The sequence below is a fragment of the Aeromonas sp. ZOR0001 genome (assembly GCF_000801015.1).
Lineage (GTDB): Bacteria > Pseudomonadota > Gammaproteobacteria > Enterobacterales > Aeromonadaceae > Aeromonas > Aeromonas veronii.
On the sequence record NZ_JRJY01000038.1, the window covers coordinates 1 to 47,411 of the forward strand.

General features: G+C 58.8%; 41 protein-coding genes and 1 tRNA gene. 22 read left to right on the forward strand and 20 right to left on the reverse strand.

From position 1 onward, the window contains the following. Positions 1–175 precede the first annotated feature (175 nt). The 4 genes from L972_RS05100 to L972_RS05115 form a co-directional block, all read right to left on the reverse strand. Entirely contained in the window at positions 176–2,107 is a 1,932-nt protein-coding gene (locus L972_RS05100; protein WP_047436282.1) for a putative bifunctional diguanylate cyclase/phosphodiesterase, read from the reverse strand. A 23-nt stretch (positions 2,108–2,130) separates the two neighbouring features. After that, a complete protein-coding gene (locus L972_RS05105) occupies positions 2,131–2,631 on the reverse strand; it encodes a molybdopterin-binding oxidoreductase (protein WP_019444953.1) in 501 nt (166 codons plus the stop codon). Positions 2,632–2,733: 102 nt separating this feature from the next. Next, positions 2,734–4,368 (reverse strand): chaperonin GroEL, encoded by a 1,635-nt coding sequence (gene groL / locus L972_RS05110; RefSeq protein ID WP_005340575.1) that lies wholly within the window; start codon positions 4,366–4,368, stop codon positions 2,734–2,736. A 43-nt stretch (positions 4,369–4,411) separates the two neighbouring features. Then, a complete protein-coding gene (locus tag L972_RS05115; protein ID WP_005340573.1) occupies positions 4,412–4,705 on the reverse strand; it encodes a co-chaperone GroES in 294 nt (97 codons plus the stop codon). Positions 4,706–4,965: 260 nt separating this feature from the next. Between L972_RS05115 and L972_RS05125 the strand changes: the two genes are divergently transcribed. Continuing rightward, the gene (locus tag L972_RS05125) at positions 4,966–6,300 is read left to right on the forward strand and encodes an MATE family efflux transporter (RefSeq protein ID WP_231560900.1); all 1,335 of its coding nucleotides are present in this window, start codon (positions 4,966–4,968) and stop codon (positions 6,298–6,300) included. Positions 6,301–6,334: 34 nt separating this feature from the next. Here L972_RS05125 and L972_RS05130 read toward each other — a convergent pair whose 3' ends face one another. Next, complete coding sequence (locus L972_RS05130) at positions 6,335–6,811, reverse strand: FxsA family protein (RefSeq protein WP_047436286.1); 477 nt, start codon at positions 6,809–6,811, stop codon at positions 6,335–6,337. A 442-nt stretch (positions 6,812–7,253) separates the two neighbouring features. Between L972_RS05130 and aspA the strand changes: the two genes are divergently transcribed. Further along, positions 7,254–8,696, forward strand: coding sequence for an aspartate ammonia-lyase (gene aspA / locus L972_RS05135; protein ID WP_005340569.1), 1,443 nt, complete (start codon positions 7,254–7,256; stop codon positions 8,694–8,696). A gap of 125 nt (positions 8,697–8,821) precedes the next feature. Next, a complete protein-coding gene (locus L972_RS05140; protein ID WP_005340568.1) occupies positions 8,822–10,141 on the forward strand; it encodes an anaerobic C4-dicarboxylate transporter in 1,320 nt (439 codons plus the stop codon). A gap of 248 nt (positions 10,142–10,389) precedes the next feature. Here the strand turns inward: L972_RS05140 and tsaD are convergent, their stop codons facing one another. Next, positions 10,390–11,403 (reverse strand): tRNA (adenosine(37)-N6)-threonylcarbamoyltransferase complex transferase subunit TsaD, encoded by a 1,014-nt coding sequence (gene tsaD, locus L972_RS05145; protein WP_047436290.1) that lies wholly within the window; start codon positions 11,401–11,403, stop codon positions 10,390–10,392. Between the two features lie 179 nt (positions 11,404–11,582). Here tsaD and rpsU point away from each other — a divergent pair, with 179 nt between their 5' ends. From rpsU to L972_RS05170, 5 genes are all read left to right on the forward strand, one after another. Then, complete coding sequence (gene rpsU, locus L972_RS05150) at positions 11,583–11,798, forward strand: 30S ribosomal protein S21 (protein ID WP_005309452.1); 216 nt, start codon at positions 11,583–11,585, stop codon at positions 11,796–11,798. Positions 11,799–11,813: 15 nt separating this feature from the next. After that, on the forward strand, positions 11,814–12,257 hold the full coding sequence (locus L972_RS05155; RefSeq protein ID WP_005349081.1) for a GatB/YqeY domain-containing protein: 444 nt from the start codon (positions 11,814–11,816) through the stop codon (positions 12,255–12,257). Between the two features lie 88 nt (positions 12,258–12,345). Further along, complete coding sequence (gene dnaG, locus L972_RS05160; protein WP_047436295.1) at positions 12,346–14,133, forward strand: DNA primase; 1,788 nt, start codon at positions 12,346–12,348, stop codon at positions 14,131–14,133. Positions 14,134–14,316: 183 nt separating this feature from the next. After that, complete coding sequence (gene rpoD, locus L972_RS05165; RefSeq protein ID WP_263718854.1) at positions 14,317–16,212, forward strand: RNA polymerase sigma factor RpoD; 1,896 nt, start codon at positions 14,317–14,319, stop codon at positions 16,210–16,212. A gap of 187 nt (positions 16,213–16,399) precedes the next feature. After that, a tRNA-Ile gene (locus L972_RS05170) sits at positions 16,400–16,476 on the forward strand. A gap of 164 nt (positions 16,477–16,640) precedes the next feature. Here the strand turns inward: L972_RS05170 and L972_RS05175 are convergent. From L972_RS05175 to purH, 4 genes are all read right to left on the reverse strand, one after another. After that, entirely contained in the window at positions 16,641–17,198 is a 558-nt protein-coding gene (locus L972_RS05175) for a cytochrome b/b6 domain-containing protein (protein WP_047436297.1), read from the reverse strand. Continuing rightward, positions 17,179–17,553 (reverse strand): cytochrome b562, encoded by a 375-nt coding sequence (locus tag L972_RS05180; protein ID WP_047436300.1) that lies wholly within the window; start codon positions 17,551–17,553, stop codon positions 17,179–17,181. Before L972_RS05180 ends, L972_RS05175 begins: the two co-directional genes overlap by 20 nt. 277 nt (positions 17,554–17,830) lie before the next feature. After that, a complete protein-coding gene (gene purD / locus L972_RS05185) occupies positions 17,831–19,117 on the reverse strand; it encodes a phosphoribosylamine--glycine ligase (protein WP_047436304.1) in 1,287 nt (428 codons plus the stop codon). A gap of 114 nt (positions 19,118–19,231) precedes the next feature. Then, complete coding sequence (gene purH / locus L972_RS05190) at positions 19,232–20,824, reverse strand: bifunctional phosphoribosylaminoimidazolecarboxamide formyltransferase/IMP cyclohydrolase (RefSeq protein WP_047436307.1); 1,593 nt, start codon at positions 20,822–20,824, stop codon at positions 19,232–19,234. 415 nt (positions 20,825–21,239) lie between these two features. Between purH and zntR the strand changes: the two genes are divergently transcribed. Together zntR and L972_RS05200 are read left to right on the forward strand one after the other, a co-directional pair. After that, positions 21,240–21,695: a Zn(2+)-responsive transcriptional regulator gene (gene zntR / locus L972_RS05195; protein WP_043825867.1), complete on the forward strand. Its 456-nt coding sequence runs from the start codon at positions 21,240–21,242 to the stop codon at positions 21,693–21,695. A gap of 214 nt (positions 21,696–21,909) precedes the next feature. Beyond that, complete coding sequence (locus tag L972_RS05200) at positions 21,910–22,149, forward strand: alternative ribosome-rescue factor A (RefSeq protein ID WP_047436310.1); 240 nt, start codon at positions 21,910–21,912, stop codon at positions 22,147–22,149. Between the two features lie 104 nt (positions 22,150–22,253). Here the strand turns inward: L972_RS05200 and hemW are convergent, their stop codons facing one another. Then, entirely contained in the window at positions 22,254–23,399 is a 1,146-nt protein-coding gene (gene hemW, locus L972_RS05205; protein WP_047436313.1) for a radical SAM family heme chaperone HemW, read from the reverse strand. Positions 23,400–23,489: 90 nt separating this feature from the next. After that, entirely contained in the window at positions 23,490–24,086 is a 597-nt protein-coding gene (rdgB, locus tag L972_RS05210) for an RdgB/HAM1 family non-canonical purine NTP pyrophosphatase (protein ID WP_005340539.1), read from the reverse strand. Between the two features lie 238 nt (positions 24,087–24,324). Here rdgB and L972_RS05215 point away from each other — a divergent pair, with 238 nt between their 5' ends. From L972_RS05215 to L972_RS05225, 3 genes are all read left to right on the forward strand, one after another. After that, complete coding sequence (locus L972_RS05215) at positions 24,325–25,488, forward strand: multidrug effflux MFS transporter (RefSeq protein WP_047436316.1); 1,164 nt, start codon at positions 24,325–24,327, stop codon at positions 25,486–25,488. A 135-nt stretch (positions 25,489–25,623) separates the two neighbouring features. Continuing rightward, a complete protein-coding gene (locus tag L972_RS05220) occupies positions 25,624–26,673 on the forward strand; it encodes an oxidoreductase (protein WP_047436319.1) in 1,050 nt (349 codons plus the stop codon). Positions 26,674–26,982: 309 nt separating this feature from the next. Then, positions 26,983–27,231, forward strand: coding sequence for a hypothetical protein (locus L972_RS05225; protein WP_005340533.1), 249 nt, complete (start codon positions 26,983–26,985; stop codon positions 27,229–27,231). A 62-nt stretch (positions 27,232–27,293) separates the two neighbouring features. On the opposite strand, the gene rimJ is transcribed toward L972_RS05225, so the two are convergent. Continuing rightward, entirely contained in the window at positions 27,294–27,845 is a 552-nt protein-coding gene (rimJ, locus tag L972_RS05230; RefSeq protein ID WP_047436322.1) for a ribosomal protein S5-alanine N-acetyltransferase, read from the reverse strand. Beyond that, positions 27,845–28,399: a GNAT family N-acetyltransferase gene (locus L972_RS05235; RefSeq protein WP_005340529.1), complete on the reverse strand. Its 555-nt coding sequence runs from the start codon at positions 28,397–28,399 to the stop codon at positions 27,845–27,847. The genes rimJ and L972_RS05235 overlap by 1 nt, the downstream gene beginning before the upstream one ends. A gap of 346 nt (positions 28,400–28,745) precedes the next feature. Here L972_RS05235 and L972_RS05240 point away from each other — a divergent pair, with 346 nt between their 5' ends. Beyond that, positions 28,746–30,521: a M4 family metallopeptidase gene (locus L972_RS05240; protein ID WP_047436325.1), complete on the forward strand. Its 1,776-nt coding sequence runs from the start codon at positions 28,746–28,748 to the stop codon at positions 30,519–30,521. 32 nt (positions 30,522–30,553) lie between these two features. On the opposite strand, the gene L972_RS05245 is transcribed toward L972_RS05240, so the two are convergent. Continuing rightward, positions 30,554–31,447: a LysR family transcriptional regulator gene (locus tag L972_RS05245; RefSeq protein WP_005349020.1), complete on the reverse strand. Its 894-nt coding sequence runs from the start codon at positions 31,445–31,447 to the stop codon at positions 30,554–30,556. 92 nt (positions 31,448–31,539) lie between these two features. Here L972_RS05245 and mdtH point away from each other — a divergent pair, with 92 nt between their 5' ends. From mdtH to L972_RS20605, 4 genes are all read left to right on the forward strand, one after another. Continuing rightward, positions 31,540–32,736, forward strand: coding sequence for a multidrug efflux MFS transporter MdtH (mdtH, locus tag L972_RS05250; protein ID WP_005340523.1), 1,197 nt, complete (start codon positions 31,540–31,542; stop codon positions 32,734–32,736). A 138-nt stretch (positions 32,737–32,874) separates the two neighbouring features. Further along, positions 32,875–33,285 carry a type III secretion system chaperone gene (locus L972_RS05255; RefSeq protein ID WP_047436328.1) on the forward strand — a complete coding sequence of 137 codons (411 nt, stop codon included), beginning with the start codon at positions 32,875–32,877 and terminating at the stop codon, positions 33,283–33,285. Positions 33,286–33,299: 14 nt separating this feature from the next. Then, the gene (locus tag L972_RS05260) at positions 33,300–34,949 is read left to right on the forward strand and encodes a hypothetical protein (protein WP_047436330.1); all 1,650 of its coding nucleotides are present in this window, start codon (positions 33,300–33,302) and stop codon (positions 34,947–34,949) included. Between the two features lie 157 nt (positions 34,950–35,106). Next, on the forward strand, positions 35,107–36,018 hold the full coding sequence (locus L972_RS20605) for a bifunctional helix-turn-helix transcriptional regulator/GNAT family N-acetyltransferase (protein ID WP_047436333.1): 912 nt from the start codon (positions 35,107–35,109) through the stop codon (positions 36,016–36,018). 237 nt (positions 36,019–36,255) lie between these two features. On the opposite strand, the gene prfC is transcribed toward L972_RS20605, so the two are convergent. Beyond that, on the reverse strand, positions 36,256–37,845 hold the full coding sequence (gene prfC, locus L972_RS05270) for a peptide chain release factor 3 (RefSeq protein ID WP_085942070.1): 1,590 nt from the start codon (positions 37,843–37,845) through the stop codon (positions 36,256–36,258). Between the two features lie 429 nt (positions 37,846–38,274). On the opposite strand from prfC, the gene L972_RS05275 reads away from it, so the two are divergent. Further along, positions 38,275–38,997 carry an SDR family oxidoreductase gene (locus tag L972_RS05275; RefSeq protein ID WP_040067517.1) on the forward strand — a complete coding sequence of 241 codons (723 nt, stop codon included), beginning with the start codon at positions 38,275–38,277 and terminating at the stop codon, positions 38,995–38,997. 141 nt (positions 38,998–39,138) lie between these two features. On the opposite strand, the gene L972_RS05280 is transcribed toward L972_RS05275, so the two are convergent. The 3 genes from L972_RS05280 to L972_RS05290 all read right to left on the reverse strand — a co-directional run bounded on the left by L972_RS05280 (position 39,139) and on the right by L972_RS05290 (position 44,281). Next, positions 39,139–40,986, reverse strand: a complete 1,848-nt coding sequence (locus tag L972_RS05280; protein WP_047436336.1) for a GGDEF domain-containing protein — start codon at positions 40,984–40,986, stop codon at positions 39,139–39,141. 217 nt (positions 40,987–41,203) lie between these two features. Further along, positions 41,204–42,658, reverse strand: a complete 1,455-nt coding sequence (gene viaA / locus L972_RS05285) for an ATPase RavA stimulator ViaA (protein WP_047436339.1) — start codon at positions 42,656–42,658, stop codon at positions 41,204–41,206. Between the two features lie 9 nt (positions 42,659–42,667). Next, the gene (locus tag L972_RS05290) at positions 42,668–44,281 is read right to left on the reverse strand and encodes an ATPase RavA domain-containing protein (RefSeq protein ID WP_047436342.1); all 1,614 of its coding nucleotides are present in this window, start codon (positions 44,279–44,281) and stop codon (positions 42,668–42,670) included. A 314-nt stretch (positions 44,282–44,595) separates the two neighbouring features. Here L972_RS05290 and L972_RS05295 point away from each other — a divergent pair, with 314 nt between their 5' ends. Together L972_RS05295 and rimI are read left to right on the forward strand one after the other, a co-directional pair. Next, positions 44,596–45,030 carry a DNA polymerase III subunit psi gene (locus L972_RS05295; protein ID WP_047436345.1) on the forward strand — a complete coding sequence of 145 codons (435 nt, stop codon included), beginning with the start codon at positions 44,596–44,598 and terminating at the stop codon, positions 45,028–45,030. Positions 45,031–45,148: 118 nt separating this feature from the next. Then, positions 45,149–45,598, forward strand: coding sequence for a ribosomal protein S18-alanine N-acetyltransferase (rimI, locus tag L972_RS05300; RefSeq protein WP_047436349.1), 450 nt, complete (start codon positions 45,149–45,151; stop codon positions 45,596–45,598). A gap of 38 nt (positions 45,599–45,636) precedes the next feature. On the opposite strand, the gene L972_RS05305 is transcribed toward rimI, so the two are convergent. Further along, positions 45,637–46,140 (reverse strand): hypothetical protein, encoded by a 504-nt coding sequence (locus L972_RS05305; protein WP_407060768.1) that lies wholly within the window; start codon positions 46,138–46,140, stop codon positions 45,637–45,639. A gap of 227 nt (positions 46,141–46,367) precedes the next feature. Between L972_RS05305 and L972_RS05310 the strand changes: the two genes are divergently transcribed. Next, positions 46,368–47,411 (forward strand): AMP-dependent synthetase/ligase (locus L972_RS05310; RefSeq protein ID WP_047436355.1); only part of this gene is annotated, 1,044 nt, incomplete at its 3' end.

A 47,411-nucleotide genomic window follows, 5' to 3' on the forward strand; every position in this document is an offset into this window, starting at 1 on the left:
TGCGTTGCCGCTTGCCCTGTCGATGGAGGCGCATTATAGGGAACGAATTCTTTCTGGCAAGGCTAAATTGCATGTTTTTTTGATAAAACCGCACAACCGTTCAAACAACAAACAAAAAGAAGAAAGTTCGAGCTAAATCACACATTCTGGAGGCAGATGACAGGCAAGCCCCCTCTCAACTCATATAAGCCATTTCGGATTGTTGACGCGCCAGCCAAAGCTCCTCCATCTCCAACAAGGTTTGATAGATTTTCTCCGCCTGCTCTGGTCGGCTGAACAGATAGCCCTGCCCATACAAGTGGATATCGGTCAGGGATCGCAGCACATCCAACTGAGCCTGTGTCTCAATCCCTTCACACACCAGACTCTTGCCCAGCATCGACCCCATCCGACAAATATTGGCGACCAGTTCGGATGCCTCCATTGAAGTGTCAATGCCCTGTATAAATGAACGGTCGATCTTCACTTTGCTGACCGGTAACTTTTGCAGATAACTCAAAGATGAATAACCGGTACCAAAATCATCTAATGCCAGCAGTACCCCCTGCTGATTGAGATCCTGCATCAGTTGCAGCGAGTTCTTCACTTCCCGCATGGTGGTATCTTCCGTGACCTCCAGGACCAGGCTACGGGCAGGCAGATGGTGCTCCATCAATGCCTTGGCTACCAGTTTGAGCAAATTACGCTGGTACATGCCTGGCGAGATATTCACACACATTTGCAGATCAACCATACCAAGCTGGTGCCACTGATAGAGCTGCTCGCAAGCTGTGTTCAGCACCCAGCTGCCAACCCGTTCGGCAAGCTGGAACTCCTCAGCCACCATAATCACTTCGTTTGGCGGAATGAAACCGAGTTCCGGATGCCGCCAGCGCAACAGAGCCTCGACAGCTTCGCAGCGGCCACTCTCTAGATTGACGATGGGTTGGTAATAGAGTTCCAGCGCATTGTGTTCCAGCGCCATGATCATGTCCGACGCCAGATGTTTGCGCCGCGCCGTCTCGTTGAGCAGGGAGTTATCGTAAATCACATAGGGGACATGGGTCTTGCGACTATGGAACAGGGCCTGTTCCGCACGACTCAACAACTCCTGAGTCTTGTCGCTGTCCATCGGATAGAAGGTAATCCCGATCCCGACTTCAAGCCGGAAGGGATAGTTGTCATAGACGATATCTTGCTTCAGCGCATGCAGCAATCGCGCTACCAGCTCCCTGACCTGACGCAGATCGCTGCTGCCACGCTGAATAATGGCAAATTGATCTCCCCCCAGACGTCCGCTCCACTCCCCCTCTTCACAGAGCACTCTGATCCGGGTGGCAAACTCACAAAGCAGATAATCACCGGTGTCATAGCCAAACTTGCTGTTGATATCCCTGAAGTCGTTGATATCGACCAGCACAAGTCCAAACGGAACCTCCTGTGTAGCGTACAGCTCCATCCGCTCCAGCAAAGCAACCCGATTGGACAACCCGGTCAGCGGATCCCGTCTGGCTGCTCTGAAATGGCGACGCCCTTCATATATAAGCAGCATGCTGAGCAGCAGCACTGACATGACCAGACCGGAGACCATCAGCAACAGGGCATTACGCAATTGGCCAAAATGGCGATCGTTCTCGGAATAGACGTTAATGTTCTTCTGCATCACAGAAGCGAGGGAGTAGGAGAGCGGCTCTTGCAGCGGGGCAAGGCGCATCATGATCTGCTGATAGTCAGATGCCCCGCTCTGCAACTTGGTGATGTCGGGCTCTATTTGGCGAATATTAGTTTCAATTAGCTGAACCAGACGCAAGGTTTTCTGCTTGTCCTGCATGCTCTTGCGCAGCTGGCCGCTCAACAGTATGGGCGTTCTGCTCCAGAGAATGTCATAACGCAACATCAAGGTGTCATGATCAATCCCGCCATAGTGATAGACCTCTACCGCATTGAGGAAACGACCGAGCTCCAGCTGCAACTGCATCAGCGCCCAGGAGACATCATAGGTGTATTTCTCCATCGCTCTGGTCGCATTCTGGATCTGCATCAGGCAATAGAGGGTGCTCCCGGTAAACAACAGGATGGATACATACAGAATGACGAGCAGTGGCCACGCCCTGGTCTTTCCTTTCACCCCATGCTCCCGTGCTGTTTTTATCAGTGCTGAATGTCTATCAAATCCAGCTGCCAGATCATCATGTCGGTATATTCGGATCGCTTCAATTCCGGATATTGATCAAGAGGCAGCATAAACCAGACCGGCCCCTTGTCACGCACCCGCATGACAGCGCCGTTGTCTTCCCATGCAAGGATGGGCTCGTATTTGGCAACCTTGTCCCATTCAATGCGGACTTGGAAACTGTTCAGCGCCGTCAACGTAATGGTCTTGCCATCCGCACCGACTGCAGCCAACACATCTGCCAGTTTTGGGCCTCTGTAGGTGTGTGGCTTATCCACCCACGGGTTGCCGGTCACTATCTCATGTTGCGGCAGAGCCTGCAATTTGGCCAGATCAAACAACACCTTGCCATCAACTTCGTCTGCCGACCTGATGTTACCACCCACTTTCAGGATCACCGGCCCAGTCAGCGCCTCAGCAGCCATCACCGGCATGATGACCAATGAACACAGTAGTGTCAGCCAACCAAACATTTTCATATCGCCCCCAGATTTGCTGTCTCAACAGACTCAGTTTAGCTAGATATAAAAAAACGGCTCGCCTTGAGCGAGCCGTTTGTCAAACAGAGCAAGGGGGGATGATTACATCATGCCCATGCCACCCATGCCGCCCATGTCAGGCATTGCAGGGGTATCTTTCTTCGGCAGTTCGGTGACCATGCACTCGGTGGTGATCATCAGACCAGCGATGGAAGAGGCAAACTGCAGGGCGGAACGGGTTACCTTGGTCGGATCCAGGATGCCCATGGCCAGCATGTCGCCATACTGTTCGCTGTAAGCGTTGTAACCAAAGTTGCCTTCGCCGTTCTTCACTGCGTTGGCAATGACGGAGGCTTCCTCACCGGCGTTGATGACGATTTGACGCAGCGGGGCTTCCATGGCGCGCAGGGCAACCTTGATACCGACGTTCTGGTCTTCGTTGTCACCACGCAGACCAGCCAGTTTGGCAGCAACGCGAACCAACGCAACACCACCACCGGCAACCACACCTTCTTCAACCGCGGCGCGGGTAGCATGCAGGGCATCTTCAACGCGGGCTTTCTTCTCTTTCATCTCGACTTCGGTGGCTGCGCCAACCTTGATCACGGCAACACCGCCAGCCAGCTTGGCTACGCGCTCTTGCAGCTTTTCACGGTCGTAGTCAGAAGAAGTCTCTTCGATCTGCTGACGGATCTGGGCAACACGGCCTTCGATCACACCGGCATCACCCACGCCATCGATGATGGTGGTGTTCTCTTTGGTGATGACGATACGCTTGGCACGACCCAGATCTTCCAGCGTCGCTTTTTCCAGCTCCATGCCAACTTCTTCAGAGATGACGGTACCGCCAGTCAGTACAGCGATATCCTGCAGCATGGCCTTGCGACGGTCACCGAAGCCAGGCGCCTTGACGGCAGCCACTTTCACGATACCGCGCATGGTGTTAACCACCAGAGTCGCCAGGGCTTCGCCTTCCACGTCTTCAGCAACAATCAGCAGCGGCTTGCCAGCTTTGGCAACGCCTTCCAGCACCGGCAGCATTTCGCGGATGTTGGAGACTTTCTTGTCAACCAGCAGGATGAACGGGTCGTCCAGTTCAACGGAACCGGTCTCTTGCTTGTTGATGAAGTAGGGGGACAGGTAGCCGCGGTCGAACTGCATACCTTCAACAACTGCCAGTTCATCTTCCAGACCCTGCCCATCTTCAACGGTGATGACGCCATCGCGACCCACTTTGTCCATGGCTTCAGCAATCAGCTTGCCCACTTTCTCGTCGGAGTTGGCGGAGATGGTGCCCACCTGAGCGATGGCATTGCTGTCGGCACACGGCTGAGACAGCGCTTGCAGCTCGGCAACCGCAGCCACAACGGCCTTGTCGATACCGCGCTTCAGATCCATCGGGTTCATACCGGCGGCAACGGCTTTCAGACCTTCGTTGACGATGGCCTGAGCCAGAACGGTTGCAGTAGTGGTACCGTCACCGGCGGCATCGTTCGCCTTGGAAGCCACTTCCTTGACCATCTGGGCGCCCATGTTCTGGAACTTGTCTTCCAGCTCGATTTCGCGCGCAACAGACACACCATCTTTAGTGATGGTCGGGGCACCGAAGGACTTGTCCAGCACCACGTTACGGCCTTTCGGGCCCAGAGTCACCTTGACGGCATCAGCCAGGATGTTTACGCCTTCCAGCATCTTGATGCGGGCTTCGTTACCAAACTTAACGTCTTTAGCTGCCATTTTTCTTCAATCCTTAAATCAATTCGGGGAAAAGGAGGATGGATTACTCTTCGACAATCGCCAGGATGTCGGTTTCGGAGAGGATCAGGACGTCCTGACCATCCAGCTTCTCGGTCTTAACACCGTAGCCTTCGTTGAAGATAACCTTGTCACCAACCTTCACGGCCAGCGCTTTGACTTCGCCATTATCCAGGATGCGACCAGTCCCCACGGCAAGCACTTCACCACGGGTGGACTTCTGGGCCGCAGTACCAGTCAAGACGATACCGCCGGCAGATTTGGCTTCAGCTTCGATGCGCTTGATGATGACGCGGTCGTGCAGTGGACGAATTTTCATCGATAACTCTCCCAAAATGAGTCTCATTGTTGCTTTGAGGAATGGCCGTTCCAGGCCAAATTAGATATGTCCCTGATGTGGGGCAGAGTTGCTAACCCTTCAAGGGCAAATACAAAAAAAATTTTTTCACGTACTATAAACGTCTTCGATGGTTCAGCCATGTCCGCACTCTGGAGCAAGGTCGGTTCAAGCCGCCCGGTTTCCATGCCAGAACCTTCAAAGCCAGCTGTAGAGACGAGCCCTTGACCCGCACCAACCCCATGCTGACAGCCCCTATTCCAGTCGTACTGCGCCAGATGACGGGCCCCATGATCTTCGGCATCATCGCCATTCTGGCCTTCAATCTGGTCGATACCTTTTTTATCGGTATGCTGGGCACCGAAGCTCTGGCTGCCATCAGTTTTACCTTTCCTGTCACTTTTGTGGTTACCTCGCTGGCGATGGGATTGGGCGCCGGATTGTCAGCGGTGATCGGTCATACCCTGGGGCAGGGCAAACACGATGAGGCGGCCCATCTCGCCACCGACAGTCTGTTTCTGGCGGTGATCATGGTGGCCCTGCTCTCCGCGGGGGGCGCTCTCACCATCAAGCCTCTGTTTACCCTGTTGGGCGCCAGTGCCGAGCTTATCTCCCTCATCCATGACTACATGCTGATCTGGTATCTGACCGTCCCCATGCTGGTGCTGCCCATGGTGGGCAATGCCGCTATCCGGGCGACCGGCGATACAAAAACTCCCAGTCTGGTGATGGCAGTTGCCGGGCTGGTCAACGGGATACTGGATCCTCTGTTGATCTTTGGTATCGGCCCCTTTCCCGAATGGGGGATCCGCGGGGCCGCCATCGCCACCTCTATCTCCTGGTTGATGGCGATGCTGGTCAGCCTCTATATCCTGCGTCATCGGGAGGGCTTGCTGCTGTGGCGCCTCTCGCCGCGCGCCCGGTTGCTGACCCACTGGCGGGCGCTGCTCCATGTCGCCGTCCCCGCCTCTTTTACCAATATGCTCAACCCCTTGGCCAATGCGGTGCTGATGACGATCTTTGCAGGACTGGGTACCGAGGTGGTAGCCGCTTACGGCGCCGCATCGCGGGTCGAGGCGCTGCTGCTGATTGTGATGATGGCCCTCGCCTCCGTACTGGCCCCTTTCATCTCGCAAAACTGCGGCGCTGGCAATCCGGCCCGGGCCAAAGCTGCACTGCAGAGCTGCATGAGGTTTGCCCTGCTGTTCCAGCTCGCCATCTATGTCCTGACCTGGCTACTGGCGCCACTCATCGCCAACCTGTTCAGCGATCATCCGCAGGTCATTCGCCTGATTATTCTCTATCTGCATCTGGTGCCGATCGGTTACGGCTTTCAGGGCATGGTGATGCTGCTGGCCTCGGCACTCAATGGCGTGAGGGCATCCAGTATCTCGTTCTTGTTCAACGGATTGCGACTGTTTGGCTTTCTGTTGCCAGGAGCCTGGCTGGGGGCAAAGCTGGGGGGAGAACAGGGGATCTATCTAGGAATACTGCTGGCCAATCTGGCGGCGGGCACCCTCGCGTGGTGGTATGCCCGACACCGCTTCGAGGCGCTGTGCCATCAGGGCAAACCCTGATTCAGTCACTCGCCTCGGGTTTTCATCTCGTCGATTACTCTTTACGCTCAAATTCGCCTTCGATGGTGGTGCCGCCCTGCTTGGCGTTCCCCAGATGATCATCGGACGGTGCGTTGCCAAACGGCGATTGAGTACGCTGGAAACTGCCCATCTGCATCCGGAACTGGCTGCTGCCGATCAGCTTGTCAGCCAGTTTGTTGCGCAGCCAGGGTTGCAGCAACAGCACACCGAAAATGTCGGTCACGAAACCCGGGATAATCAGCAGCAAACCGGCCAACGCCAGCATCATGCCCCCCATCACCTCGCGGCCCGGCATCTCGCCCATCTGCATCTTTTGCTGGGCGCTGAACAGGGTCTTGATCCCTTCACTGCGCACCAGCGAGGAGCCCAATACCGCAGTCAGGATGAGCAAGCCGACTGTCGGCAGCGCCCCGATTACCGAGCCGACCTCGATCATCACGGTGAGTTCCAGTACAACCAGACCCACCAACAACAAAAACAACTTGCCCATATCCACTCCAGCACCGGTAAATTGAGAAAAAGTGGCGCCCATCCAACGATGGTCAGAGGCGATTTTGCCGCCCCGTCATCACCACTTTCTGCCCTGAATAAATGGGGGCAGCCCCCCTCTTTTCAAGTTGGTCAACTGACTCCTACATCATCAGCAATCTAAAAAACCAGCAAAAAGTCACAAAAATTTATAAAAATCATCATGATAAAAACTTCATAACATATGTGTACTTTCCTCAAAGTAATTTGAAAATGTCGCAAATTTAGTGATCCACCTCTAATAACCGATACCTCAATTGGAGTAGTATATTGATTAGTTTTTCGGGAGGTCATTCTCCCAACCGCCCCACTCGATGTGTGGTGCTTCAGGATGAGCTGTGCGCAAGGAACTCGCGACCACTCGGTGAGGATTTTTCCATTTATCTGATTTCTGAGGCATTACAATGAGTGACATCAAGAACGTCCGCATTGAAGAAGACCTGCTGGGCACCAAAGAAGTTTCCAATGATCTCTACTATGGTGTGCACACCCTGCGCGCTGTCGAGAACTTCAAGATCAGCTCTCAGAAGATTTCTGACGTTCCGGAATTCGTCCGCGGTATGGTGCTGACCAAGAAGGCCGCTGCGCTGGCAAACGGTGAACTGGGTACCATCCGTCCTGAAATTGCTGACAAGATCGTAGAAGCCTGCGACCTGATGCTGAACACCGGCAAATGCTTCGACCAGTTCCCGGTCGACGTTTACCAGGGTGGTGCCGGCACCTCCGTCAACATGAACACCAACGAAGTACTGGCCAACATCGCCCTGGAAATCATGGGTCTGGAGAAAGGCCGTTACGACGTCATCAACCCGAACGACCACGTCAACAAGTGCCAGTCCACCAACGATGCCTACCCCACCGGTTTCCGCGTTGCTGTGGTCAACAGCACTGACGTGACCCTGCACGCGCTGGAGCACCTGATCGCGGCATTCGATGCCAAAGCGAAAGAGTTCAAAAACATCCTGAAGATGGGTCGTACCCAGCTGCAAGATGCGGTTCCGATGACCCTGGGTCAGGAGTTCCACGCGTTCGCCGTGACCCTGCGTGAAGAGATCAAATCCATCAAGCGTTGCCAGGAGCTGCTGCTGGAAGTGAACCTGGGGGCGACCGCCATCGGTACCGGTCTGAACACTCCGCCCGAGTACTCTGCACTGGCTATCAAGCGTCTGGCCGAGATCACCGGTCGTGCCTATGTGCCGGCAGAAGACCTGATCGAAGCGACCTCCGACTGTGGCGCCTACGTCATGCTGCACGGCGCCATCAAGCGTCTGGCCATGAAGCTGTCCAAGATCTGTAACGACCTGCGTCTGCTTTCCTCCGGCCCGCGCACTGCACTGAAAGAGATCAACCTGCCGGAAATGCAGGCCGGTTCCTCCATCATGCCGGCCAAGGTCAACCCGGTTATCCCGGAAGTGGTCAACCAATCCTGCTTCAAGGTATTCGGTAACGACATCACCATCACCTTCGCCGCCGAAGCCGGTCAGCTGCAGCTGAACGTTATGGAGCCGGTGATTGGTCAGGCGATGTTCGAATCCCTGAGCCTGATGGAAAAAGCCTGTATTTCCCTGCGCGAGAAGTGCGTGGAAGGTATCACCGCCAACCCGGAAATCTGCATGAATCACGTGCTGAACTCCATCGGTATCGTGACCTATCTGAACCCCTTCATCGGCCACCACGAAGGGGATATCGTCGGCAAGATCTGTGCCCAGACCGGCAAGAACGTCCGCGAAGTCGTTCTTGAGCGTGGCCTGCTGAGCGCCGAGCAGCTGGACGAAATTCTCTCCATCGAGAACCTGATGAACCCGCAATACAAAGCCAAGCGTTTCACCCGCGAAGCTGCCGTATAAGCGAGAGTGGGCCGGGATCTTCCCGGCCCATAAAGTCAGTTCCCGATTGGTCTTTATCCCCAGCCCGATCGGGAATTGGCTTTTTGCCAAATAAAAACCAAAAACTAAAAAATGGAGTTATCGCTATGATTGGAATCGAGTTACTTGTCGTGCTCGCCGCTATCTATCTGGGGGCCCGGATAGGCAGCATCGGCATCGGCTTTGCCGGTGGTCTGGGGGTACTGGTATTGACGTGGGGTCTGGGCATGCCCATCCCGAGCGATCAACTGGTCAGCTACATCCCTTGGGATGTGATCATGATCATCGCGTCCGTCATCTGCGCCATCGCCTGTATGCAACTGGCTGGCGGGATGGACTACCTGGTTTCTTTGGCTGAAAAAGCGCTGCGCAAGAACCCCAAATACATCACCTTCGCCGCCCCGGTGGTCACCTACCTGATGACCATGCTGGCCGGTACCGGTCATACCGCCTTCTCCACCCTGCCGGTGATCGCTGAAGTGGCCAAAGAACAAGGGATCCGCCCATCTCGTCCGCTCTCCATCGCGGTTGTCGCCTCCCAGATCGCCATCACAGCCTCCCCAATCTCTGCCGCTGTGGTTGCCTTCTCCGGCATGCTCGAGCCATTTGGTGTTGACTACCTGACCCTGCTGGCCATCTGCATCCCCTCCACCTTCCTGGCCTGTATCCTGGGCGCCTTCATTGCCAACATGATGGGCAAGCCGCTGGAGCAGGACGAAGTCTATCTAGAGCGTAAAGCCAAGGGCCTGATCAAACTGCGTGGTACTACCAAGCTCGAGATCAAACCGTACGCCAAACTGTCTGTCTGGATCTTCATCGCCGCCATCGTTGCTGTCATGGCTTATGCCACTGCCATCTCCGGTAAAGTGGGTCTGATCACCAACCCGCCGATCCCCCGTGACGGTGCCATCATGGGCATCATGCTGGCCGCGGCCACCATCATGACCCTGGTGTGCAAACTGGACGCCACCCAGGTCACCAACATGCCGACCTTCAAGTCCGGTATGTCCGCCTGTATCTGCGTACTGGGTGTCGCCTGGCTGGGTAACGTCTTCGTGAAAGGCAACATGGACACCATCCAGCTGATCGCTGGCGACCTGCTGAACCAGTACTCCTGGCTGCTGGCCGTGGTGCTGTTCTTCGCTGCCATGCTGCTCTACTCACAGGGTGCAACCACCAAAGCCCTGATGCCTGCCGCTCTGGCACTGGGTGTCAGCCCGCTGACTGCGATTGCCTCTTTCGCAGCCGTGAGCGCCCTGTTTGTACTGCCGACCTACCCGACCCTGCTGGCTGCGGTAGAGATGGACGACACCGGCTCCACCCGTATCGGTAAGGCGGTCTTCAACCACCCCTTCTTCGTACCGGGCACCGCCACCATCGCCATCGCCGTGGCGCTGGGCTTCTTCTTCGGCGGCATCCTGCTGTAATCCTGTCGCCTGCCGATAGCCAAACAAAAATCCCCGCCAGTTGGCGGGGATTTTTTTATCTCTTTACTCTGTACTTGGCTTGGCTGTCTGGCAGCGAGAGACCTGACGTATTATCCGGATGGCTCAACCACGGCGACAGCAGACACCACAACAGCGTGCCAGCGGCGCTATAACCACCGCTGCCGGATTGCCGGAGTAGTAGGGCACCATGGTACTCACCACCACGCCAGAAGGCGGGATCCTTCGAATCAGACCGGATCCAGGGTATCCAGCGGCCAGCGCGGCACGGCTTTGACCGCCAGCGGCTCAAACACGCCCGCTTTCAGGCGCTGCATACCGGCGTAAGCGATCATGGCGCCGTTATCGGTGCAATATTCAGTGCGCGGATAGAACACCTCACCCTTGAGGCTCTCCATCAGCTCGGCCAGCTGGGCACGCAGATGACGGTTGGCACTGACACCACCGGCCACCACCAGGCGCGTGAGGCCGGTCTCTTTCAAGGCGCGACGGCACTTGATGGCCAGTGTATCGACCACCGCATCTTCAAACGCACGGGCGATATCGGCGCGGGTCTGCTCATCGTCACCGTTGGCGGCAATGGTGTTGGCAGCAAAGGTCTTGAGACCGGAGAAGCTCATATCGAGCCCCGGACGGTCAGTCATGGGACGGGGGAAGTGGAAGCGCCCCTTAGTGCCCTTCTCGGCCAGACGGGAGAGCAGCGGACCACCCGGATAGTCCAGCCCCATCAGCTTGGCGGTCTTGTCGAACGCTTCGCCAGCGGCATCATCAATGGATTCCCCCAGCAGCTGATAGCTGCCGATACCGTCGACCCGCACCAGCATGGAGTGACCACCGGAGACCAGCAGCGCCACGAAAGGGAACTCGGGAGCTTTCTCTTCCAGCATGGGGGCCAGCAGGTGCCCTTCCATATGGTGGACGGCGATCGCAGGCTTGTTCCATGCCATCGCCAGCGAACGACCAATAGTGGCGCCCACCAGAATGGCGCCAACCAGACCCGGACCCGCGGTATACGCGATGCCGTCGATGTCATCCTTACCCAGTCCCGCCTCTTGCAATGCCGCCTGGATCAACGGGATCGTCTTGCGAACATGATCCCGGCTGGCGAGTTCGGGGACGACGCCACCGTAGTCCGCATGCAGCTTAACCTGGCTGTATAACTGATGGGAAAGGATCCCTTTTTGATCGTCGAAGATCGCGATCCCGGTTTCGTCACAGGATGTCTCTATGCCCAATACACGCATTGCTAAAAAATTTCACTGCTAAAATGAGACGGCTATGGTAACCTTCGCGGGTTTTTTAAACCAGAGCGATCTCTGCGGGTTTACTTTCATTCCCTGTCCAGAGTATAATTTCGCACCATTTTAAGACATGCTGATCGATTGAAGGTCAGCTAACAATTTATCACTGAGGTGAAAGGCACATGCCAGTAATCAAAGTCCGTGAAAATGAGCCGTTTGACGTTGCTCTGCGTCGTTTCAAGCGTTCTTGCGAAAAAGCCGGTATCCTGTCCGAAGTTCGTAGCCGTGAGTTCTACGAGAAGCCGACTACCATTCGTAAGCGCGCCAAAGCGTCTGCTGTCAAGCGTCACGCCAAGAAGCTGTCTCGCGAAAACGCACGTCGTATCCGCCTGTACTAATCGGGAGATATTGCCGTGTCTCTGAAGGATCAACTCAAGGATCAGCAAAAACTCGCCATGCTTGCCAAAGATAAGGCACGTCTGGGAGCGATCCGCTTGTTGATGGCAGAAATCAAGCAACGTGAAGTCGATACCCGTATCGAGCTGAATGATGAGGATATCCTCGCTGTCGTGACCAAAATGGTCAAACAGCGCCGCGATTCCATCAGCCAATTTGAAGCTGCCGGTCGCCAGGATCTCGCCGACAAAGAGTCCGCCGAGATCGTTGTGTTGCAGGAATTCCTGCCGCAACAGCTGACCGCAGATGAAATTGCTGCCCTGATCGAGCAAGCCATCACTGAAAGTGGTGCTGCCGTCATGGCTGATATGGGCAAGGTCATGGCTGTCTTGAAGCCGAAAATTCAGGGGCGTGCCGATGTCGGCGCCGTCAGTGCTCAGGTGAAAACCCGCTTGGCGTAACAGGCAACTCTCTTGTTTGGTCGAAGAAGCCGTGCTTCCCTTGGAATGCGCGGCTTTTTTATTTTCTCCGCAATGAAACAGGACGGTTATGGCAGGCAGGATCCCCCAATCCTTTATCGACGATCTGCTCGTACGCACAGACATAGTCGAGCTGATCGACTCGCGAGTGCGGCTGAAAAAAGCCGGTAAGAATTACCAGGCTTGCTGCCCTTTTCATAACGAAAAAAGCCCCTCTTTTACCGTCAGCCAGGAGAAGCAGTTCTACCACTGTTTCGGTTGTGGCGCCCACGGCAATGCCATCGGCTTTGTCATGGAGTACGACGGTCTCGAATTTCCCGATGCCATCGAAGAGCTCGCCAGCATGCAAGGCATGCAGGTACCTCGCGAGCAGAGCATCGGCGGCTCGGCCAATAGCCAGCCCGCAGTCAGCAAGGATCTGTTCGAGCTGATGAACCAGATCGCCCGCTTCTACGAGAGCAATCTCAAGAGCGCTCCCCATGCGGTGGAGTACCTCAAGGGACGTGGCCTGACCGGTGAAGTGGTCAAGCGCTTCAACATCGGTTATGCCCCAAGTGACTGGGATCAGGTACGCCGCCGCTTCGGCGCCAGCCGGGATCACGAACAGCTGCTTATCTCGGGCGGCATGCTGATCACCCGTGACAATGGCCCGGGCAGCTATGACCGTTTCCGCGATCGCATCATGTTCCCGATCCGCGACAAGCGTGGCCGGGTCATCGGTTTCGGTGGCCGGGTGCTGGGTGATGGCACCCCCAAGTACCTGAACTCGCCGGAGACCCCCATCTTCCATAAAGGGAGGGAGCTGTTCGGTCTCTACGAGGTGAAGCAGGCACACAAGGATCCACGCCGGATCCTGGTGGTGGAAGGCTACATGGATGTGGTGGCACTCGGTCAGTACGACATCGACTATGCGGTGGCGGCGCTGGGTACTGCAACGACCAGCGACCATATCCACACCCTGTTTCGCACCACTGCCGAGGTAGTCTGCTGCTACGACGGTGACAACGCCGGTCGTGAAGCCGCCTGGCGCGCGCTGGATAATGCCCTCCCTCATCTGCAGGATGGCCGCGAGCTGAAGTTCGTGTTTCTGCCCGATGGCGAGGATCCCGACTCGCTGGTACGCCAGATCGGCAAGGAGGGCTTTGAAGCCCTGCTCGATCAAGCCCAACCGTTCGCCGACTTCATGTTCGAGCGTCTCGGCCGGGATGCGGCCCTCTCCGGTGAGGCAGGCAAGTTTGAAGTGGCCAACAAGGCCGCCGAGCTTATTCGTCGCGTTCCGGAAGGGTTTACCCGCGAAGGGCTGATCACTCGTCTCTCCAGCATGATGCGTTGGGGCGAGAACAAGCAGCGCATCGCCGAGCTCTTTGCCCGCAACAGTCAGCCCAAGGCCGAGGTCAACAAACCCAAGGCAGCCAAGCTGACGCCACTGCGGCGTGCGCTGGCACTGATGGTGCAATATCCGGCAGTAACGGCTGAGCTTCCCCCCATGCCGGAATTAGCCGGGCTACGCGTACAGGGCATCAAGTTCCTGCTGCAACTGCACCAGCAGATCCTGGCACAGCCTAGTATCACAACCGGTATCCTGCTGGAACACTGGCGTGGTACCAAGGAGGGAGAGATCCTCGCTCAGCTGGCCATGCACGACCTGTTCGAGGAGATCAAACTCGATCAGGAGCCGGATATTCTGGGAGAATTGCAGGACACCTTCGTCGGCTTCATCAACCAGTTTCTGAAACAGCGGATCGAAGAATTGCAGGCCAAAGTGGCTCAGGAAGGACTAAGCTCCGAAGAAACCCAAGAGCTGATGATGCTGATAAGAGAGGTGCAAATTGAGAAAAGAAATGAGAGTGGGGCTTGATATTTAAGTGATTAGTCCCAATATGGATAGCGTTGCCCGAATCGACGGGATGAAAAGCAAAATTTTTATAACCGCCTGGCCCCGACAATACTGCGGGCAGGGGTTTCTCATGACCGACGCCGCAACCAGACATAGCATGTCTGGCGGTTTTCTATTAGAATTGGCTATTTGCGCAGCAGCGCACTGTACGCGCAACCTAGCAACACCAACCGGATGAGTTCTATGGAGCAAACCCCGCAGTCTCAGCTTAAACTCCTCGTTGCCAAAGGTAAAGAACAGGGCTACCTGACCTATGCCGAGGTGAACGATCACCTCCCGCAAGACATTGTCGATTCAGACCAGATCGAAGACATCATTCAGATGATCAACGATATGGGCATTCAAGTGGTTGAAAACGCTCCGGATGCCGATGACCTTATCATGGCTGAAGGTGGTACCGCCGATGAGGACGCTGCCGAAGCAGCGGCCCAGGCTCTGGCATCTGTTGAATCTGAGATTGGTCGCACGACCGATCCCGTCCGCATGTACATGCGGGAAATGGGTACCGTCGAACTGCTGACCCGCGAAGGCGAAATCGACATCGCCAAGCGGATCGAAGACGGTATCAACCAGGTACAAAGCTCCGTAGCCGAGTACCCTGAAGCAATTACTTACCTGCTCGAACAGTACGACAAGTACGAAGCCGAGCAGCTGCGTCTCTCTGACATTATCTCTGGCTTTATTGACCCGAACGAAACTGAAGATATGGCACCTACCGCCACGCATATCGGTTCCGAGCTCGGCGAAGACGATCTGGCCGACGAAGATGAAGAGGACGAAGAAGACGAAGACGAAGATGGCGACAGCTCTGACGACGACGGTGACGGTGGTCCGGATCCGGAAGTCGCTCGCGAGAAGTTTGGCGAACTGCGTGCCCAGTATGAAGTGACCCGCCTCTCCATTCAGAAGAATGGTCGCGCGCACGAAGATACCCAGGCCGCCATCGCCCAGCTGGCCGATGTATTCCGCCAATTCCGCCTGATGCCCAAGCAGTTCGATCGCCTGGTCAACAACATGCGTGAAATGATGGAGCGCGTCCGCGTGCAGGAACGCATCATCATGAAGCTCTGCGTTGAGCAGGCCAAGATGCCGAAGAAAACCTTCGTCGCGGCCTTCACCAACAACGAGTGCGAAACTGCCTGGTTCGAATACCAGAAGCAGGCTGGCAAAGCCTGGTCTCCCCGTCTGGTTGAAATGGACGAGGATATTCAGCGCGCCATCGGCAAGCTGCAGCAGATTGAAGAAGAGACCGGTCTGTCGATTGCCCAGATCAAGGATATCAACCGTCGCATGAGCATCGGTGAGGCCAAAGCCCGCCGTGCGAAGAAAGAGATGGTTGAGGCCAACTTGCGTCTGGTTATCTCTATCGCCAAAAAGTACACCAACCGCGGCTTGCAGTTCCTGGATCTGATCCAGGAGGGCAACATCGGTCTGATGAAGGCGGTAGACAAGTTTGAATACCGTCGTGGCTACAAGTTCTCGACCTATGCAACCTGGTGGATCCGTCAGGCCATTACCCGCTCCATCGCGGATCAGGCCCGTACCATCCGTATACCGGTACACATGATCGAGACCATCAACAAGCTCAACCGTATCTCCCGTCAGATGCTGCAGGAGATGGGGCGCGAACCGAACCCGGAAGAGCTGGCCATGCGCATGGGCATGCCGGAAGACAAGATCCGCAAGGTACTGAAGATCGCCAAAGAGCCTATCTCCATGGAGACGCCCATCGGTGATGATGAAGATTCCCACTTGGGCGACTTCATCGAAGATACCACCCTGGCTCTGCCAGCGGATGCGGCGACCAGCGAAAGCCTGCGCAACGCCACCCGCGAAGTGCTTGCTGGCCTGACCGCCCGCGAAGCCAAGGTACTGCGGATGCGTTTCGGTATCGACATGAACACTGACCACACCCTCGAGGAAGTGGGCAAACAGTTCGACGTTACCCGTGAGCGTATTCGTCAGATCGAAGCCAAGGCACTGCGCAAACTGCGCCACCCGAGCCGCTCGGAAGTGCTGCGCAGCTTCCTGGACGAATAGTCCTGACCCTGTGTCAAACTGCTCTGCCAAAGCCCCGCCATGCGGGGCTTTGTTTTGTCTGGCATTTACCCTTGCGACCCTCTTTGCGCCCTCAATCAAGCTGGACAATTAGTCGCCAAGTGGTTGATATGCCTATAGACTGCCCTTTCCTCTTCCCCTATAATCCACGCCGCTAAACGCACAATTTGGCCCCTTAGCTCAGTTGGTCAGAGCAGTCGACTCATAATCGATTGGTCGTGGGTTCAAGTCCCCCAGGGGCCACCAAATTGAAAAAGGCCGCTCATGATGAGCGGCCTTTTTGCATCTGCGGATCGAGCAATGTCCCGTGATAAGCTCGAGGAGGCCATAGAAAAGACCCGCCATGGGCGGGTCTGGGCAGGGTCCGGATCAGGCGCCTCACTCAGAGACAAGGAGCCTAATGCTGAGCCTCAGGTTTGCTCGTTGCTGCCGCTCTGGATGGATGAGCGACGCCCGATGGCAGGCAGCATCCGGGTAACCAGATTGCTGCGCTGACGCCAGGAGGTGAAGACGATGGCCAGCAGGTGCAGACCAATCAGTCCCTGCAGCGCCACCACGCACCACTCATGCCACTCGTCAGCCCCCAGTTCAAATCCCGTCTCGGTATTTTGAAACCAGCCGCTGCCAGCGGTGGCCAGCACGACCAGCCAGAGCGCCCACACGGCCAGCTTGCCGCTACCGTGATGACCCGGTGCCGGAGGCTGCCGCTCACGCATCTCGCGCGCCTGCTGGCGAAAATCCTCCCCGCTGGGGATGAGGGCACCAAGGCGAGCGTAGCCACGGGCGAAAGTGAGCCCCCAGAGCAGACGCAAGGAGACCAGCCCAATGGCACCGTAACCCAGCCACTCGTGCCACTCCTCCCCCGCTTCGTTAACCCAGAGATTGCTGAGGCAGACCGCCACCAAGCCCCAGTGGGTCAGGCGAACCAGCGGATCCCAGCGAAAGGGCTCACCCTTTTTGCTTGGCATATTTGTGGTACTCCTTCTTCAGGTCGTTGACCTTGGCCAGATGTTCGCGCGCCTTGGCCTCATCACCCGCCTTGAGTGCGGCCAAGCTGGCGTCCAGCTCAGTCTGTACCTCGTTCATCCCTTCAAGGAATTTCTCTTTCTTGGCGGCCGGCATGTTCTTCTGCTTGGCCACATCAAGCTGGGCCTTCATCTCGTTGATGTGCTTCTCCATGGTGGCTGCATCATCAGCCTTGACGGCCTGCTTGTAGTTGAAGCCAATCTTCTTCATCGGCTGTTCCAGATCCCCCGCCACGGCAGACAGGGTCATCAGGCCAAACATCAGGGGCAGCAGCAGGGGGCGGACGGTTTTCAACATGGGATTTCCTTATATAACGACATGCTCGAATTGTTAGGGGTACTTATGAATCCAAACAAGAATTCATCACCAGCATGATGCCATGACTCATGGTGAAACGTTTGTGAAAAATGCTGTTTTTTGTGGCAAATAGTGACAGATATGCCGCGCTTGTTTGCGCTTGGTAACTGATTGAACGCAGTTGACGCGCACCATGAGGATGGTTGAAAGCGGTAAACAGGGACAAAAAACCCCGCCGTAGCGGGGTCTGAATCAACTGGCCATTTGCGTGCGTCAGTTACTCCCGTTCGCGAGCAATGGCGCGCCAGCCGATATCCTTGCGGTAGAAGACGCCATCCCACTTGATGCGGCCAGCGAGCTGATAGGCACGCTGCTGGGCTTCTGCAACCGTATGGCCCAGCGCCGTGGCGCACAGTACACGACCGCCAGCGGTCAGGCTGGTATCGCCCTCCAGGCGGGTACCAGCATGGAACACCTTCTCACCCGCCACTTCATCCACCGGCAAGCCGCTGATGGGGTGGTTGGTGCTGTAATCGCCGGGATAGCCACCCGCCGCCAACACCACGCCGATAGCGGCGCGGGGATCATAGATGGCCTCTTTCTGATCCAGCTTGCCTGCACAAGCCGCCAGACAGAGCTCTACCAGATCGGACTGCATCCGCAGCATGATGGGCTGGGTCTCGGGATCGCCAAAGCGGCAGTTGAACTCGATCACTTTGGGATTGCCAGCACCGTCGATCATCAGACCGGCATAGAGGAAACCGGTGTAGACATTGCCTTCGGCCGCCATACCACGCACGGTCGGCATGATCACCTGCTCCATCACGCGTCGATGTACCTCGGCGGTCACTACAGGCGCCGGGGAGTAAGCCCCCATGCCGCCGGTGTTGAGGCCGGTATCACCGTCGCCAACCCGCTTGTGATCCTGACTGGTGGCCATCGGCAGCACGTGCTCGCCATCGACCATGACGATGAAGCTCGCCTCTTCACCCTCCAGAAACTCCTCAATCACCACCCGGGAGCCCGCTTCGCCAAAGGCATTGCCGGAGAGCATGTCGCGCACCGCGTCTTCCGCCTCCCGCAAGGTCATGGCGACAATCACCCCCTTGCCCGCCGCCAGGCCATCGGCCTTGATGACGATGGGGGCACCCTTCTCGCGCAAGTAGGCGAGCGCAGGCTCCACTTCGGTGAAGTTCTGGTACTCGGCGGTCGGAATGGCGTGACGGGCCAGGAAATCCTTGGTGAAAGCCTTGGAGCCTTCCAGCTGGGCAGCGGCAGCGGTCGGGCCAAAGATCGGCTGACCGGCGGCGCGGAAGGCATCCACCACCCCTTTCACCAGCGGCGCTTCCGGCCCGACGATGGTGAGGCCGACCTGCTTCTCTTTGGCAAAGGCCAGCAGCCCTTCGATATCGGTCGCCTCGATGGCGACGTTCTCGACACCCGGCTCAAGCTGGGTGCCTGCGTTGCCCGGCGCCACAAAAACGTGACGTACCAGCGGGGAGAGTTTGGCCTTCCAAGCCAGAGCGTGTTCGCGGCCACCGTTGCCAATGATCAGTACTTTCATCGTATCGCTCGCTTCTATTTGTGGTCACTGGACGGCCTCTCTGGCCGTCAGTCAGTGGAAATAGTCAGTTGAAAAGAGACAACAAAAGGGCCGCCATCGGCAGCCCCTGACCCATCAATGACGGAAATGGCGCATGTTGGTGAACACCATGCACATGCCGTGCTCGTCGGCGGCATCGATCACCTCCTGATCGCGCATCGAGCCACCCGGCTGGATCACGCAGGAGATACCGGCCTGCGCGGCAGCATCGATACCGTCGCGGAACGGGAAGAAGGCATCGGAGGCCATCACGGAGCCCGCCACGGTCAGCCCTTCGTCCGCAGCCTTGATACCAGCGATTTTGGCCGAATAAACACGGCTCATCTGGCCTGCGCCGACGCCGATGGTCTGGCCATCTTTGGCGTAGACGATGGCGTTGGATTTGACGAACTTGGCCACTTTCCAGCAGAACAGCAGATCTTGCAGCTCGGCCTCGGTCGGCTGACGCTTGCTGACCACGGTCAGGTCGCCCAGCGTCACCATGCCGAGATCCCGCTCCTGTACCAGCAGGCCGCCGTTGACGCGCTTGAGGTCAAACCCTTGCGCCGGTGCCGTCCACTGCCCGCATTCGAGCAGACGCACGTTCTGCTTGGCGGCGACCGCATCGCGGGCCTCCTGGCTGACGGTCGGGGCGATGATCACTTCGACAAACTGGCGGGCTACGATGGCTGCCGCAGTGGCGCCATCCAGCTCGCGGTTGAAGGCGATGATGCCGCCAAAGGCGGAGGTGGGGTCGGTCTGGTAGGCGCGATCGTAGGCACTCAGCAGGTCGTTACCTATGGCCACACCGCAGGGGTTGGCATGCTTGACGATGACGCAGGCCGGCTCGTCGAACTCCTTCACACACTCCAGCGCCGCATCGGTATCGGCGATGTTGTTGTAGGAGAGCGCTTTGCCCTGCAGCTGGATAGCGCTGGAGACAGAACCCGGCGCGGCATGCTCTTCGGCGTAGAAGGCGGCAGCCTGATGGCTGTTTTCGCCGTAACGCATGTCCTGCTTCTTGATGAACTGGCTGTTGAAGGTGCGCGGGAAACGGGACTCCTCGTCACCCTCCTTGTTGTCACCGTAGGAAGGAACCATAGTGCCAAAGTAGTTGGCGATCATGCCGTCGTAGGCGGCGGTGTGCTCGAAGGCTGCGATGGCAAGATCGAAACGGGTCGCCAGTTTCAGGCTGTTGCCGTTGGCATCCATCTCGCGAATAACCCGATCATAGTCAGCAGCTTTGACGACGATAGCGACATCTTTGTGGTTTTTGGCGGCAGAACGCACCATGGTCGGGCCGCCGATGTCGATGTTCTCGACCGCATCGGCCAAAGTGCAGCCCGCTTTGGCCACGGTTGCAGCAAAGGGGTAAAGGTTGACGACAACCATGTCGATGGGGGAGATAGCGTGCTGGGCCATGATGGCGTCATCCTGCTCCCGACGGCCGAGGATGCCGCCATGAACCTTGGGATGCAGGGTCTTGACCCGGCCATCCATCATTTCAGGGAAACCCGTGTAGTCGGAGACCTCGGTCACCGGCAGACCCGCCTCGCCAAGCAGCTTGGCGGTACCGCCCGTGGAGAGCAGGGCAACACCACGCTCGTTGAGTGCCTTGGCAAATTCCAGAATGCCGGTTTTGTCAGACACACTCAGCAGTGCACGGCGAATGGGTCGAGCTTGTTCCATCACACTATCGTCCTCAACATAACGGGGACCGTTCCATGGGAGGCGAGGCTCAACACAGAGAGTCCCCAAATAAATGGAAGTGGGGGATTTCGCAAACCACTCTCGCCCCGACATCCGGCAAAAGCGTTTTAGGAAATGCCCGCTTGGTGCGGCGCTCTGTTATGGGCGCGTATTCTACACAAAAAATGTGACCTGTGGTGGATTTTTTGAAACGGCAAAGCCTTATTTGGCGCGGCGTTAAACGTTTTCCAATTGATTTTCTCGAAACGTTTGCACTTTCAGTGTTTTATGGAAAAAAGGGTCGCCAGGAGATGTTTATCTGCCCCTTTTATGCCCTTGGCTGGCAATCCATGGGCAAAGGGGTGATAGTGGATTCCGGTTTTTGTGGCGGCATATATTCAAGGGGAGAGAGAGCATGTATCGGATCGGTGAACTGGCCAAGGCGTGCGGGGTCAAGGCAGATACCCTGCGTTTTTACGAGAAGAACGGGCTTATCTCACCGGGGATCCGCAACGAATCCGGCTACCGCCTCTACAGCGAACAGGACAAGCGGCGGCTGGAGTTCATCATTCGCGCCAAGTCGGTGGGATTCTCGCTGGCCGATATCGGCGAGCTGCTCGACCTCGATACCAACAAGGCCAAAGTCACCTGTCAGGAGGTGAAAGCAGTGGCCGACACCAAGCTGGCACAGGTGGAGCAGAAGATCATCGAACTGACCCGCTTTCGCGACAACCTGCGCGAGCTCTCCAATATCTGCTGCGGCGGCCCCCGCTCGGCGGAGCACTGCGCCATCCTCGAGACGCTGGAATCTGGCGCCCCGGCCCATCACGAGCATCACAACCACGACCAGCATGACCCGGTTCACGGCTGACATGGTATGCCTGACTGAGCGTGCCTGGCTCAGTGTAACTGACTCGGCGCGCCCGACGCATTGCTCCGGCGGCGATTTGGTGACAAAATCGCCGCGTTTTTAATCGGTGCCAGTGCATCCGGTTGCCGGGCGCTAGCCTGCACAGGCGCCCGCAGCGAAAACCGCCATCCAGACACAAGAATCAACACACCAAGAGAAAAGAAGAGGAGCCATCATGGCCAACATTCGGGTCGACCAACCCGCCCTCCCCCGTGAGGAAGATGCGCAAGGGGGCTGCTATGCCCATCAGCGCGGTGAGATAAAGGATAACCATCTGCATGCCCTGCTCTGTGATCCCCTGTTTCGCAGCAGGGTCGAGCGCAACAAGAAGGGCAAGGGGAGTTACCAGCGCAAGGCCAAATTTGGCAAGCGGTGGGAGCCCGGCCAACAGCAGATGATCCGCGTCTGCTGCTGAGCGGGTTTCTACCGACCATAAACAATCAGGGCGCCAATGGCGCCCTGATTGTTTTGACAGAAGAAGCGATTTGGCAACGCCAACTCACAGCCTCAACAGGCCGCTCACTCATCCATAAAGAGTTCGAGCAATACGTTCAGATAGCGATGGCCGAGAGAAGTGAGCTGCCAGCTATCCCCCAGATCCTCGATAAGCTCCTTGCTTTGGGCGATGGCGAGCACCGTCTCTACCCGCTCCAGTGGCAAGCCAGTATAGGCCTCGAACTCCGCCTTGGGGGCCGGTTCAAACAGGCGGAAGCGGTTCATGAAGTATTCGAGCGGCAGATCGTCTGCCGTCACCTGCCACTGCTCGTCCAGATAGGGGCGACTCTTGTCCAGATACCCTTTTGGATGCTTCACCTTGGCGGTGCGCAGGATCTGTTGGTTCGCGAGATCGGTCACCTTGCCGTGGGCGCCACAGCCAATCCCCAGATAGTCGCCGAAACGCCAGTAGTTGAGGTTGTGATGGCACTGGTAGCCCTCTTTGGCATAAGCCGAGATCTCGTACTGGCGATAACCGCTGGCGGTGAGCATGGCGTGGCCCTGCTCGTAGATGTCCCACAGGGTGTCATCTTCCGGCAGTTTGGGCGGCTTGGAGGCAAACGCCGTGTTCGGCTCTATGGTGAGCTGATACCAGGAGAGGTGCGGCGGGGCGCAGTCGATCGCCTGCTGCAGGTCATAAAGGGCGTCATCCAGACTCTGATCCGGCAGACCGTGCATCAGATCCAGATTGAAGGTGGGCAACTTGATGGCATGGGCCAGTGCAGCGGCCTTGCGCGCCTCTTCCGGGCCGTGAATGCGGCCGAGGCGGGTCAGCTTCTCCTGCTGAAAGCTCTGCACCCCGATGGAGATACGGTTGATGCCGGCGCGCTGGAAACCGACGAACTTGTCCGCCTCCACCGTGCCCGGATTCGCTTCCATGGTGATCTCGCAATCCGCGGTGAGCGGAATGCGGGCCCGCACCCCGTCCAGCAAGGTTTGCATCGCCTCCACCGTCAACAGGCTGGGAGTGCCACCGCCGATAAAGATCGAGGAGAGCGGCCGTCCCTGCGCCCACTTCAGATCCTGATCCAGATCCTCCAGCAGGGCGGCGACATATTCGAGGTGAGGCAACTCCCCCTTCTGGGCATGGGAGTTGAAGTCACAGTAAGGGCACTTCTGGACGCACCAGGGCACATGAATATAGAGAGAGAGCGGCGGCAGTTGCAGCATGGGGCTTCCAATAAAACGGGGGCTCAAGGCCCCCATTGTAGATGACTATGTGTGATTGACCGTGTGTAACCAACAAGGTGGCGAAGTGACTCAGTGCGCCGCAGCCAGCGCCGCTTTGAGCTTGGCCAGCGCCTGACCGCGATGGCTCAGCTGGTTTTTCAGCTCGGCTGGCATCTGGGCGGCGGTGCAGTCGTGATCCGGCACGAAGAAGACGGGGTCATAGCCAAAGCCATGTTGACCGCGCGGCTCGTCGATGATCATCCCTTCCCAGCTCGCCTGACAGATGATGGGAGTGGGATCGTCGGCGTGGCGCATATAGACCAGCACACACCAGAAGCGGGCGCTCTTCAGATACTCGGGGGCACCTTGCAGCTCACCGAGCAGCTTCTCGATGTTGGCCTTGTCACCGGCACCCACACCGGCAAAGCGGGCGGAGTAGACGCCGGGGCGCCCTTGCAGCAGATCGACTTCCAGTCCGGAGTCATCGGCCACGGCGGGCAGACCGGTAATGCGGGCGGCGTGGCGGGCCTTGATGATGGCATTCTCGACGAAGGTGGTGCCGGTCTCATCGGCATCGGAGACCGCAAACTCGCTCTGTGGGATCACCTGGATCTTCATATCGGCCAGCATGGCGGCCAATTCCTTCACCTTTTTCTGGTTACCTGTTGCCAGGACAAGCTTGTTCATCGAGCACCTCCGCAAAAATAATCTGCGCATTCTATGCGGCGCAAGCGTTTAGTAAAAGCGCCAATTACACCCGCTGTGATGGGGTTACGGGGGATTTGCCGCCATCGAATAACCAGCTTTTTAATACATGTTTCCATAATGGAATAACCAAAGTGATTAAATACCATTTCTATTCATTACTGTGAGTCAGTAGACTCGCGCCCCAATTCATTAACCTGGCTGACTAAAGAGGTGACAGATGCCATTGATACTTTTACTCGTACTACTGGTGCTGTTCAGTCCGCTGGCTATCGACATCTACCTGCCCGCCATTCCGCAGATGGCCGAGCAGCTGGGCGCCGAAGTAACCCTGATGCAGGGCACCATCACCAGGTTCCTGTTCAGCATGGGACTGGGGCAACTGCTTGTTGGCCCGCTGGCCGATCGCTACGGTCGCAAGCCCATCGCGCTGGGCGGCGTGCTGCTCTATGGCCTGAGCGCGCTGGGGGCCGGTTTTGCCGCCAGCCTCGGCGAATTGATGCTGGCCCGGGTGCTGCAGGGCTTCGGCGCCTGCGCTACTTCGGTCGCCGCCTTCTCGGTGGTGCGTGACAGCTATGGCCCGAAAAAGAGCGGTCAGATGATCTCCTACCTCAATGGCGCCATCTGCTTTATTCCTGCGCTGGCGCCCCTGCTCGGTGGCTGGCTCACCGCCAAGGCGGGCTGGTCTGCCAACTTCTGGTTTATGGCCGGTTATGCGCTCATCGTCGGCAGCTGGCTGATGTGGCGGATGCCGGAGACCCGCCCGGAGGAGACCCGCAGTGAAGGGGCCCTCATCAGCTGGTCCCGCTACAGCCCTGTGCTGCGCTCACCCAGCTTCCTGTTCAACGCGGCGCTGTGCATGCTGGCGATGGCGGTGATCCTCGCTTATGTCACTGCTGCACCGGTGCAGCTGATGGTGAAATTGGGGCTGGATATGAGTGGCTTTAGCTACTGGTTCACCGCCAACGCCGCGCTCAACATTCTGGCCTGCTTCATGGCGCCACGCTTTATCGCCAAAGTGGGGCCAAGACGCACCCTGCGCATCGGCCTGCTGGTGTTGATGCTCTCTGCCATCACCCTGACCCTGGCGATGCACATCGAACATCCGCTGGCGATGATGGGGCCGGTGTTCCTCTCCAGCATCGGCTTTGCCATGATTCTGGGCTCGGCCGCCGGCATGGCGCTGGCACCGTTCGGCCACTGCGCCGGTACCGCCGCCGCCCTGCTCGGCCTGTTCCAGATGAGCGGCTCCGGCGCGTTGGTTGGCCTGACCGGCGCCCTGATGCACGACCCGCTGAGCCAGCTGGCGCTGCATATGTGGCTGCTGCTGCCGCCCCTGGTGATGCTGATGACCCGACGCGGTCGCCGCTTGTGTTTGCAATAAATCCTGTGCTCTGATGGGCACACTCAGGGGGCCATCGGCCCCCTTCTCGTTTGTATCGCCTTTACAGCACATGGCCATCCGGCAGATTGCCTGCGATGGCAACCCCACTCACTCGATGTCAGCGGAGAACTCCCGATGAGCCACACTCTCAACGCAGCCCTGGTGGGCTATGGCTTTGCAGGCAAGACCTTCCACGCCCCCTTCCTCTCCACCACCCCGGGCTTGTCCCTGAGCTGGGTGGTAAGCCGCGATGCCGCCAAGGTGCAGGCCGATCTGCCCGACTGCCGGGTCGGATCACTGGAGGAGGTGCTAAGCGATGAGACCGTCGATCTGGTGGTGATCGCCACCCCCAACGACACCCACGCCCCCCTCGCCCGCCAGGCGCTGCTGGCAGGTAAACATGTGGTGATCGACAAGCCCTTTGCACTGGATCTGGCCGAAGCGCAAGCGCTGGTCGAGTTGGCCGAAAAGCAGCAGCGGCTGCTCAGTATCTTCCACAACCGGCGCTGGGATGGAGATTTTCTTACCGTGCGCCGTTTGATTGCCGAAGAGACGCTGGGGCAGATCGCCCAGTTCGAATCCCACTTCGATCGCTATCGCCCCGAAGTGCGCCAGCGCTGGCGCGAAGCGGGTGGCCCGGGTTCCGGCCTCTGGTTCGATCTCGGCCCCCACGTGCTGGATCAGGCATTGCAGCTGTTCGGCCAACCGGACTGGCTGCAGGCCGATCTGGCCGAGCAGCGCCCTGGCGCACTGGCGGACGACTACTTCCATGTGGTACTGGGTTACGATGCTCTGCGGGTTATTCTGCATGGCAGCTGTCTGGTTTCAGCCACCATGCCGCGTTTCATCGCCCACGGCAGCCAGGGTTCGTTCGTGAAATTCGGTATGGATGTGCAGGAAGATCAGCTCAAGCAGGGCTTGCGGCCACCGGCGGCGGATTGGGGCATGGATAGTGAACCCGGTCAGCTCAGCCGCATTGTCGATGGTCAGTTACAGCAGCAGAGCGTGGAGGGTGAGCCGGGGGATTATGGCGCCTACTATCGCGGTGTCTGCGCCGCCATCAAGGGTGAGGGAAGCAACCCGGTGCCAGCAAGTGAAGCGCTGGCGGTGATGGCGCTGCTGGATCTGGCCCGTCAGAGCCACCTTGAGGGAAAACGGCTGCCCTGTCAGAAGCTGTCTGACTAAGGTGCGGGTCATCGGCCGCGCTTGACCAACCTTGACCTTGCTAAACCGCCAAGAGATGGCAGCAAAGCGGTGTTTAATTGTGCAATTAGTGCCATTTAACGGCATCTTGTATTGATATCAGTCGTTGCAGTGGAGCTTTTTATCCACGGCACGAAAAAATGTCATTGTGATATCCGTTTTCATCGGTAACTAATGGGGCTATATTGCGCCCGCCTGCTGCCTCCCGGCTTCTTGTTTCAATACCGGGCAACGGTGGGCGCTGTGATGGTTGCACAGACCATCTCTCCATATTTATTTGAGGGAATGCACATGAACAAAGTACTGGTAGCCGGTATCCTGGGTCTGATGTTGACTGCTTGCGGTCAGAAAGAAGAAAAAGCTGCCGCTCCTGCTGCTGCTCCGGCCGCCGAAGTTGCTGCCACTGTAGAAAAAGCCGCTAGCGAAGCCACCTCTACCGTAGAGAAGGCCACCTCCGAAGCGACTGCAACCGTAGAAAAAGCTGCTACCGAAGCCGCTACCAAGGTTGAAGCTGCAGTGAGCGATGCCAAGGCCAACTAAGCCTGCACCTCATTCGAAGACGGGTCCGAAGGCAACTTCGGGCCCGTTTTTTTATCTGTCGCTCAGGGGGCCGGATTAATCAGCGAGGTGAGGATGTGATCCTCCCAGCGACCATTGATCATCAGATACGCCCGCGCGAATCCCTCCCGCTCGAAGCCGAGCCGCTCCAGCAAGGCGCCACTGCGCTGATTGGCTGGCATATAGCAAGCCATGATGCGATGCAGATCGTGCTCCCGAAACAGGTAGTCGATGGCGGCTGACAGCACCTCTCTCATCACCCCCTGCCCCTGATGCTGCTGGTCGATGGCATAGCCCAGATGACACGCCTTGAAGACCCCCATCAGGATATTGCTGAAGTTGCAGGTGGAGATCACCCGCTCGCCAGCCGGATCGAGGGCCACCAGATTGACGCCGGTGCCGTTGAAAAACTGGCTGTAGCTGTCCTGCAGCCGGGCATGCCAGTAAGAGAGGGTGTAAAAGTGCTCGTCCCGCAGCGGCTCCCAGGGGGCGAGATGGGCGCGGTTGCGCCGGTAGAAGTCGAGCATCATGGGGGCCTGATCCGGCGACAGTATGGTCAGGTGGGTACGAGCCGTCTTGATATGTGGCAGCGTCATCAGGACTCCCTCTGTCTTAGCCACTCATCGCGCAGCAGGCTGTAGTGGGCGTGGTCCACAATCCGGTTGCCCAGCCGCTCTGCGCGCCGGGTCACCCCCTCCAGCTGCATCCCGAGCCGCTCACAAACAGCCCTGCTGGGCTCGTTATCGGTGGCGGCGCTGATCTCCACCTTCTCCATCCCCATCTCTTCGAAGGCGTGGTGGATCAGGGCCTGACAGGCCCGGGTGATGATGCCGTTACCCTGCCAGCGCTCCGCCAGCCAGTAACCGATGACCACCTTGCCAAGGTCGTGATCGATGCTGTTGTAACCGATTACGCCGACCACCTCCCCCTGATACTCGATGGCGGTGGTGAGCCCCTCGCCCCGGGCGAACTTCTCGATGGCACTGCGAATGAAGAGGGCGCTGTCGACGGGGCGCTGGATCAGTGGCGGCCAGGGTAGCCACTGGGAGAGGTACTCCCGGTTGTCATTGCAGAGGGCAAACAGTTCGCTCGCCATATCGGGCTGCAAGAAGAGCAGCGCAAGCTCGTCGTCCAACTGCCATGAAAACATGGGATTCTCCTTTTAAATCAGTGATCAAATCGCGAACCAGCACCCAATGTAGCCAATCGCCACTGGCCGCGCCAGCCACTTTTACGCCTCCCCTCCGGCAGGTATCGCAGAGGGTCACAGCGTGCGTTCTCTCCTCCCTCAAAAGAGGAGGGTGGGTGTCTGAAACCGGATAATGCTCTCCACATGGCGCCGAAGAATGCCCCCAAACGGCACTTTGGCAGATCCTGCTACCCCTTTGTGCTGCGCTGTCACTTTTGACAGGGGGCACTTTCCCCCACCGGCACTAGCTTCAAAACGCCCGACCTTCGGTCGGTTTATCAACCTCATCGATTTAAGGAAAGAAGAGATGAATAAAATTTATCTGGCCGTTGCGCTGGCCTGCTGGGGAAGTGCCGCACTGGCGGCACAAGAGGTAGAGATCAACGTAACGGCAAACGGCATCCGGGCCATGACAGGCCTCAGTGCCGCGAGTGCTACCTTGCAACTGGAAGATGGCGAGTTTCGTCAGGTGCGGGTGGTCAAGCTGCCCAACGGCCAGCAGCGGATCCGCTACGAGCAGGTCTGGAACGGCATCCCGGTAATGGGTCAGGTGGTGGTGGCTGACAAGAGCCTGAACGGCCAGCTGCAGCAGGCCAGTGGACGCATGCTGCGCCAGATCGATCAGGATGTGGCAAGCCCGGCCGCCACCCTCTCGCCACAGGATGCCGCCAGCAAGGCCAAGGCGGGCAGCAAGGGGAGCAACGAGCAGGTCAAACTCTACGTGATGCAGGATGAGAACGGGCTGGCCCGGCTGGTTTATCAGGTCTCCTTCATCGCCGAAGGTGACAAGCCGAGCCGCCCCTTCGTCATTCTTGATGCCCAGAGCGGTGAGGAGCTCAAACGCTGGGAGGGGATCAACCACAAGGACGCCAGCGGCCCGGGGGGCAACATCAAGACCGGCAAATACGTCTACGGCACCGACTTTGGCCCGCTCATCGTGGATGACAACTGCCGGATGACCAGCCCCAACGTCGATACCATCAACCTCAACCACGCCACCTCAGGCGGTGCCATCCACCAGTTCACCTGCCCGGAGAACCGGGTCAAGGAGATCAACGGCGCCTATTCGCCCCTCAACGACGCCCACTACTTCGGCAACGTGGTGTTCGACATGTACCGCAACTGGTACAACACGGCGCCCCTCACCTTCAAACTGAAGATGCGGGTTCACTACAGCAAGAATTACGAGAACGCCTTCTGGGATGGCAGCCAGATGACCTTTGGTGATGGCGCCACCACCTTCCACCCGCTGGTGAGCCTCGATGTGGCGGCCCACGAGGTGAGCCACGGCTTTACCGAACAGAACTCCGGGCTGATCTATTCAGGACAATCCGGCGGCATCAACGAGGCCTTCTCCGATATGGCGGGTGAAGCGGCCGAGTTCTACATGAAGGGGAGCAACGACTGGCTGGTCGGCGCCCAGATCTTCAAGGGTAACGGCTCCCTGCGCTACTTCGAGGATCCGACCCGGGATGGCAGATCCATCGGCCATGCGGCGGATTATCAGGAGGGGATGGATGTACACCACAGCTCCGGGGTCTACAACCGCGCCTTCTACCTGCTCGCCACCAGCAGCGGCTGGAACACCCGCAAGGCATTTGAAGTCTTCTTGCTGGCCAACCGCCTCTACTGGGGCGCCAACACCAACTACCAGCAAGGGGCCTGCGGCGTCAGCCGGGCGACCGCCGACCTGGGTTACAGTCAGGCGGATGTGGCACGGGCCTTCCAGACCGTCGGGGTCGATGCCAGCTGCGGCACCACGCCGCCACCGAGCGACAACGTGCTGCAAAACGGCGTGCCGGTGAGCAACCTCGCCGCCAGCAAGGGTGGCAAGCTCAACTACACCCTGAACGTACCGGCTGGCACCAGGTCGCTGCAAATCAGCAGCAGTGGCGGTACCGGTGATGCCGACCTCTACGTCCGCTTTGGCAGCGCCCCCACCAGCAGCAGTTACGACTGCCGTCCCTACAAGGGGGGCAATAACGAAAGCTGCTCGTTCACCAATCCCAAGGCGGGCACCTGGCATGTGCAGCTGTCAGGGTTTTCCGCGTTCAGTGGCGTGACCCTCAAGGCCAGCTACTGATCCACCCGATGCGGGCCTTGTCCCGCATCGCTCTACTCATTGCGCCACCGTTTCGCCAGCGTGCGGGCGGTGGCCAACACGGTTTCCCTAGCCGGGTTGGGCCGCTTGCCACCGCGCCACGCCATCATCACATCCCAATGCTCCTGCGGCAGATTGCGCACATCTAGCCTGACCAGCCGCCCCACCTCCAGATCCCGCTTGATGGCCAGCTCCGGCATCAGGGTGATAAACCCGTGTTCCAGCGCCAGATCCCGCGCCGCACTGGCGGGCTGCACCGCATGCAGGGGGCTGGCGGCCCGCCGCAGCCGCCGCAACTGCTGGATAAAGACGTCACACCCCGGCCCCCATACCTGAGGTGCCAGCCGCTGGTCGGCAATATCCTCCAGGGTGAGGCCGTGACAACCAGCCAGCGGATGCAATGGCGAGGCGATAGCGATGATAGGGGAGCAGCAGAGCAGCTCCATCTGCAGGCCCGCAACCGGCGGGCGCTTGAGCACAAAGCCGATATCGGCCTCGCCAGTCAGCAGCGACTGCATGATCTCGCCGGAGTGATCCGTGGTGCAGCGGATCTCAAACGGCTCGTCCACCAGCTCCATCAATAGCGAGCCAAACACCACCGAAGTGAGGGATGGCAGGCTGGAGAGACGGATACAAGGCAGCGCAGGCGCCCCCTGCAGTGCCAGCCGCCCTTCGCTCAGGATCGCCAGCGCAGAGCGGGCTGATGGCAGAAACTCCTCGCAGGCACGGGTCGGCGTCACCCCGCGCCGATGACGCTGAAACAGCGGCGCCCCGAGGCTCTCCTCCAGCTGGGCAATCCGCTGGCTCACCAGCGGCTGTGACCAGCCACGAATGGCCGCCGCCTGACTGAAGCTGCCCAGCTCGGCCACATCCAGCAGCAGTTGCAGATCGTCCAGATCCATAGACATAAATAATCCTGATATGAAATATAGGTAGTTGTCGTCTACCACTATATCTAAGCCCTCTCCAGAATGAAGGTATCTGTGAATGAGAGGGCGTTATGGTCGATAGGGCGAGGTTTTGGGGACGCTGGTTTCTGGCGCTGGATACCACACTGGTGATCCTGGGTTTCTTTGTGGTGATGCCGATGATCAGCCTGCGCTTCGTCGATCAACTCGGCTGGGCGGCCGGTCTGGTGGGGCTGGCCCTCGGCCTGCGCCAGCTGACCCAGCAGGGGCTGGGGATCTTCGGCGGCTCGCTGGCCGACCGTTTCGGCGCCCGCCCGCTCATCGTCACCGGCATGTTGTTGCGCGCCGTCGGCTTCGCCACCCTGGCCTGGGCCGACAGTGGCGCCATGCTGATCTTCTCCTGCTTCCTCTCCGGACTGGGCGGTTGCCTGTTCGACCCGCCCCGGGCCGCACTGGTGATCAAATTTACCCGCCCCCATGAGCGGGGCCGCTTTATCTCCCTGCTGATGATGCTGGAGAGCGCGGGAGCCGTCACCGGTGCCCTGCTCGGCAGCTGGCTGCTGCGCTTTGACTTCACCTACGTCTGCCTGCTGGGCGCCGGGCTCTTCACCCTGGCGGCGCTCTGCAACTGGACCCTGCTGCCCGCCTACCGCCTCTCGGTCAAACCGACCCCGATGCGGGAAGGGTTGGGACAGGTGCTGGCTGATCGCGCCTTCTGCCGACTGGTACTGATCCTGAGCGGCTACTACATGCTGTGGGTACAGGTGATGCTGATTTTCCCCATTCTGGTCAAGCAGCTCTCCGGCACCACCACTGCAGTGGGCTGGATGTACAGCCTGGAAACGGCGCTGTCACTGGCGCTGCTCTACCCTATCGCCCGTTTCAGCGAGCGGCGCTATCGGCTGGAGAGCCGGCTGATGGCAGGTATCCTGCTGATGACAGTGGGGATCGGGCTGGTCGCTTTCGTCAGCACCCTCTCCGGCATCTTCGTACTGCTGGCCTGCTTCTATCTGGGGATCATCATCTGTGAACCGGCCCGGGAGACCTTGATGACCCGGCTGGCCAACCCCACAGCCCGCGGCAGCTACATGGGCTTCAGCCGCCTCGGACTGGCGCTGGGGGGCATGACCGGCTACGTGGGCGGCGGCTCCCTCTATGACTTCTCGCTGCAACAGGGACAACCGGCCCTCCCCTGGCTGGTGCTCGGTACCATAGGCGTCGCCACCATGTTGCTGCTGGCCCGCTGCTTCTCCCGCCGCCCGGAGCTGGCTATCAGAGCCGCCGCCTGACGACCGCCCCACCTGCGGCAGCCCAATCATAGGAGCTGTCGTTCGTCCTTTCCCGCCATAATTGCGGCCAGCACTGACAGAGCGTGCCGCCACACCATGAAATACTCTTCCCAACACTTGGCAAAAGGGAGAGCCACCATGTCACACCACCCTGTTTATCACTGGATCGCCCGCCTCTCCGGTATGCAGGTCCCTGCGGCCCCGGATGAGAAAAACCGGATCTTTCTGTTGCTGGATCAGCAGAATAGAGAGTGGTGGCTGGAAGTCGCTCCCGATGAGAGCGTGCTGCTCATCACCACTCCGATGACAGGCCAGCTGGATGCCAATCATCTGACCCCCGCCAACCTGCAGCACTGGCTGAGCCTCAATAGCGAGGTCGCCCTGATGGGCGGCACCTGGCTCGGGTTGGATGGCGATATGCCAATCCTCACACTCTACGCCCAGATTTTTCTCGCTCACTGCGATGAACCACTGCTCGACAACCTGATGGGTCAACTTGTCGGACTGGCTCATGACCTCACACCCCGACTCTACGCAGCAGAGCTGTGAGCAAGGAGCTCATCATGAAGATCGACCACAGCGCCCCACTTGCAGCTATCGCAATGCCACCCAGCCACCAGAGCAATCCCGGCCATCGCCTGATTAACCTGTTTCGCAATCTGACCGCTCCCACCGCCGAACGGGCTGAACTGACTCTCCCGCCCCCGCCAGCCCTGACACCAGATAGCCAGCAGTTGCTGAACCATGAACTGCGCAAGGGGCTCTCGGGCTATCTGGCACAGCACCCCGAACAGCAAACCGCGCTGGATGAATTGCTGAGCGCTGGACAGATGCGCAATGAACTCGGCAAACCGACGCTGGCAAAAACCGATCCCATGACCCACCTGGTCACCCTGCTCCACCAGCTAAAAAAACTGCCGGACGGCAAAACATTCATCCAGCCCCTGGTCAAAGATCCCACCGGTGAGATCGGGCGCTATATCACTCTCAAGGGCGCCTTTGGCAGCAAATCCTGCCAGTTACGCAGCCAACCACTTCCATCGCGCTCCTTGCGCGAACCCGAACTGCTGCAACTGGCGCAGGAGCTAAAACAGGTGCTGCAACACTATCTGGACGCCGACCCAGCCAAACGTGAGCTCCACACCGCCTATCTGCGAGGCTATCTGCAACAACCCGAGATCGGCCGCTATCTTGGCTTGCTCGATACACCCAGGGGGGTACAGGTCAAGATCAACGCCCTTCCCTCCCGCAAGGAGGAGACTGCAACCCTGATAAACCGTCTGCTGGCCGGTCATGGCCGTGGTGCGCTCTATAACGCCTTCGCCCAAGCGAGCGTGCGGGAAAGCATTCTGGGTCGTCACTTCAAACTCGAAGGGATACTGGAGTTCAACTTCACTGTACGGGCCACACCGCTACCGCCAGCAGCGCTTGCCACCCCCACTGCAGCACCAAGCGATGATCTGCCCAATCCAACGATCGAACTGCAGAAGGAGGCCCAGCGAAGGCAGCAGGAGGCACAGGAACATCTCAAGCTGGAGCAGGAGATCACCCGCCAACTGGCCAATCGCCCGGCCTGTCAGGCCCTGGCAAAACTGACCAGAGCAGCCGCCAACCTGCAAGCCGAACTGGATGGCCAGCATCTGCCCCCGGCAGTTCCGATCCCGGCAACCCGTGTCGATTTGACAATCCTGGCCCGGTTATCCCTCCCCCAGGTGCGAGAGCTGGCGCAGCAGCTCAAGGAGGAAAACAACCACAACCTGCAGCAAGTCGAGGCTAACACCCTGAATCTGCCGACCCACTCAGATGCAGACCGGTTTTCCTCCCATACCCTAGATATGTTGGGAGTCACGCTCACCCAGCCCTACTTCAAGGTGCTGGACGAGGGTATTCAGGCGCTACGGCAACCAGCCACCAGCCGTACCGCCCGCTTGCTTGGCTGGTTACTGCCATCCCAGGCCAGAATGCGCCAGCTCAAGCAAGAGCAGAGCATCGGCAGATTGCACGAACTGCGTCAGGTCATCTCCATGTTGCAGTTACAGGGTGGTAGCTGGCAGGGCACCGACCGTTCGGGCTGGGCCAAACAGCTGCTGGCTCGCACGCTGGAGCAAGCCATGCCCACCCCATGGCAACTGGGGCCGTTTCGGATCAAGGCAGGGCTTCACCAGTGGCAGACCAGATTGAATGATTGGGGCATTCCGACCGCCAAAGGCTGATAGCAGGCCATCACCGCAGCTAATCCTGATCCGATCCAGTGACACAGGGTTAGTCTGCTCCACCTCCCCCATACAAACATGACGGAGAAAAAAAGTTGCGAGTTACAACTTTTACGCTATTTTAGTTGTTATGCACAACTAAAAAGGAAACCACGATATGGATCCCCGTCCCCTGCGCGCTCTGTCGCGCGATCTGGTTCGCGAACTCGGCATGCTCTCCCAGCAGTGCGGCAATCTGGCCCTCACCCCCATCGAGGCTCACCTGCTGATCGAGCTGGAAAACGCCCCGGCCACCAACCAGCAGCTGGCAGAAAAGCTGCACATCGACAAATCCAACGCCAGCCGTCCGCTGGCGCGCCTCGCCGAACGGGAGCTCATCAGCTGGCACCCGCACCCCTCCGACGGGCGCAGCAAGGAGGCCCGCCTCACCGTCAACGGTCAGGGGATGCTGCTGGAGTTGCACCGGGAGATGGACGGGGCGATGGAAGAGATGCTGGCACAGTTGAGCCTGCCCGAGCGGGAGCAGCTGTGGCAAGGGCTGCGGCTCTATCGCAGCGCCCTCTCCCGCGCCCGTCGCCAGCGGGGTTACCAGATCCGCCCCATCACGGCGGCGGACAATGCCCAGATCGCCTTGGTGATCCGCGCCGTCTCGGCCGAATATGGCCTCACCGCCGACAAGGGGTATGGGGTCTCGGATCCCAATCTCGACACCCTCTCCCAGAGCTATCAGGGGGAGAAGAGCCGCTATTGGGTTATCGAAGGGCCGGACGGTTCCATCCTCGGCGGTGGCGGTATTGCGCCATTGGCGGGAGAAGAGGGTGTCTGCGAGCTGCAGAAGATGTACTTTATGCCCGCCCTGCGCGGACTGGGCCTTGGCAAACGGCTGGTATTGCAGGCTCTGGACGAGGCGCGCGCGCTTGGTTATCAGCGCTGCTATCTGGAAACGACCGAGGTCTTGCGCGAAGCCACCAGCCTCTATGAATCACTGGGCTTTGAACACCTGCCCAGCCCCCTTGGCTGCACCGGCCACGGGGATTGCGAGATCTGTATGGTGCTGACACTGGGGTAGCCCCCTCATCCCCAACCCTTCTCCCGCAAGGGGAGAAGGGGGCAAAAACACTTCCGCGATCTTTCAGGCAGACCGCTGATGGTTCCCTCTCCCTCTGGGAGAGGGCTGCTTGCGACTGGAAGATGCTGAACCATTACCCCCTGCATCCCTCCTTAAACAGGCACAACGGCACAAAACAAGAGACCCCGCCGAAGCGGGGTCTCTTTGATTATCTGCCAACAGGCAAACAAACCGTTATCAGTGCTCGCGAGTCTGGCGGAACTCCACGTCGGGGTGACGCTCCTGGGCCAGGCGCAGGTTGACCATGGTCGGTGCGATATAGGTGAGGTTGTCACCGCCATCGAGGGCCAGGTTGACCTCGTTCTTGCGCTTGAACTCTTCGAACTTCTTGACGTCGGTGCCTTCCACCCAGCGGGCGGTGGAGACGTTGACCGCCTCGTAGATGGCCTCAACGTTGTACTCGCTCTTGAGGCGCGAAACCACCACATCAAACTGCAGCACACCGACCGCACCGACGATGAGATCGTTGCTGATCAGCGGACGGAACACCTGCACCGCCCCCTCTTCGGAGAGCTGGACCAACCCCTTGAGCAGCTGCTTCTGCTTGAGCGGGTCGCGCAGGCGGATGCGGCGGAACAGTTCCGGTGCAAAGTTCGGGATGCCGGTGAACTTGAGATCTTCACCCTGGGTGAAGGTGTCGCCGATCTGGATGGTGCCGTGGTTGTGCAGACCGATAATGTCACCGGCGAAGGCGTCTTCCGCCTGCTCACGGTCACCGGCCATAAAGGTCACGGCGTCGGAGATGTTCACATCCTTGCCGATACGCACATGGCGCATCTTCATGCCCTTGCTGTAAGTACCTGACACGATACGCATAAAAGCGATACGGTCACGGTGCTTCGGATCCATGTTCGCCTGGATCTTGAATACGAAACCGGAGAACTTCTCCTCGGTCGCCACCACTTCGCGGCTCTCGGCCTTGCGTGGCATGGGAGACGGCGCCCAGTCGGTCAGGCCGTCCAGCATGTGGTCAACACCGAAGTTACCAAGCGCGGTACCGAAGAAGACCGGGGTCATCTCGCCAGCGATAAAGGCATCGTGATCGAACTCGGGAGAGGCGCCCTGCACCAGCTCCAGCTCGTCGCGCAGTTGCCGGGCCAGATCTTCGCCGACGGCGGCATCCAGATCCGGGTTGTTCAGCCCCTTGACCACCCGCTTCTCCTGGATGGTGTGGCCCTGACCGCTCTGATAGAGATAGGTCTCATCCTTGTAGAGGTGATAGACACCCTTGAAGGATTTACCGCAGCCGATAGGCCAGGTGATGGGGGCACACATGATCTTCAGCTCGCGCTCCACCTCGTCCATCACTTCCATCGGATCGCGCACTTCGCGGTCCAGCTTGTTCATGAAGGTGAGGATGGGGGTATCACGCAGACGGGTGACTTCCATCAGCTTGCGGGTCCGGTCTTCAACACCCTTGGCGGCATCGATGACCATCAGGCAGCAGTCGACCGCCGTCAGGGTACGGTAGGTATCTTCAGAGAAGTCCTCGTGACCCGGGGTATCGAGCAGGTTGACCAGACAATCGGCATAGGGGAACTGCATCACCGAGGTGGTGATGGAGATACCACGCTGCTTCTCCATCTCCATCCAGTCGGATTTGGCGTGCTGGCCCGAGCCACGGCCCTTGACGGTACCGGCGCGCTGAATGGCCTGTCCGAACAGCAGGACTTTCTCGGTGATGGTGGTTTTACCCGCATCCGGGTGCGAAATGATCGCAAAAGTGCGTCTCTTGGAGACTTCACTCAGAAATTCAGCTGACATAATTCAACGTTCTTCTATTGAGCGGTGGCATCAGCCACCGTGGGAATAAATCCGGAATGCCGCTCACGGCACATGTATACGCAACGAAAGCCACGCCAGCTGGCGTGTTGCCAACCTGGTGGAGAGAGGGAGGAGGGTTGCGTTACATGGGTCTTATCGCCTGAGTCAAAGCAAAATTGCGCGACATTATACCCGCGCGAGTGAAAAATACCCAGCCTGACAAGAGATGATAATTTGGCCGCACATCTGTTCCACAGGTTCCAACTGAACAGAAAATCAAACACTCCGAATCGGATGGCAGCATCCGGACCACGTGGAGTTGGCCCCCTCCCCATGCCAGCAACAACCACTCTTGATAAATTTTCATACTTGGACTTTCCCTATCCAGCTACAAATATGTAAATCGTATCTACATAATGGAGAGGTCATTACATGAAACATTCCACCCTGCACAATCAACAGATCGTCATTATCGGTGGTACCTCGGGTCTTGGCCTGGCCACCGCCCAACAAGCGATCGAGCAAGGCGCCAAGGTCATTATCGGCGGTTCCAGCCGTGAGCAGCTTGCCACTGCACTGGCTGAACTGGGCCCAAGTGCCAGTGGCCATCAACTGGATATTCTCGACGTCGACTCCGTCAATCACTTTTTCAACCAGCTGGATTCGCTGGATCATCTCGTCATCACCGCCGCCGTCATGCGACCAGGCAGCTTTCTCACCGCTGCCATCGAGGATTTGAAAATCAACATGGACAGCCGCTTCTGGGGAAGTGTTCATGCGATCCGCGCCGCAGCACCCAAACTGTCCGAACGCGGCTCCATCGTGCTCACGTCCGGGATGGTGACGCGCCGCCCACAACTGGGTAAGGCACTCCCTGCCGTTGCAGCTGGCGCGGTTGAAACGCTGGCTCACAGTCTGGTTACCGAGCTGACCCCCCGTCGGATCAACGTCATCAACCCGGGCCCCATGCGCACTCCCATGCTGCTTAAAGCACTAGGCAATGACCCACAAAAAGTGGCAGCCGTGGCGCAAAGCCTGCCGTTGAAGCGCTTGGGAGAGGGAGAGGATTATGCGCAGGCCGCGCTGTTCCTGATGAGCAACAACAACATGAATGGTGAAGTGCTTCACCTCAATGGTGGGAGCGCCTGGGCATAACGCCCTTCTGACGGTCTTCTGCGCTCGCGCTTGCCAATCTGTCATCGCAGGCAAGAATGAGCGCAGGGGACGAGCATCATCGCCGTATCAGTGTGCTCCCCAATAGCGATGACACCCTGGTGAGTGACAACACCCAGCCCGTCACTCGTCTGTCTCCACCCGGTTGCGCCCCGCCTCTTTCGCACGATACAGCGCATTGTCAGCACGCTGGATCAAGGCCGCCAGATCCTGATCATCGTCTCGCAGAGAGGCACATCCGATACTGATGGTTACCGGGTACGACATGCCGGGCAGCGCTCGGTTGGCCGCCGTGTGACGGATCCGCTCAGCCACCCGGCACGCCTCTTCAAGGCTGGTATCCGGCAGCAGGATCAAGAACTCCTCTCCGCCGGTACGTCCCAACTGATCCTGGTGCCGCAGCTGACGATCTGCCGCCCGAGAGACCCATTGCAGCACCCTGTCTCCTTGGTGATGGCCCAGGGTATCGTTGATCCGCTTGAAGTGATCGATATCGAACACCAGCAGACAAAATGGCGTGCCCTGCCTGCGAGCCAGCGCCAACATATCGCTGCCCTGCCGCAGCACCCGACGGCGGTTGTTGATGCCGGTCAGTTCATCGGTAAAGGCCAGACGACGCATCCGACGGTTGCGATCCAGCAGCCACCCCATCGTCAGCAGCGCCAGTACCCCGCAGAGCACCATCACCACCAGCAGCCAGAAGCGACGCTCCTTGACCTGCTCCAGCTCCTGCTGCTGCAACTGCTGCTCGATTCTCAGTCGTGCATTATCCCCTTCTTGACGGGCCAGTTCGAACTCACCGCGAACCCAGGCAATGCTTTGCTCTCGTAACAGTTGAGCGAGGAGCTGTTCTTGCGTCAGGTTATCCCGCTGGGCAGCCAACGCCGCAGGATAGTTATGCAACGCCTCCTGTGCCTCAGCACGCAATGCATACAACGTGGTAAGAAACAGTACATAGCCCTTCGCCTTGAGAATGGGCTCAACTCGCTCCAGCGACTGCAGCGCTTGTTCCGGTTGCCCAGCCTGCAGCTGCCACTTGGCTCTCACCAACTCTACACGGCCATAAAGCACGGGATCCACATCTGCCAACAAGACTTTGCTAGCCGCATCCAACAAGCTCTTTGCTTCATCGGGGTTACCCAGCCCGAGCAGGGCCTCGGCCTTCATTATCTGACGAGCAGCATGCTCAATCCGATACCGGATCTGACGGTAGTATGCAGAGCTGAGCTCAAGTTCTGCCAAGGCATCCTGATAACGTTCGGTCCGCAGGTAGATAAGAGCAAGTTGATCGCTAAGTCTGGCCATGCCGAAGCGATCACTGCTGGCGATAAAGTACGGACGAAGCGGCGCCAAAGCAGTAAATGCATCAGTATAAAGGCCCATACGACGAAATGCTGCTGCAATCTCCAGCTGGACGTGCTGAGACCATGATATCAATCCGAGCCGTTCATAAATGGTGTGCGCCCTGGTAAGATCAACCAACCCTTGGCCTGCCGCGCCGTGAAACGACAACATAGCGCCACGGAGAGAGAGAGCCTGAGCTTCCAGCTTTGGCTCGTGGGCCACCCTTGCCCGTTGCAACCCCTCATCGTAGTCCTTACGGGCATGTGCCACATCACCCAGTAGCTGATTGAACCAACCACGACAGATGGTCAGGTCTGCCATAGCAACGCCATCCTGCTGCTGGTACGCCAGCAACAATTGGGCATTGGCATAGGTAACAGCCGCACTGGACTTCTGCATGTCATCGGCAGATTGTGCCCAACAGGTCAGACGCCGGATCCGCATCAGCTGCGATTGTGAATAAGAATCCCCCTCCTGCAATAACTGGTTAAGTCGCTCGCTCTGTAACTCTATAAGCTGGTAGGTTCGCTCCATCTCATCAAGCACCCCTTCCAGCTGGGCAGGAGCCAAAGGATAAGCCGCAAGCCTGAACGCTGCCAACAAAAGCAGTACAGCGAGATGACGCATAAACTCTCCGGATAAAAGGGGCAATCCGATACTACATGACTATTGTTATTGTTCCCTTCTGCCACCACCGTTGTAAAGGGAAGCGCCACCGCAGGAAGCCCAAAGATATGTCCACCGGACCCACAGTAGCGAATCATCGTCGAGTCAGGGTGAGCGCCGGCCGAATCAGGGAGGGGGAAAATCGCAATCAGATGCCCAACTTGTGTCCTCTATATCGTCACAGATGCTGCCAGCGCCGCAGCAGCCGACCACGCAGGCCGCAATCGAGCAGCCAGCTGTTGTCAAATACCCGCAGCAGCGCCTGCTTGGCGTGGCGGGACATGGCGACGGCGTGAAAACGGGTCTGGCGCTGGCGATAGCGGTTCATCTGATCGAGCAGGGAATGAGGCAGACTCTGGGCGATAAAGTCGGAGATGACCAGCACATCCGCCTTGGCAAAAGCGGGATCATCGAGCTTGGCCAGCGCCTTCTCCAGACAAGGCACCAGATCGGTACCGCCGTGAAAACTCATGGAGAGGAAGCGCTCCGCCTTGTCCAGACCGGTATCCGCGGTGATCTCGAGGGTCGCCACCTCGGTGGAGAAGAGCATCAGGTAGCAGCCGCGCTTCTCATCCATCGCCACCTTGAGCAGCGCCAGAAACAGCGCCTTGGCACACTCCTCGGGATATCCCCCCATGGAGCCGGAAGTATCGACGCAGACGATAAAGGGGCCTCGCTGCTGCAACTGCTGCCCCCCCTGCTCCGGAGTGCGCAGCATGATGCGCTGACGCGGCAAGGTGCCACGTGACTGGTAGCTGAGCAGGCGCCGCTCCAGATAGCGGCGATAGAACTCCAGCTCCAGCTCCGGCAGCCCCAGCATCACAGCTTCACTTGGCAATAACCGCATCAGATCGCTGGCCTGATGGATCCCCACCAGATCGTCCGGCACATCGTCGCTGGGAGCGGGCTCCAGCTCCAGCACCTGAACCGGCGGCACAGGTTGCTCCTGCGCCCGCCGATCCCGCTCGCTGCGCCCGAGCAGACCGGCAATCTCCGCCAGCAAGGGCTCGCGCTGCAACATGCGGGCGTACTGCTTGACCAGCACCAGACTGCGCTTGTGCCAGTGCCCCTGCGCCAGATCCCACAAACCACCAGCGGAGATCTGGTTGGAGTCGAGGGCATCGGCCAGGGTGCGGCTCGCCAGCAGCTGATCTTCAATCTCCTGACGCTGCTTCTCCCGCTCCGCTTCGGCGATCTGCTGCTGCAGTTGCAGCAGGCTCCCCACCAGACTGGCGCGCCACTTGTCGATAAAGAGCTGGCGCAGCCCCTCGGTGGGGTGGGCCGTCAGCTGGCGCACCAAGGAGCGGGCCTCACCGGCGAAGGGGCTGTACTGCTCCAGCGACTCCAGCAAGCCGGGCAGGCGACCAATCAGCTCGGTCATCGGCAGTTGCCGATGCGCCTGATAGAGCTGGTACTCCTGCTCCAGCGCCACCGGCACCGGCTTGTGACGGATCTCCTCACCAAGCTGCTCGCCCCAACTCTGCAGGCGCTTTTTCAGCAGCTTGCCTTGTAGCGGGGAGCGTTTGATAAATTCGGAAATCTTGGGCGAGGCCGCCAGCAGGAGCGCCACCTCACCCGCAAGCTCCCCTTCGCCAATCAGGAGCCCCAGATCCAGCATGCCGATCTCAAGCATGAGCGCTCCTTACTCGTCCAGCCTTGGCAACCGCTCGCGCCACTGGGTCAGCTCGCTACGCAGCAGTTCGAGATCCCGGTTCAGCACGAAGAAGCTGTCCTCCACCTGCTGCAACCAGCGTGAGTCGATAAAGAGGTGTTGTTGGTGACGCTCGAACAGGCTGCGCTGCTGCTTGAGCATCTGCATCACCTTGCCGACCTGAACCAGCTGCTCGTCGAGCGACTGCAACCAGGGCGCCAGCACCACCTCGGGGATGGCGTTGCGCTCCATCAAAACCAGCGGGATCTGCTGGCGCTGGATATCGAGCACCTGCAGCCGTAGCTCATCGTCCAGCACCAGCTCGTAATGGCCTTCTTTCGGGTTGCCGAACTCATAACCCACCAGCGCCTCACCGGTGGGATGCCAATGGGAGAGCAAGGTGCGATCGAACACCAGGGTGCGAGTAAGACGCTCGGGATCGCCGCCATCCAGCGGCGCCGGGGTGAGCAGATGGAAGTGCACTTGCTTGCCAAAGGGTCTGGCATTGGCAAGCGGGATCTCGATACCCCGGGCCCGCCGGCCAAACCACTGCTTGCGTTGCCGGGCCTTTGTGCACAGGCGCTGGGCCACGCTCTGTTTGAGCTGTTTGAACTGATCCCGAAGGGCGAGAAGCTGACGGGTCATCGCCAGTTGCTGATAGCCGTAAAGGCGGGAAAACTCGGTCATCATCTCCAGCAGGGCGGTGCGGGACTCCTCGTCATGCCAGAGACAATCCTTGAACAGCAGCAGATCTACCGGCGCGACCTCATCGCGGCCATTGAAGAAGGCACTCGCCTTGATGAGCCGAACCGCCTTCTTCCAGCGGCGATCCGACACATAGCAGCGATGGGCCAGCTGACTGTCGAGCTGCTGGCGCAGCTGATAGATAAGCTCGAAACAGGCATCCGGCAGGCGCACCTGTTCAATCTGGCTCTGCCACTGCTCATACTCATCCCCCCGGATCTGCAGGGATTCCGGCAAGTTCTGGTGGGCGTGACCATCGCTGGCCAGCATGGATTGAAAGTTGGCTTTCTCCTGCACCCGGTCCATCCAGATCCGCACCAGCATCCGGTCGTAGAGCGCTTCCAGCCCGCTGTCCGGCGCCGGCAGCTCGTTGGAGGCAGTCACCAGCAAGCGCATCGGGATGGGGTGCTGGCTGTCTCCGTTGCGAAACTGCCGCTCGTTGATGGCGGTGAGCAGGGTGTTGAGGATGGCAGGGCCCGCCTTCCAGATCTCGTCGAGGAACACCACTTCGGCCTCCGGCAGATAACCTGTGGTGAGGCGCAGGTATTTGCCATCCTCTTTCAGCGCCTGAATGGAGAGGGGGCCAAACACCTCCTCCGGCGTACTGAAACGGGTCATCAGGTATTCAAAGTGGCGGGCGTCGTGAAAGGCCAGCTTGAGGCGGCGGGCAATCAGGCTCTTGGCAATACCGGGTGGCCCCAGCAAGAAGACACTCTCGCCACTGAGGGCCGCCAGCAGACCGAGGCGCAGGGCATCCTGCCGTTCGTAGAGCCCCTCACCGAGGGCGGCCAGCAGCCGGGGCAGCCGCTCCTGGATGGGAATAAGACGCGCAGGATTCTGGGCTTGAGCTAAAGACGACATAGAGAGTGTTCCGAAGCTGGGATGATGTTAGCCCCAAGGCGCGATATCCATTTGCTCGACCTTGGGTTTTGTCTTGTTATGATGTTTATTCTGGTATCTCTTGCCGCACAATACCCGCCTCTGGCAGGGAAAAACGCAAGGTCGGCGTGATACCGTATCGGCAGCGTGCTGCGCCCATGCATAGCCAGTGTCGTGATGAGCACCATGCCCGCATGCGCCAGATGATGCGTTGCAAAGGGTGCAGCAAAAGCGGTTCGAGTGTACCCTGCGCAACACAATTTTCCCCAATGCAGATCAAGAGTGAGTCGCCTCAAATGCAAGATCCCGTTCGTCAGAGCATGTTGGCCCGCATGGGCATTCAAAGCTGGCAACTGCGTCGTCCGGCATTGCTGGGTGCAGCACCCGCTCCCGAGCTTGCGCAAGATGCCGTGCAGCCCGACCAGACAGCACCGGCCACCCGCGCTCCGCTGCCCAGCGGCAAACTCTGGTTGCTGGCGCCTCAGCTGCCTGCCACCACGCTGCTGGCGGATATCTGCCAGTTGCTCGGCATGACCCCCGACGAGGTCTCACTGCTCAGCGAGCTGCCACCTGCCGATCTGCAAACGGCGGGCGCCTCCCCTCTGCTCTGGCTGACGGAGGCCAACCCCGCGCGGCCAAATGCGCTGATCTGCCCGCTCGCCCCCAGCGCCGCGCAAAAGCGCGCCCTGTGGCAACAGCTGCGCCAGCACCTTGCGGCCAACACGGCGTGATCCTGCATCATGTCGCCAAGACCCACTGTGATGCCGCTCTTTTTACCTGATTTTACAAATGCCGCCTCTGCAACCTCTGCTAACCCCAGCGCCCAACATCTTGCCATCCGGAGCCCCCATGCCTGAGTTTCGTCCCCTGCTCGAGAGCGATTTCGACCTTGTCTACCCCATCGAGCAAGCCGCTCACAAGGAGCCGTGGAGTGAGGCCAACCTGCTCTCCTGCTTCGGTCCTCGCTATCTCAACGGTTTGATGCTGGTCGATGGCCGCCCGGCGGGCTTCTATATCTCGGATCTGGTGGCCGGTGACAGCTCGCTGATGAATATCTGCGTGCATCCGGCGTTTCAGGGCAAGGGGTTGGGGCGGGTGCTGTTGCAGGCCTATCTGGCGCGCAGCAAACAAGCCGGGGCAGAGGCCTGGTTTCTCGAGGTACGGGCCGGTAACCAGACCGCCATCAACCTCTACGAGAGTGCCGGTTTTGCCGAGTATTGCCGCCGCGCCGACTACTACGGCACCGGCAACGACAGGGAAGATGCGGTGTTGATGTCGCGACTGTTCGATTTCGGCTGATCCAGCCTGTAAGTCGCGCCCAAGCCTTTTGTCCCCCCTCAATCGAGGGGGGCGTTGTCCAGCGCGGGATCCTGCAAGGCCAGAGTGGTATGTACCACCGCCTCGAATCCGGCACCGGAGAGCGGCATATAGAAGCCACGCTGCCAGGTTTTTCCCGGCATCCAGATCTGGTCGATATCCACCACTATCTTGATGGGTCTGAGGGGCTGGCCCGGCTGCTGGATATAGATGCCGGGCGGCGTGGCGACTTTGGGAAAGCGGCGCAGGATCTGCTCGCTGCCATCCCCCTTGCCCGGGTTGAGCCGCACCTTCACCAGCCGGGCAAGCGGGCCAGCCATCTCCTTGCTCTGCCAGAATTTCTTCTCCAGATCGCCGCAGCGGCGGCACTTGGGGGCCTCCAGCACATAGAGCAGCGGATAGCCCAACGCCAGCGCCTGTTGCTGCGCCTGCTGATACCCCTCGGCCCCCTGATACCAGGGATTGGCGGGCCCCTGTGATGACGTTCCGGCAAAGAACCAAAACGCAGCGCCCCCCACCACCATCAGCCCGACCGCGGCCAACGCCCCTTTCACCCACAGATTCATATCGTTAACCCTCTCTCTGCCTCCTAGCAGTATCGGCCAGTCTGCGCAAAGGGAGAGCTATTTGCGCTCTTTGTGATCCAAGACAAACAGCGAACACTTGTAAGCCGTAATATTGGAGTTTAAACTCTAGCCCGATTTTTAGTGCCCTCGCGGGCGTACAACTGTAATTAAAGGATGTTTAACTGATGCCGAAGCTTCATCTGGTTCGACTGATGCGTGAACGTATTGCCCAGCTTGGCAACAAGGCTGCCCTGCGGGTTCAGCAAGATGGCCAGTGGCGCGCCATCGGCTGGCGTACTCTGGGCCAGGCCATGGACTACTGCGCACAGGCGCTGATCCGTGCCGGCCACCAGCCAACCGAAATGGTCGGCATCTATGCCCGCAACATGCCGGAGTGGACCCAGGCCGATCTCGGCATCCTTGCCGCCCGCGGTGTCAGCGTCCCTATCTACCCCACCAGTACGCTCGATCAGCTGCGCTACATCGTCAAAGATGCCGGCATCAAGGTACTGTTCGTTGGCGAACAACCCCAGTTCGATCAGGCGCTGCAACTGATTGAAAGCGGCGAGATCCGCCAGCTCATCGCCCTCGATGGCAACGTCAACCTGCGCGGCTGCGAGCAGGCGAGTCACTTCCAGACATTTCTGGTCTCCGGCAACCATCAGCCCAGCGAGCAAGAGCTGCGAGTACGGGAAACCCAGTACCGGATGGATGATCTGCTGACCCTGATCTACACCTCCGGCACCACAGGCGAGCCCAAGGGAGTGATGCTCGACTTCAGCAACATCGCCGCCTGTTTCGAGATGCACAACAGCCGCCTCGATCTGAACGAGCAGGATGTGTCGCTCTGCATGCTGCCGCTCAGCCACGTGTTCGAGCGGGCATGGAGCTACTACGTGCTCTACTGCGGTGCCGAGAACGTCTATATCCGCGATCCGCAGAAGGTGATGGATGTGATTGGCGAGGTGCAGCCGACCGTGATGTGTGCCGTGCCGCGCCTCTACGAGAAGGCCTACGCCATGATCCAGGCCAAAGTCGCTCAGGCTCCGGCTCTGCGTCGCGCCCTGTTTGGCTGGGCGACCAAGGTCGGAAAACAGATGGTTGCCACCCGTCAGGCGGGCAAGTCCGCTTCCCCGCTGCTCTACGGCCAGCTCTGGCTCGCCGAGCGACTGGTGTTTCGCAAGCTGCGCGCCCGCTTTGGCGGCCGCACCCGCTTCCTGCCGGTGGCG

Excerpts from the sequence above, each read along its gene's own strand:
- L972_RS05105 (WP_019444953.1), bottom strand. The coding sequence starts at position 2,631 with ATGAAAATGTTTGGTTGGCTGACACTACTGTGTTCATTGGTCATCATG.
- groL (WP_005340575.1), bottom strand. The coding sequence starts at position 4,368 with ATGGCAGCTAAAGACGTTAAGTTTGGTAACGAAGCCCGCATCAAGATG.
- L972_RS05115 (WP_005340573.1), bottom strand. The coding sequence starts at position 4,705 with ATGAAAATTCGTCCACTGCACGACCGCGTCATCATCAAGCGCATCGAA.
- L972_RS05125 (WP_231560900.1), top strand. The coding sequence starts at position 4,966 with ATGCTGACAGCCCCTATTCCAGTCGTACTGCGCCAGATGACGGGCCCC.
- L972_RS05130 (WP_047436286.1), bottom strand. The coding sequence starts at position 6,811 with ATGGGCAAGTTGTTTTTGTTGTTGGTGGGTCTGGTTGTACTGGAACTC.
- aspA (WP_005340569.1), top strand. The coding sequence starts at position 7,254 with ATGAGTGACATCAAGAACGTCCGCATTGAAGAAGACCTGCTGGGCACC.
- L972_RS05140 (WP_005340568.1), top strand. The coding sequence starts at position 8,822 with ATGATTGGAATCGAGTTACTTGTCGTGCTCGCCGCTATCTATCTGGGG.
- tsaD (WP_047436290.1), bottom strand. The coding sequence starts at position 11,403 with ATGCGTGTATTGGGCATAGAGACATCCTGTGACGAAACCGGGATCGCG.
- rpsU (WP_005309452.1), top strand. The coding sequence starts at position 11,583 with ATGCCAGTAATCAAAGTCCGTGAAAATGAGCCGTTTGACGTTGCTCTG.
- dnaG (WP_047436295.1), top strand. The coding sequence starts at position 12,346 with ATGGCAGGCAGGATCCCCCAATCCTTTATCGACGATCTGCTCGTACGC.
- L972_RS05175 (WP_047436297.1), bottom strand. The coding sequence starts at position 17,198 with ATGCCAAGCAAAAAGGGTGAGCCCTTTCGCTGGGATCCGCTGGTTCGC.
- L972_RS05180 (WP_047436300.1), bottom strand. The coding sequence starts at position 17,553 with ATGTTGAAAACCGTCCGCCCCCTGCTGCTGCCCCTGATGTTTGGCCTG.
- purD (WP_047436304.1), bottom strand. The coding sequence starts at position 19,117 with ATGAAAGTACTGATCATTGGCAACGGTGGCCGCGAACACGCTCTGGCT.
- purH (WP_047436307.1), bottom strand. The coding sequence starts at position 20,824 with ATGGAACAAGCTCGACCCATTCGCCGTGCACTGCTGAGTGTGTCTGAC.
- zntR (WP_043825867.1), top strand. The coding sequence starts at position 21,240 with ATGTATCGGATCGGTGAACTGGCCAAGGCGTGCGGGGTCAAGGCAGAT.
- L972_RS05200 (WP_047436310.1), top strand. The coding sequence starts at position 21,910 with ATGGCCAACATTCGGGTCGACCAACCCGCCCTCCCCCGTGAGGAAGAT.
- hemW (WP_047436313.1), bottom strand. The coding sequence starts at position 23,399 with ATGCTGCAACTGCCGCCGCTCTCTCTCTATATTCATGTGCCCTGGTGC.
- rdgB (WP_005340539.1), bottom strand. The coding sequence starts at position 24,086 with ATGAACAAGCTTGTCCTGGCAACAGGTAACCAGAAAAAGGTGAAGGAA.
- L972_RS05215 (WP_047436316.1), top strand. The coding sequence starts at position 24,325 with ATGCCATTGATACTTTTACTCGTACTACTGGTGCTGTTCAGTCCGCTG.
- L972_RS05220 (WP_047436319.1), top strand. The coding sequence starts at position 25,624 with ATGAGCCACACTCTCAACGCAGCCCTGGTGGGCTATGGCTTTGCAGGC.
- L972_RS05225 (WP_005340533.1), top strand. The coding sequence starts at position 26,983 with ATGAACAAAGTACTGGTAGCCGGTATCCTGGGTCTGATGTTGACTGCT.
- rimJ (WP_047436322.1), bottom strand. The coding sequence starts at position 27,845 with ATGACGCTGCCACATATCAAGACGGCTCGTACCCACCTGACCATACTG.
- L972_RS05235 (WP_005340529.1), bottom strand. The coding sequence starts at position 28,399 with ATGTTTTCATGGCAGTTGGACGACGAGCTTGCGCTGCTCTTCTTGCAG.
- L972_RS05240 (WP_047436325.1), top strand. The coding sequence starts at position 28,746 with ATGAATAAAATTTATCTGGCCGTTGCGCTGGCCTGCTGGGGAAGTGCC.
- L972_RS05245 (WP_005349020.1), bottom strand. The coding sequence starts at position 31,447 with ATGTCTATGGATCTGGACGATCTGCAACTGCTGCTGGATGTGGCCGAG.
- mdtH (WP_005340523.1), top strand. The coding sequence starts at position 31,540 with ATGGTCGATAGGGCGAGGTTTTGGGGACGCTGGTTTCTGGCGCTGGAT.
- L972_RS05255 (WP_047436328.1), top strand. The coding sequence starts at position 32,875 with ATGTCACACCACCCTGTTTATCACTGGATCGCCCGCCTCTCCGGTATG.
- L972_RS05260 (WP_047436330.1), top strand. The coding sequence starts at position 33,300 with ATGAAGATCGACCACAGCGCCCCACTTGCAGCTATCGCAATGCCACCC.
- L972_RS20605 (WP_047436333.1), top strand. The coding sequence starts at position 35,107 with ATGGATCCCCGTCCCCTGCGCGCTCTGTCGCGCGATCTGGTTCGCGAA.
- L972_RS05275 (WP_040067517.1), top strand. The coding sequence starts at position 38,275 with ATGAAACATTCCACCCTGCACAATCAACAGATCGTCATTATCGGTGGT.
- L972_RS05280 (WP_047436336.1), bottom strand. The coding sequence starts at position 40,986 with ATGCGTCATCTCGCTGTACTGCTTTTGTTGGCAGCGTTCAGGCTTGCG.
- viaA (WP_047436339.1), bottom strand. The coding sequence starts at position 42,658 with ATGCTTGAGATCGGCATGCTGGATCTGGGGCTCCTGATTGGCGAAGGG.
- L972_RS05290 (WP_047436342.1), bottom strand. The coding sequence starts at position 44,281 with ATGTCGTCTTTAGCTCAAGCCCAGAATCCTGCGCGTCTTATTCCCATC.
- L972_RS05295 (WP_047436345.1), top strand. The coding sequence starts at position 44,596 with ATGCAAGATCCCGTTCGTCAGAGCATGTTGGCCCGCATGGGCATTCAA.
- rimI (WP_047436349.1), top strand. The coding sequence starts at position 45,149 with ATGCCTGAGTTTCGTCCCCTGCTCGAGAGCGATTTCGACCTTGTCTAC.
- L972_RS05305 (WP_407060768.1), bottom strand. The coding sequence starts at position 46,140 with ATGGTGGTGGGGGGCGCTGCGTTTTGGTTCTTTGCCGGAACGTCATCA.